Annotated in this window: 55 protein-coding genes (1 of these 55 running past the window's edge); 25 read left to right on the top strand and 30 right to left on the bottom strand. The window is 50.3% G+C overall.

All coding sequences use genetic code 11. The features are described 5' to 3' along the window. The 17 genes from accA to rpsB form a co-directional block, all read right to left on the bottom strand. Positions 1-687, bottom strand: partial view of an acetyl-CoA carboxylase carboxyl transferase subunit alpha gene (accA, locus tag BZJ18_RS07530; RefSeq protein ID WP_077455963.1) — the 5' portion only. 273 nt of this gene lie to the left of the window's left edge; the window shows 687 of its 960 coding nt (coding positions 1-687); its start codon is at positions 685-687; its stop codon lies beyond the left edge, outside the window. 55 nt (positions 688-742) lie between these two features. Further along, complete coding sequence (dnaE, locus tag BZJ18_RS07525; protein ID WP_077455962.1) at positions 743-4,222, bottom strand: DNA polymerase III subunit alpha; 3,480 nt, start codon at positions 4,220-4,222, stop codon at positions 743-745. Positions 4,223-4,268: 46 nt separating this feature from the next. After that, positions 4,269-4,868: a ribonuclease HII gene (gene rnhB / locus BZJ18_RS07520; RefSeq protein WP_077455961.1), complete on the bottom strand. Its 600-nt coding sequence runs from the start codon at positions 4,866-4,868 to the stop codon at positions 4,269-4,271. Continuing rightward, the gene (gene lpxB / locus BZJ18_RS07515; protein WP_077455960.1) at positions 4,858-6,015 is read right to left on the bottom strand and encodes a lipid-A-disaccharide synthase; all 1,158 of its coding nucleotides are present in this window, start codon (positions 6,013-6,015) and stop codon (positions 4,858-4,860) included. Before lpxB ends, rnhB begins: the two co-directional genes overlap by 11 nt. After that, positions 6,015-6,803, bottom strand: a complete 789-nt coding sequence (gene lpxA, locus BZJ18_RS07510) for an acyl-ACP--UDP-N-acetylglucosamine O-acyltransferase (protein WP_077455959.1) — start codon at positions 6,801-6,803, stop codon at positions 6,015-6,017. Before lpxA ends, lpxB begins: the two co-directional genes overlap by 1 nt. A 2-nt stretch (positions 6,804-6,805) precedes the next feature. After that, entirely contained in the window at positions 6,806-7,258 is a 453-nt protein-coding gene (fabZ, locus tag BZJ18_RS07505; RefSeq protein WP_069588651.1) for a 3-hydroxyacyl-ACP dehydratase FabZ, read from the bottom strand. Positions 7,259-7,342: 84 nt separating this feature from the next. Beyond that, complete coding sequence (lpxD, locus tag BZJ18_RS07500; protein WP_077455958.1) at positions 7,343-8,368, bottom strand: UDP-3-O-(3-hydroxymyristoyl)glucosamine N-acyltransferase; 1,026 nt, start codon at positions 8,366-8,368, stop codon at positions 7,343-7,345. Between the two features lie 18 nt (positions 8,369-8,386). After that, positions 8,387-8,896 (bottom strand): OmpH family outer membrane protein, encoded by a 510-nt coding sequence (locus tag BZJ18_RS07495; RefSeq protein ID WP_069588615.1) that lies wholly within the window; start codon positions 8,894-8,896, stop codon positions 8,387-8,389. Positions 8,897-8,916: 20 nt separating this feature from the next. Next, positions 8,917-11,355 (bottom strand): outer membrane protein assembly factor BamA, encoded by a 2,439-nt coding sequence (bamA, locus tag BZJ18_RS07490; protein ID WP_077455957.1) that lies wholly within the window; start codon positions 11,353-11,355, stop codon positions 8,917-8,919. Between the two features lie 32 nt (positions 11,356-11,387). Beyond that, positions 11,388-12,743 carry a sigma E protease regulator RseP gene (rseP, locus tag BZJ18_RS07485; protein ID WP_069588612.1) on the bottom strand — a complete coding sequence of 452 codons (1,356 nt, stop codon included), beginning with the start codon at positions 12,741-12,743 and terminating at the stop codon, positions 11,388-11,390. Then, on the bottom strand, positions 12,740-13,936 hold the full coding sequence (ispC, locus tag BZJ18_RS07480; RefSeq protein WP_077455956.1) for a 1-deoxy-D-xylulose-5-phosphate reductoisomerase: 1,197 nt from the start codon (positions 13,934-13,936) through the stop codon (positions 12,740-12,742). The genes rseP and ispC overlap by 4 nt, the downstream gene beginning before the upstream one ends. 18 nt (positions 13,937-13,954) lie before the next feature. After that, complete coding sequence (locus tag BZJ18_RS07475; RefSeq protein WP_077455955.1) at positions 13,955-14,806, bottom strand: phosphatidate cytidylyltransferase; 852 nt, start codon at positions 14,804-14,806, stop codon at positions 13,955-13,957. Between the two features lie 15 nt (positions 14,807-14,821). Next, positions 14,822-15,592: an isoprenyl transferase gene (locus tag BZJ18_RS07470; protein ID WP_077455954.1), complete on the bottom strand. Its 771-nt coding sequence runs from the start codon at positions 15,590-15,592 to the stop codon at positions 14,822-14,824. A 75-nt stretch (positions 15,593-15,667) separates the two neighbouring features. After that, entirely contained in the window at positions 15,668-16,225 is a 558-nt protein-coding gene (gene frr / locus BZJ18_RS07465; protein ID WP_069588606.1) for a ribosome recycling factor, read from the bottom strand. Between the two features lie 53 nt (positions 16,226-16,278). Next, on the bottom strand, positions 16,279-17,007 hold the full coding sequence (pyrH, locus tag BZJ18_RS07460; protein ID WP_069588604.1) for a UMP kinase: 729 nt from the start codon (positions 17,005-17,007) through the stop codon (positions 16,279-16,281). Positions 17,008-17,090: 83 nt separating this feature from the next. Then, positions 17,091-17,933, bottom strand: coding sequence for a translation elongation factor Ts (gene tsf, locus BZJ18_RS07455; protein WP_069588603.1), 843 nt, complete (start codon positions 17,931-17,933; stop codon positions 17,091-17,093). Between the two features lie 132 nt (positions 17,934-18,065). Beyond that, on the bottom strand, positions 18,066-18,794 hold the full coding sequence (gene rpsB / locus BZJ18_RS07450; protein ID WP_069588601.1) for a 30S ribosomal protein S2: 729 nt from the start codon (positions 18,792-18,794) through the stop codon (positions 18,066-18,068). A gap of 458 nt (positions 18,795-19,252) precedes the next feature. On the opposite strand from rpsB, the gene map reads away from it, so the two are divergent. The 3 genes from map to BZJ18_RS07435 all read left to right on the top strand — a co-directional run bounded on the left by map (position 19,253) and on the right by BZJ18_RS07435 (position 23,200). Next, the gene (gene map, locus BZJ18_RS07445) at positions 19,253-20,047 is read left to right on the top strand and encodes a type I methionyl aminopeptidase (RefSeq protein ID WP_069588600.1); all 795 of its coding nucleotides are present in this window, start codon (positions 19,253-19,255) and stop codon (positions 20,045-20,047) included. A 53-nt stretch (positions 20,048-20,100) separates the two neighbouring features. Then, a complete protein-coding gene (gene glnD, locus BZJ18_RS07440) occupies positions 20,101-22,722 on the top strand; it encodes a bifunctional uridylyltransferase/uridylyl-removing protein GlnD (RefSeq protein WP_077455953.1) in 2,622 nt (873 codons plus the stop codon). Between the two features lie 100 nt (positions 22,723-22,822). Continuing rightward, a complete protein-coding gene (locus BZJ18_RS07435) occupies positions 22,823-23,200 on the top strand; it encodes a DUF3461 family protein (protein ID WP_069588596.1) in 378 nt (125 codons plus the stop codon). 67 nt (positions 23,201-23,267) lie between these two features. Here BZJ18_RS07435 and truC read toward each other — a convergent pair whose 3' ends face one another. After that, on the bottom strand, positions 23,268-24,023 hold the full coding sequence (gene truC / locus BZJ18_RS07430; protein WP_077455952.1) for a tRNA pseudouridine(65) synthase TruC: 756 nt from the start codon (positions 24,021-24,023) through the stop codon (positions 23,268-23,270). After that, positions 24,020-24,340 carry a YqcC family protein gene (locus BZJ18_RS07425; RefSeq protein WP_077455951.1) on the bottom strand — a complete coding sequence of 107 codons (321 nt, stop codon included), beginning with the start codon at positions 24,338-24,340 and terminating at the stop codon, positions 24,020-24,022. Before BZJ18_RS07425 ends, truC begins: the two co-directional genes overlap by 4 nt. A gap of 140 nt (positions 24,341-24,480) precedes the next feature. On the opposite strand from BZJ18_RS07425, the gene BZJ18_RS07420 reads away from it, so the two are divergent. The 4 genes from BZJ18_RS07420 (at position 24,481) to BZJ18_RS07400 (ending at position 27,272) form a co-directional block, all read left to right on the top strand. Continuing rightward, positions 24,481-25,533, top strand: a complete 1,053-nt coding sequence (locus BZJ18_RS07420; protein ID WP_077455950.1) for a DUF3549 family protein — start codon at positions 24,481-24,483, stop codon at positions 25,531-25,533. Continuing rightward, positions 25,523-25,831 (top strand): DUF3301 domain-containing protein, encoded by a 309-nt coding sequence (locus tag BZJ18_RS07415; RefSeq protein ID WP_077455949.1) that lies wholly within the window; start codon positions 25,523-25,525, stop codon positions 25,829-25,831. Before BZJ18_RS07420 ends, BZJ18_RS07415 begins: the two co-directional genes overlap by 11 nt. An 844-nt stretch (positions 25,832-26,675) precedes the next feature. Continuing rightward, a complete protein-coding gene (locus BZJ18_RS07405) occupies positions 26,676-26,909 on the top strand; it encodes a DUF2789 domain-containing protein (RefSeq protein ID WP_077455948.1) in 234 nt (77 codons plus the stop codon). Between the two features lie 66 nt (positions 26,910-26,975). Further along, the gene (locus BZJ18_RS07400) at positions 26,976-27,272 is read left to right on the top strand and encodes a hypothetical protein (RefSeq protein WP_077455947.1); all 297 of its coding nucleotides are present in this window, start codon (positions 26,976-26,978) and stop codon (positions 27,270-27,272) included. Here BZJ18_RS07400 and BZJ18_RS07395 read toward each other — a convergent pair. Together BZJ18_RS07395 and syd are read right to left on the bottom strand one after the other, a co-directional pair. Further along, complete coding sequence (locus BZJ18_RS07395; protein ID WP_069588584.1) at positions 27,240-28,019, bottom strand: Zn-ribbon-containing protein; 780 nt, start codon at positions 28,017-28,019, stop codon at positions 27,240-27,242. The two genes, BZJ18_RS07400 and BZJ18_RS07395, sit on opposite strands and share 33 nt — an antisense overlap. Next, positions 28,016-28,564 (bottom strand): SecY-interacting protein, encoded by a 549-nt coding sequence (syd, locus tag BZJ18_RS07390; RefSeq protein WP_077455946.1) that lies wholly within the window; start codon positions 28,562-28,564, stop codon positions 28,016-28,018. The genes BZJ18_RS07395 and syd overlap by 4 nt, the downstream gene beginning before the upstream one ends. A gap of 63 nt (positions 28,565-28,627) precedes the next feature. Here syd and queF point away from each other — a divergent pair, with 63 nt between their 5' ends. The 5 genes from queF to xni all read left to right on the top strand — a co-directional run bounded on the left by queF (position 28,628) and on the right by xni (position 35,903). Beyond that, complete coding sequence (gene queF / locus BZJ18_RS07385) at positions 28,628-29,476, top strand: NADPH-dependent 7-cyano-7-deazaguanine reductase QueF (RefSeq protein WP_069588581.1); 849 nt, start codon at positions 28,628-28,630, stop codon at positions 29,474-29,476. A gap of 120 nt (positions 29,477-29,596) precedes the next feature. Beyond that, entirely contained in the window at positions 29,597-31,948 is a 2,352-nt protein-coding gene (locus tag BZJ18_RS07380) for a tetratricopeptide repeat protein (RefSeq protein WP_077455945.1), read from the top strand. Between the two features lie 73 nt (positions 31,949-32,021). Continuing rightward, a complete protein-coding gene (locus BZJ18_RS07375) occupies positions 32,022-33,581 on the top strand; it encodes a GGDEF domain-containing protein (protein ID WP_077455944.1) in 1,560 nt (519 codons plus the stop codon). Between the two features lie 103 nt (positions 33,582-33,684). Further along, the gene (gene ppnN, locus BZJ18_RS07370) at positions 33,685-35,040 is read left to right on the top strand and encodes a nucleotide 5'-monophosphate nucleosidase PpnN (RefSeq protein WP_077455943.1); all 1,356 of its coding nucleotides are present in this window, start codon (positions 33,685-33,687) and stop codon (positions 35,038-35,040) included. 77 nt (positions 35,041-35,117) lie between these two features. Beyond that, positions 35,118-35,903, top strand: a complete 786-nt coding sequence (xni, locus tag BZJ18_RS07365; protein ID WP_077455942.1) for a flap endonuclease Xni — start codon at positions 35,118-35,120, stop codon at positions 35,901-35,903. On the opposite strand, the gene rlmM is transcribed toward xni, so the two are convergent. From rlmM to BZJ18_RS07345, 4 genes are all read right to left on the bottom strand, one after another. Beyond that, complete coding sequence (rlmM, locus tag BZJ18_RS07360; RefSeq protein ID WP_077455941.1) at positions 35,900-36,988, bottom strand: 23S rRNA (cytidine(2498)-2'-O)-methyltransferase RlmM; 1,089 nt, start codon at positions 36,986-36,988, stop codon at positions 35,900-35,902. The genes xni and rlmM overlap by 4 nt on opposite strands. A 108-nt stretch (positions 36,989-37,096) precedes the next feature. Then, entirely contained in the window at positions 37,097-37,477 is a 381-nt protein-coding gene (locus BZJ18_RS07355) for a DUF423 domain-containing protein (protein WP_077455940.1), read from the bottom strand. After that, positions 37,477-38,112: an alpha/beta family hydrolase gene (locus BZJ18_RS07350; protein ID WP_077455939.1), complete on the bottom strand. Its 636-nt coding sequence runs from the start codon at positions 38,110-38,112 to the stop codon at positions 37,477-37,479. The genes BZJ18_RS07355 and BZJ18_RS07350 overlap by 1 nt, the downstream gene beginning before the upstream one ends. Beyond that, positions 38,109-39,014 (bottom strand): transcriptional regulator GcvA, encoded by a 906-nt coding sequence (locus BZJ18_RS07345; protein WP_077455938.1) that lies wholly within the window; start codon positions 39,012-39,014, stop codon positions 38,109-38,111. The genes BZJ18_RS07350 and BZJ18_RS07345 overlap by 4 nt, the downstream gene beginning before the upstream one ends. A 382-nt stretch (positions 39,015-39,396) precedes the next feature. On the opposite strand from BZJ18_RS07345, the gene BZJ18_RS07340 reads away from it, so the two are divergent. The 8 genes from BZJ18_RS07340 to BZJ18_RS07305 all read left to right on the top strand — a co-directional run bounded on the left by BZJ18_RS07340 (position 39,397) and on the right by BZJ18_RS07305 (position 47,559). Continuing rightward, complete coding sequence (locus BZJ18_RS07340; protein WP_077455937.1) at positions 39,397-40,608, top strand: aminotransferase class V-fold PLP-dependent enzyme; 1,212 nt, start codon at positions 39,397-39,399, stop codon at positions 40,606-40,608. A gap of 22 nt (positions 40,609-40,630) precedes the next feature. Further along, entirely contained in the window at positions 40,631-41,056 is a 426-nt protein-coding gene (gene csdE / locus BZJ18_RS07335) for a cysteine desulfurase sulfur acceptor subunit CsdE (RefSeq protein WP_077455936.1), read from the top strand. Between the two features lie 502 nt (positions 41,057-41,558). Next, positions 41,559-42,299 (top strand): SDR family oxidoreductase, encoded by a 741-nt coding sequence (locus tag BZJ18_RS07330; RefSeq protein WP_077455935.1) that lies wholly within the window; start codon positions 41,559-41,561, stop codon positions 42,297-42,299. A gap of 14 nt (positions 42,300-42,313) precedes the next feature. Next, a complete protein-coding gene (locus BZJ18_RS07325; protein WP_077455934.1) occupies positions 42,314-43,525 on the top strand; it encodes an acetyl-CoA C-acetyltransferase in 1,212 nt (403 codons plus the stop codon). Positions 43,526-43,580: 55 nt separating this feature from the next. Further along, the gene (locus BZJ18_RS07320) at positions 43,581-43,928 is read left to right on the top strand and encodes a phasin family protein (RefSeq protein ID WP_069588559.1); all 348 of its coding nucleotides are present in this window, start codon (positions 43,581-43,583) and stop codon (positions 43,926-43,928) included. Positions 43,929-44,009: 81 nt separating this feature from the next. Next, positions 44,010-45,824: a class I poly(R)-hydroxyalkanoic acid synthase gene (locus BZJ18_RS07315; RefSeq protein WP_077455933.1), complete on the top strand. Its 1,815-nt coding sequence runs from the start codon at positions 44,010-44,012 to the stop codon at positions 45,822-45,824. A 124-nt stretch (positions 45,825-45,948) separates the two neighbouring features. Further along, positions 45,949-46,713, top strand: a complete 765-nt coding sequence (locus tag BZJ18_RS07310) for a substrate-binding periplasmic protein (protein WP_077455932.1) — start codon at positions 45,949-45,951, stop codon at positions 46,711-46,713. Positions 46,714-46,773: 60 nt separating this feature from the next. Then, complete coding sequence (locus tag BZJ18_RS07305) at positions 46,774-47,559, top strand: substrate-binding periplasmic protein (RefSeq protein WP_158011263.1); 786 nt, start codon at positions 46,774-46,776, stop codon at positions 47,557-47,559. Here the strand turns inward: BZJ18_RS07305 and tcdA are convergent, their stop codons facing one another. Both tcdA and BZJ18_RS07295 read right to left on the bottom strand, forming a co-directional pair. Further along, on the bottom strand, positions 47,560-48,378 hold the full coding sequence (gene tcdA, locus BZJ18_RS07300) for a tRNA cyclic N6-threonylcarbamoyladenosine(37) synthase TcdA (protein ID WP_077455930.1): 819 nt from the start codon (positions 48,376-48,378) through the stop codon (positions 47,560-47,562). It abuts the gene before it with no gap. 27 nt (positions 48,379-48,405) lie between these two features. Next, positions 48,406-49,326, bottom strand: coding sequence for a LysR family transcriptional regulator (locus BZJ18_RS07295; protein WP_198532214.1), 921 nt, complete (start codon positions 49,324-49,326; stop codon positions 48,406-48,408). A gap of 98 nt (positions 49,327-49,424) precedes the next feature. On the opposite strand from BZJ18_RS07295, the gene BZJ18_RS07290 reads away from it, so the two are divergent. The 3 genes from BZJ18_RS07290 (at position 49,425) to BZJ18_RS07280 (ending at position 52,726) form a co-directional block, all read left to right on the top strand. Next, positions 49,425-50,753 carry an aspartate aminotransferase family protein gene (locus BZJ18_RS07290; protein WP_077455928.1) on the top strand — a complete coding sequence of 443 codons (1,329 nt, stop codon included), beginning with the start codon at positions 49,425-49,427 and terminating at the stop codon, positions 50,751-50,753. A 28-nt stretch (positions 50,754-50,781) separates the two neighbouring features. Further along, positions 50,782-51,612, top strand: coding sequence for a 3-keto-5-aminohexanoate cleavage protein (locus tag BZJ18_RS07285; RefSeq protein ID WP_077455927.1), 831 nt, complete (start codon positions 50,782-50,784; stop codon positions 51,610-51,612). A 142-nt stretch (positions 51,613-51,754) separates the two neighbouring features. Continuing rightward, positions 51,755-52,726 (top strand): TAXI family TRAP transporter solute-binding subunit, encoded by a 972-nt coding sequence (locus tag BZJ18_RS07280; protein WP_069588547.1) that lies wholly within the window; start codon positions 51,755-51,757, stop codon positions 52,724-52,726. A gap of 74 nt (positions 52,727-52,800) precedes the next feature. Here BZJ18_RS07280 and mltA read toward each other — a convergent pair whose 3' ends face one another. Beyond that, positions 52,801-53,880, bottom strand: coding sequence for a murein transglycosylase A (mltA, locus tag BZJ18_RS07275; protein ID WP_077455926.1), 1,080 nt, complete (start codon positions 53,878-53,880; stop codon positions 52,801-52,803). Positions 53,881-54,116: 236 nt separating this feature from the next. Between mltA and BZJ18_RS07270 the strand changes: the two genes are divergently transcribed. Beyond that, positions 54,117-54,341, top strand: coding sequence for a hypothetical protein (locus BZJ18_RS07270; protein WP_069586647.1), 225 nt, complete (start codon positions 54,117-54,119; stop codon positions 54,339-54,341). A gap of 73 nt (positions 54,342-54,414) precedes the next feature. Here BZJ18_RS07270 and BZJ18_RS07265 read toward each other — a convergent pair whose 3' ends face one another. After that, complete coding sequence (locus BZJ18_RS07265) at positions 54,415-54,765, bottom strand: DUF2850 domain-containing protein (RefSeq protein ID WP_101494780.1); 351 nt, start codon at positions 54,763-54,765, stop codon at positions 54,415-54,417. A 241-nt stretch (positions 54,766-55,006) separates the two neighbouring features. Between BZJ18_RS07265 and argA the strand changes: the two genes are divergently transcribed. After that, complete coding sequence (gene argA / locus BZJ18_RS07260; protein WP_077455925.1) at positions 55,007-56,332, top strand: amino-acid N-acetyltransferase; 1,326 nt, start codon at positions 55,007-55,009, stop codon at positions 56,330-56,332. 15 nt (positions 56,333-56,347) lie between these two features. On the opposite strand, the gene recD is transcribed toward argA, so the two are convergent. Next, on the bottom strand, positions 56,348-57,671 hold a 1,324-nt coding region (gene recD, locus BZJ18_RS07255), incomplete at its 5' end, for an exodeoxyribonuclease V subunit alpha (protein WP_108743132.1).

Genomic DNA, 57,671 nt, shown 5'->3' with positions numbered 1-57,671 from the left:
CGAAATCACTGAGTATGTTGAATACTGGAGCATATTGACGTAGTCACCAACACCGATCGCCAAGGCACCGCCTGAGCCGCCTTCACCAACCACATTACAGATCACCGGCACGGTCAGGCCCGCCATTTCCTTCAAGTTACGTGCAATGGCTTCTGACTGACCACGCTCTTCTGCCCCCACGCCTGGGTAAGCACCGGCAGTATCAATAAAAGTGATCACTGGCATGTTGAATCGCTCTGYCATTTTCATCAAGCGTAATGCTTTGCGATATCCTTCAGGCTTTGGCATACCAAAATTACGCTTTACCTTCTCGTTGGTATCACGGCCTTTTTGGTGACCGATGACCATCACTGGACGCCCTTCTAAGCGCGCAATACCGCCTACTAGGGCTTTGTCATCCGCATAGGCGCGATCGCCCGCCAGCTCGTCAAATTCGTGAAAGATAAGATCGACATAATCATAGGTGTAAGGACGTTGAGGGTGGCGCGCCAGTTGTGCCACTTGCCATGCCCCTAAATCACCAAAGATCTTGCGCGTAAGCTCAAGACTCTTGGTTTCCAGTTGTTCAATTTCCTTATCAAGATTAACCGCATCTTCTCCGCCACGCTTGGAGACAGCGCGAAGGGCTTCAATTTTAGCTTCTAGCTCTGCGATCGGTTGTTCGAATTCTAAAAAGTTAAGACTCATACCAAGAGAATCCTATTGGTCACCGCCGGTGTACGCGATGCGTCACCAGCTAAGCTTAGTTAAACTCTAATTCGACCTGCTCGTCGCCAAGCAAGCCTTTTAAATTATCGATCAGTTCATCCGCGGGGGTAATTCGCCACTCCGCCCCTAAACGTAACCGCGCCCGTGCATCACGGCGCTGGTAATAAAGATTCACTGGCACAGTCCCTGAACGGTACGGTGCCAACGTATCATGAAACCGTTCAAAAAACGGGGCATCAATTTGCTCTTCCATGATAGAGATGCCCAAACAGCGCGCATATTTTTCTCGCGCTTGACTGATGTCCATGATTTCACGGGCCGTCATTTTAAGCCCACCATTGAAGTCATCAAAGCTGACCTGTCCTGAGACCACCAGAATTCTGTCTTTCTCCACCAGATCGAGATATTTGTCGAGTACGTCAGAAAAAAGCATCACTTCCATACGACCCGATCGATCATCGAGGGTTAAGATCCCAAGACGAGAACCGCGCTTAGTGGTCATGACACGCGCCGCAATTACAAGACCGGCGACCGTAGACACCACATCACGCTTAGTGGCATGCGCGTCTTCCAATCGCCATGTCACATAGTGTTTAAGCTCTTTACGATAGCTATTGATGGGATGGCCGGTCAAATACAGCCCTAGGGTTTCTCGCTCCCCTTCCAGCCACACTTTATCTGGCCAAGGTGCCACATTCGCGTAGGCGTGCTCGACCTCTTCCGGTGCATCCGTGAGAACACCAAACATATCGGTTTGTCCGTAAGACTCGGCTTGATGATGCTGACTGGCCGCGCGAATAGCATCATCGAGTGATGCCATCATTGCCGCACGATGAGGGCCAAGCCTATCCATGGCGCCTGCGCGAATCAAGCGTTCAATCACACGCTTATTGACTTTTTTGGTATCAATGCGCGCACAGAAATCAAATAAGTCACGGAAGTAGCCATCTTGCTCTCGCGCCGCAACAATATTGTCGATCGGCCCTTCACCCACCCCTTTAATCGCGCCAATACCGTAGACAATCTCCCCTTTGTCATTGACGGTAAAGCGGTGCAAACCCGCGTTCACATCTGGGGGGAGCACCGTTAGTTTCATGCGACGGCACTCTTCCACCAGTCCGACAACTTTATCGGTGTTATCCATATCCGCGGTCATAACGGCGGCCATGAATTCAGCCGGATAATGCGCCTTTAACCACAGTGTTTGATAAGAGACCAAGGCATAAGCGGCGGAGTGTGATTTGTTGAAACCATAACCGGCAAACTTTTCCACCAAGTCAAAGATACGCATGGCAAGTTCGCCATCAATCCCGTTTGCGATCGCGCCTTTTTCAAAGATGTCGCGCTGCTTGGCCATTTCTTCGGGTTTTTTCTTACCCATCGCACGACGCAGCAAATCAGCGCCACCAAGCGTATACCCGGCTAAGATCTGGGCAATTTGCATCACCTGCTCTTGATACAAGATGATGCCGTAGGTAGGTTCAAGGGTCTCTTGCAGTGACTCATGCTGCCACTTCTCATCGGGATAAGAGACTTGTTCTCGTCCGTGTTTACGGTCGATAAAGTTATCCACCATCCCTGATTGCAATGGACCTGGGCGGAACAGAGCCACCAGTGCGATCATGTCTTCAAAACAGTCCGGTTGGAGGCGCTTGATCAGCTCTTTCATGCCCCGCGATTCCAGCTGGAACACTGCAGTCGTCTCAGCCTTACGTAGCATCTCGAATGATGCTAGGTCCGCCATCGGAATCGCCGCGATATCGATAGGATCTTTGCCTTGCGCTTGTAAGCGAGGGTTAATCATTCCCAGCGCCCAGTCGATAATGGTCAGCGTACGCAGCCCCAAGAAGTCAAACTTCACAAGACCGGCCGTTTCAACATCGTTTTTATCAAACTGGGTGACAGGGTGATGCCCTTCACTGTCACAATATAGCGGTGCAAAGTCCGTAATCGTCGTCGGTGAAATCACCACCCCGCCCGCGTGCTTACCCGCGTTACGTGTCACCCCTTCGAGCATGCGGGCCATGTCGATCAACGCTTTGACTTCTTCGTCTGCGTTATAAACCTCAACCAACTGCGGTTCAGCTTCAAACGCCTTTGCCAGCGTCATGCCCGGGTCGGGCGGTACCAATTTAGAAATACGGTCAACAAAGCCATAAGGGTGACCCAATACACGACCCACGTCTCGGATCACCGCTTTGGCCGCCATGGTACCGAAAGTAATGATCTGGGATACCGCATCCCGGCCGTACATTTCGGCCACGTGATCGATGACCAAATCACGCTTATCCATGCAAAAGTCGACATCGAAGTCGGGCATGGAAACCCGCTCTGGGTTCAAGAAGCGCTCAAAAAGCAGATCGAACTCTAGCGGATCCAAATCTGTGATTTTAAGGGCGTACGCAACCAAGGAGCCGGCCCCTGAGCCCCGTCCGGGTCCCACCGGAATATCGTTATCTTTTGACCATTGGATAAACTCCATCACGATCAAAAAGTAACCAGGGAAGCCCATTTGGTTAATCACACCGAGTTCACGGTCAAGGCGCTCGTCGTATTCAGGTCGCTTGAGGGCGCGCTCTTTCTCATCGGGGAAAAGAAACGCCAATCGCTCTTCTAGACCTTCTTTGGAGCGTTTGACCAAGTACTGATCAATCTCCATCCCTTCGGTTGGGAAGTTCGGCAGGAAGTACTCATTAAGTCTGACCGGCACATTACAGCGCTTGGCAATTTCCACGCTATTTGCCAATGCTTCTGGGATATCCGCAAAGAGCTCGCACATCTCTTGCTCGGTGCGCAGATATTGCTCGGCACTGTAGTTTTTCGGGCGACGTGGGTCGTCTAACGTATAACCATCATGGATGGCCACACGGATCTCGTGGGCGTCAAACTCGTCGGGCGAGATAAAGCACACTTCGTTCGTCGCCACCACAGGCAGGTCGTGCTCGGTGGCAAAATCGACCGCAAAGTGTAGGTACACTTCTTCATCCTGACGTCCAGTGCGAACGAGCTCCATGTAATAAGCATTGGGAAAATGGGCTTGATAAAAACGGGCGCACTCTTCAGCAAGCGCCTTATTGCCTTTCAGTAAGGCTTTGCCCAAGTCTCCTCGGCAACCGCCAGATAATACAATCAACCCGTCAGCGTGTTCTACCAGCCACTCTTGGTCGATCACTGGCGTATGTTGAACATGGCCGCGCAAGTAAGCTTTGGAAATCAGTAAAGTGAGGTTTTTATACCCCGCTTTATCCGCGGCAAGAAGGGTCAGCTGGCATAATTCATCGCCAAACGCCTCCGACTGCACCTTAAAATCGGCACCAATGATAGGTTTCACACCCACATTATTCGCGGTGTTATAGAACTTTACCAACCCACAAAGGTTGCTAAAGTCTGTCAAGGCCATCGCAGGCATGCCCATTTCGGCCACTTTCTTAACCAGTGGCGGGACTTTGGACAACCCATCGACCATGGAGAAATCACTGTGAATACGTAAATGGACGAAACGTGGCTCAGACATAAAACTCGTTACTATCTAGGGATTGGAAATGATAAAGCGCCGTCACTTACGCTAAACCAAGGGCGCGTTTAACCGGTTTAAAGCTTTTTCTGTGCATTGGTAAAGCGCCATGCTCACTCAATGCGGCCATATGCGCCTTGGTAGGATAGCCTTTGTGCTGGGCAAATCCATAGGCCGGATAGGCGATGTCCAACTCAGCCATTTCTCTATCACGGTCTACTTTCGCCAAGATCGACGCCGCACTGATCTCGGCGACGCGCAAGTCGCCTTTCACCACTGCTTGCGCCGGCATCGGGAGCGAGGGAACACGATTACCATCAATCAATGCGTAGTCGGGAGTCACGGCAAGGCCTGCAATAGCGCGTTGCATCGCGACCATGGTGGCCTGAAGAATATTTAAGCGATCAATTTCTTCGGGCTCTGCGCGCCCTAACGACCACGCCAAGGCTTTGGCTTTGATTTCATCGTACAACGCGAGACGTTTTTTCTCACTCAGCTTTTTTGAATCGGTGAGCCCTTCAATCGGTTGATTCGGATCGAGGATAACAGCCGCCGTGACAACCGCGCCCACCAAAGGACCTCGCCCAACTTCATCCACGCCAGCAATCAAGCGTGCGTCAGGGTATACAAATGCCTCATCTGTCATGATTTTTTACTAACTCTAATACTGCGGAGGCTGCAGAGGCATCCGCATCTTTACGAATGGTTTGATGCAGCTGTGTAAAAGTCTCAAGCAAGGCTTGGTTATCGCCATCCAACATCCGTGAAACAGCTGCTGCCAGCGCCTCAGGCTCGCACTCTTCTTGCAATAACTCGGGCACCAAAGGGGCATCGGCGAGGATATTGGGCAAAGACACATAGCGCGTTTTGAGCAAACGCCGTGCTAGCCACGCAGTCAAAGGCTTCACTTTATAGCCTACAACCATGGGACGCTTCAGTAACATACACTCAAGGGCAACGGTACCAGAGGCCAGCAACACCGCATCAGAAGCACTGATCACTTGTCTTGCCGTATCATTCACCAAGGTAAATGACAATTCCGGCGCATGGGTTTGCCACGCCTGCTCGAATTGTGCACGGCGTGCGTCATTCACCAAGGCGACCACAAAGCCGAGATAAGGATACTGCTGTGAAAGACGCTGGCAGGTTTGCAAAAATGGCGGCGCCAACATTGCCATCTCACTCCCACGACTTCCCGGTAAGACGGCTAACCAACGTTTGTTGGTATCCAGCCCCAACGCTTGTTGTGCCTCGCGCTGATCGACTTGCATGGGAATGCTATCAGCCATGGTGTGGCCGACAAACGCGCAAGGGACGTTGAACTTATCGTAAAACGCTTTTTCGAAGGGTAAAAACGCCAAGACAAGATCGGTCGCGGCCGCAATTTTAAAAATACGCTTTTGACGCCATGCCCAGACCGAGGGACTGACATAGTGAACCGTTTTAATGCCGGCCTGTTTTAACGATGCTTCGAGACGTAAGTTGAAATCAGGCGCATCAATACCGATAAACACATCGGGGGGATGGGTAGTGAAGTGTTTGACGAGGCTCGCTTTAACCTTCAGCAAACGGGGCAAACGGCCGAGCACTTCAACCAGCCCCATTACAGCAAGCTCTTCCATATCAAATAGGCTCTGGCAGCCTTGCGCAATCATGCGCGGCCCACCAATACCGACAAATTCTACATTGCCGTATTGGGCCTTAATTGCCTTGATAAGGCCTTCACCTAAAACATCGCCGGAGATTTCTCCGGCGACAATTCCCACTCGTAATGGACGTTCGCTGGGCAACATTAACGAATGATGCCTCGTGTTGAACGTTCAAAGAAATCAACAAACAGGGCCAAGGCAGGATCGTCCTCGACCTGGCTAGCCAACGCCTGTTTGACCTCTTCAAGGGTTTTACCGGAACGATACATGTTCTTGTAAACCGCACGAATTGCACGAATCGATGCTTTCTCGAATCCGCGACGCTTCAATCCTTCCACGTTAATGCCGAAAGGCGCGCAGTGGTTCCCCTGAGCCATCACATAGGGGGGGACATCTTGGACCACAATAGAACCGCCCCCCAACATCGCATGGCTACCCACCACACAGAATTGGTGAATCGCAGACATGCCGCCCACAATGACGTAATCGTCGATGTGTACATGACCGGCTAGGGTCGCATTGTTGGCAAAAATACAGTGATTTCCGATCACACAATCGTGTGCCACGTGGGCGTTGATCATTAATAGGTTATCATTGCCAACTTTAGTCTCACCTTTGTCTTGTACCGTACCACGGTGCATGGTGACACTTTCACGAATGGTGTTGCGATCGCCAATTTCTAGCGTCGTGGGCTCACCCGCATATTTCAGGTCTTGGCACGCTTCACCGATCGATGCGAATTGATAGATGCGGTTATCTTGGCCGATACGCGTAGGACCTTTAATCACGACATGCGTCATGACTTCGGTACCCGCACCAATCTCGACACCTTCTCCGATAAAAGAAAATGCGCCAATCTTAACGTTTTCTCCCAATGTCACCCCGTCTTCTACAACGGCGGTCGGGTGGATATAGGCAGTTTCGTGGATCACAATTAGATCTCTCTTCTTGCGCACTTCAGTTCCGCCGAGCAGACAACGTCTCCGTCTACTTTCGCTACTCCGGTAAAGGCAGCAATTCCTCGGCGCTCTTTAATAAACTCCACCTCGAGGACCAGTTGGTCTCCCGGTGTGACAGGACGGCGGAATTTCGCGTTATCAACGCTTGCAAAATAGTATAGCTCGTTGTCTTTTGGCTTCCCGAATGTCTTAAATGCCAGCAAGCCAGTGGCTTGCGCCATTGATTCAAGGATCAATACGCCAGGAAACACAGGCAACTGAGGAAAGTGGCCGGTAAATTGAGGCTCATTCACGGTAATATTTTTTATCGCGTGAAGGTATTGGCCTTCTTCATAATCGGTAACGCGATCGATCAACAAAAACGGATAGCGATGTGGTAGCAGCTCTTTGATTTCGTTGATGTGTAACACTTTGTTTTCGCGAGTCAAGGTAGTATTCCCGTTCAAATCCAATACTGACTTCTTTAACGCAAAACGGCCCGCGTTTTTGAGGCGGGCCTGCAATCTGTTGCGTTAAGCTTGGTTATCGAGCTGTTTTTCGAGCTCTTTTAGCCGCTTGTGCATCTCGTCAATCTTGAGCACACGCGCGGCTGTTTTCCGCCACTCGCGGTTGGGCTGTAACGGAATGCCGGACGAGTACATGCCCGGCTCAGTAATCGGTCGCATTACCATCGCCATACCTGTGATGGTAACGTTGTCTGTGATTTCCATATGGCCATTAAAAACACTGGCGCCGCCGATGATGCAGTGCTTACCTACTTTTAGGCTGCCTGCCATCACAGTTGCACCAGCCACTGCCGTGTTTTCGCCGATCGATACATTATGCGCAATCTGACACTGGTTGTCGATAATCACGCCATCAGCAATGCAGGTATCGTCCAATGCACCACGGTCAATGGTCGTACACGCACCAATTTCGACCCGATCACCAATCACAACACGACCTAGCTGCGGGATCTTAATCCACTTACCTTTTTCATTCGCGTAGCCAAAGCCATCCGCGCCGATTACGGTTCCCGCCTGTACCAAGCAGTCCTCACCTAAAACCACATCATGGTAAATGGTGACATTGGCCCAAAGTTTGGTTCGTGCACCCAGTTTGGCGCCTTTACCGACAAAACAGCCCGCACCAATCTGCACGCCATCACCAATTAARGTTCCGGACTCGACCACCGCGTTAGGACCAATCGCCACGCCTTCACCCAGAATGGCATCTTCGGCAACGACCGCCGTCGGCGCAATGTCAGTGGCACAAGCAGGTGTGGTATCTAAAATTTGGGCCACTTTGGCATAAGCCACATAAGGGTCAGCAACCACCAAGGCATTGCCTTGGCAGTATGACACGTCCACTTCTTTTAGCATCACCGCACTGGCACGGCACTGCGCCAGGTGTTTGCGGTATTTCGGGCTCGATAAGAAGGTGATTTGCCCTTCTCTCGCTGAATTCATCCCTGCTAGCGAGGTTATTGTTACAGCACCGTCTCCGTGGAGCTGAGCGTCCAGTTTTTCCGCTAATTCAGCGAGAGTAATCGAAACCATGGGCTCCTCGATTGTTTGTTATTTTACTGCATTAATGACTTTTTCAGAGAGATCGTCGCCAGGGTTAGCGTACAAGATGGCATTGGCATCCAATACAATGTCGTAACCTTCTTGCTCAGCCACTTGATCGATGGCGGTTTTTAGCTTTTTGACCAGTTTAGACTCTTCTTGGCCACCACGCTTGCGTTGATCTTCCTGTAACGCTTTTACTTTTAATTTGTAGTCCGACTCCATCGATTGGAGTTCACGCTGCAGTTTGATGCGCTCATCTTCGCTCATCAGCTCGCCGTTGCGTTTCAGCTTTTCAACCCCTTCTGAGAGCTTTTCTTTCATGCGCTCAATTTCCGCTACACGGTCTTTGAATTCAGCACGCAGCTTTTCGTTAAGGTTGTTTTTTTGAGCCAGCTGAGACATCACCGCCCCAGTCGATACGTAGCCCACTTTCTGTGCAGCATCAGCCGCTGATGCGTACATGGACGTGGTCAGAATTGCGACACTAAGTCCCGCTGCTTTCAAAAATGATTTCACAATAGTCTCCTTTCTGATGATCAGAATGTGCGCCCGATAGTGAAGGTAAAGAACTCTTCATCATCGCCAGGCTGGCTTGTAATAGGTTTTGCAATTGAAAATACCAAAGGTGCCATCGGTGACATCCACTGTAGGGCTACCCCGTAAGAGGCACTGATATTGGATGGATCTGAGTAATCTTTCGTGCCAGCGGGATAACCATTTGCTACCAGTTCACTACTGTCAAACTCGGTGTCCCACACTGAGGCGGCGTCCACAAAGACACTGGTACGAATTTGCTGACGCGCTTCGTCAGAGGCAAACGGAGTGGGCACAATCAGCTCTAAGCTACCTTGTGCGATGGCGTTACCACCCACTGCATCACTCGAACCATAGCTACCTTCGCTATACTCTTTATCTCCGTCCGGCTGAACAGAACCGCCACTTTCTTTGTCTTTGTAAATGGCTTTGGGTCCAACAGTGTTCGAGCGGAAACCACGCAAGGTCGAGAAGCCACCTGCGTAATAGTTTTCATAAAACGGCAACATATGATCTTGGCCATTGATCTGGCCATAGCCATTGCCGTAACCAAGGCGACCGCGCATCAAAAGCGTGAACTCATGCTCTTGAGTTAACGGCACATACTGACGGATATCATATTGCATTTTAAAATACTGGACGTCAGAGCCCGGCACTGTCATTCGGTAGGAAGCACGTTGATAGTTACCTGCCGTAGGGAAATAACCACGGTTGAGGTTATTACGGGTCCATGAAACGGATAAATCAAAGTCATCAACTTCCAAACCACCATTGCTAGTTTGATGATCCTTGTGACGCTCCATAAACTTGTCAATTTGGTAATACTTACCGATGTTTTCAATTTTGTTGTGGGTATAGCCCAACCCAAAATCAATTGAGTTCAGTTCATCGGTCCAAAAGCCCCACGTCAGTTTCGACCCATAACTTTTATTTGTGTACTCGACGATGTTCGCGTCTCGCGCCTCAAACTCGTTATAGAACACCTTGCCCCCGAGGCTAACACCATCGAGGGTAAAGTAGGGGTCACGATACTCAAGCGTCAGGTTCTTACGGTAATCGTTAACCATGGCATTAATACCAAAGCGATTACCGGTGCCGGCAAAGTTATCTTGCTGCAGGCCCAGCTGTAAGCTCGCTCCTGATTCGGTACCATAGCCGATACCAAAGTTGATGCTGCCCGAGTTGGCTTCTTTTACCTTATAATTCACATCGACCTGATCGTCGGTGCCAGGAACCCGCTTAGTGTCTACTTCAGCACTTTGGAAAAAACCGGTTCGGTTGAGACGCTCTTTACCACGACTCACGGCTTTAGCATTAAGCCAAGTGCCTTCAAGTTGACGCATCTCACGGCGCAGCACTTCATCCTTGGTGGTGGTATTACCGGTAAAGCGAATGTTTCGGACATAAATACGTTTGCCCGGCTCAACGTTGACCGTCAGCGATACTTGCTGATTCTCATCATCAAACGTCGGCAAGGTACTCACTTTCGGGTAGGCAAAGCCGGTTTCACCGAGGTGGCGTTTAATCGCCTCTTCCAACGCTGTGACCTTGTCCCCGTTATAGGTATCACCTCGGGTAAAGTTCACTAGCGAGCGGTAGATCTCCTCATTCTCAGGATCGCCACGGAAGCTTAGATCCGCCACTTGATAGGGCTTACCTTCGTTAACATTTAAGGTGATGTATACACCTTTTTTATCCGGAGAAATCGCCACTTGGGTCGACTCAACGCGGAACTTCAAATAGCCGCGATTTAGGTAGTAGCTGCGTAGCTTTTCCAAGTCACCCGCCAGCACTTGCTTTTGGTATTTCTCGTTAGCCAAGAAGTTCCACCAAGGAACATCAACACGCAAGTCGAAATTATCGCGCAGCTCTTCATCACTGAAGACTTGGTTGCCCACAAAATTAATCTGCTCGATTTTTGCAGAAACACCTTCGGTGAAGACAAATTTCAGATCCGCACGGTTACGTGGTAAGGGTGTGACCACGGCTTTCACCGATGCACTGTATTTTCCCACGCTGTAGTAGAAATCTTCTAAGCCTTTTTCAATCTTGCTGAGCTTGGTGCGGTCTAACGCCTCACCTACACGCAACCCTGATGCGGTCAGGTTTTCTTTCAGTTGCTCTTCTTTGATGGCTTTGTTGCCTGAAAACGAAATGCTGGCAATGGTTGGGCGCTCGATCACTTTCACTAAGAGTGCATCATCATCACGATAAACCCGCACATCCTCAAAGTTACCCGACGCAAACAGAGCATTGATGACATCCGCGACATCGCTATCATCCACCTTGTCTCCAACACGCACCGGCATAGAGAGCAATGCTGCCCCTAAACTAACTCGCTGTAGGCCCTCAAAGCGGATATCGCTGACTTGGAATGTATCCGCATGCGCCACACTGCTACTGACTAAAAGAGACGCTATTAATAGTTTTTTCATCGCCATGTGCTTCTGACTTATCCTTGAATACTAACCGTTTAAAGTCGGGCGAAGTCGTTAAACAATGCCACTGCCATTACCATCATCAACACGGCAGCGCCGATGCGATACCCAAAGTCTTGTACGCGCTCTGGTACAGGCCGGCGTGTTACCGCTTCAATACCAAAGAACAATAAATGCCCACCGTCTAAGACCGGTAGAGGTAGCAAATTGATAATGCCGAGGTTAACGCTGATCAGCGCCATAAACCCTAAAAATGAGATCAATCCGATCTCAGCTGTCATCCCTGCGCCTTTGGCGATAGAAATCGGCCCGCTCAGGTTATTGACGCCCACATCCCCAACAATCAGCTTTTTCACCATATTGACGGTGAGGCTGATAACCTGTCCGGTTTTACTGACTGCCTCAGGGATTGCTGCCAGCGGCCCATATTGCTGCGTAAAACGATAAGCCTCCGGCCAAGGTGCCATTTGCGGCGCAATACCTGCGTACCCAGTAACCTTGCCATTACTTTCACGCGCATCCGGTGTCAGGTTCAACACCTGCTCACGCCCGGCGCGCGTCACCGTCACCTGCAGCGGTTGATTCGGGCTTGCCTGTACCGCCTCAACCAGTTCAGACCACGCTTGTAATCTGTTGCCATCAATCGCCACTAAGGTGTCACCAGACGCAATACCAGCCTTCGCAGCGGCACTGCCCTCCACCACCTGAGCCACATCGAGTGTAATCGCAGGACGGTAAGGGGTGATCCCTAAGGTTGTCAGCGGAGACTCAGTCTCTGGATTAAACTGCCACGCGGTTAAATCCAATCTGTAGTCCCGGCTATAACTGGATGCCACATCGGGCTTTGCTGTCATGGTCATCTGCTCATCACCGATATGGTTGATGAGTGAGAAATTAACAGCCTGCCAATCTGCGGTTTCGACGCCCGAAATATGGGTAAGTTCCATACCCGGTTCAATTCCGGCCTCTGCAGCGATGGAGTTGGGGGTTATTTGACCAATGACGGGTTTAACCGCTGGGATCCCCATCATGAAAATCAACCAATAGGCGACCACCGCAAAAAGAAAATTGGCAATAGGCCCTGCGGCGACAATTGCACTGCGTTGCCACAGCGGTTGATTATTGAATGCACGTGGTTTGTCATGCTCAGCGACAGCCTCAATACGTTCGTCGAGCATTTTGACATAACCACCTAACGGAATGGCGGCAATGACATACTCGGTATCGTCTTTGCCCCGCCAGCGCCATAGTGCGCGCCCAAAACCAATCGAAAAACGCTCAACTTTTACGCCACAGCGGCGCGCGACCCAAAAGTGTCCATACTCATGAATAGCCACCAACACACCGAGAGCGACAATAAATGACGCTGCGTTCCATAGAAATGCACTCATTTTGCAACCTTAGCAATGTGCTCCTTAGCCGTAATTCGCGCCATTCTATCCAGCTCCAGCAGGCAATCCAAGCTTGATGGCGAGCGAAGTGTGCTTTGTGATAACACCGCCTCATTAATCCGTGCGATGTCCATAAAGCCTATCTGGCCTTTTAAGAAGGCATCCACCGCCTGTTCATTGGCGGCATTGAGTGTCGTTGTCGCCGCCTGCCCCTGCTGGCACGCCTCAATCGCCAAAGACAAGCAAGGATAACGACGGGCATCCGGTGCCATAAAGGTAAATTCGCCAATTTGGGTAAAGTCGAGCGGTGCAACCGACGTCGTCACACGTGATGGATACGCCATCGCATGGGCGATAGGCGTGCACATATCAGGGGTGCCTAATTGGGCGAGTACCGAACCATCGCTCATTTGCACCATCGAGTGAATAACCGATTGGGGATGAATCACAACCTCGAGCTGATCGGCACGTGCATTAAATAACCAGCGTGCTTCAATATACTCCAAGCCTTTATTCATCATGGTGGCGGAATCAACGGAGATTTTTGGTCCCATCGACCAATTGGGATGAGCAACTGCTTCCGCTACGCTCACGGTATGCAAGGTCTCAGGTTCACGATAACGGAAAGGCCCCCCTGAGCCTGTGAGCAAGATTTTGCTCACGCCAGCAGCACTCAGATCGCAGCGGCCAGGGTTAGCTTGTACAACCTGCGGTAAGCACTGGAAGATCGCATTGTGCTCACTATCGATAGGTAATAGCTCTGCCCCATATTGATAAACTGCATCAATAAAGAATTGCCCTGACATCACCAAGGCCTCTTTATTGGCAAGCAAAACGCGCTTACCCGCTTTCACCGCAGCCATGGTCGGCATCAAGCCTGCCGCCCCCACCACGGCTGCCATCACCATATCCACCTCAGCCAAAGATGCGAGCGTGCACAAACCTTGCTCACCGGCCAACACTTCTGTGTTAAGCCCTTTCGTTTTCAGCGCTTGCGCCAATTCCAATGCAGCGTTCTCATCGGCCATGGCCGCAAAACGCGGCCGCCAATGCAAGCACAGGCGAGTCATCTTTTCCACATTGGTATTGGCCGCCAGTGCGGTCACTTCGAACTGTTGAGGGTTAGCCTCAACCACAGAAAGCGTACTGGTTCCGATCGAGCCAGTGGCACCTAATACAGTGATTTTTTGCATGTGATACGCTCGTTTTACTTAATTCGCAAACGCGAAATACAGCACGGTAAAAACGGGAAATGCAGCGGTCAAACTGTCAATTCGATCCAAAATACCGCCGTGGCCAGGTAATAAATTCCCACTGTCTTTCACGCCAGAGACACGCTTAAACATGCTCTCTGCCAAATCGCCCAGCACCGATGCTAACGCTGTGACCACAGCGATACAAAGCAGCGCGCCCACGCTCGCAAAGTGAATATCGAGAAGCTGCGCACCGGCCCATGTCACGGCAACGGCGGCCACGAGCCCACCAAGCAAGCCTTCCAGGGTTTTATTGGGGCTCACCGCCGGCGCCATTTTATGTTTACCGAACGCTTTACCGGCAAAGTAGGCACCGCTATCCGCACACCACACCAACACAAACACCAGAAGCACCAGTTTCGCACCGTAATAGGTGGAAAACTGATAGTCTGCGGCGCGTAAAATCAACACGCTCCACATAAAGGGCAATAAGGTCAAAAGACCGAATAGCTGGCGCAGTAAGCGACTGTGCGTCCAAAGCGCTCCGGATTTTGGAAAGGCTAAGACCAACCCGGTGGCAAACAACCACCATGCTGCCCCCGCCGCGGCTACCGAAAAGGGCGCCACCGCTAAGTGGCTCAGCGCATAGGCACTAAAAGGGAGACTATAAATGGATAGCGCCAATGCCGCGGCTGGAACGATAAAGGTGAGCCATCTTGAAGAGCTGGACACAAACTGTGTCCACTCCCAATGCCCGAGAAGCGTCACAGCCGCAATCACCGCAACAAACGCGGAAAAAGGCAAATAAAAAACAGCGGCGACCACCAAAGGGACTAACAAGGCCGCGGTTAAAACACGTTGTTTGAGCAAACTGATTCCTCGTGGTTACTTATCGGTTGTTAGCATGGCTTTGATTTGCTCGCCGGTACAGCCAAAGCGTCGTTCACGATTGACATACCAAGCGACCGCATCGAACAGGCTTTGCTCGTTGAAATCGGGCCAATATTGTTCTGTAAAATACAACTCGGCATAGGCGGCTTGCCACAAGATGAAGTTACTAATGCGACATTCGCCACTGGTGCGGATCATTAAATCCACATCGGGTAAGTCAGATAGCATCAATTGACGAGCAATATCTTGCTCTGTGATATCGCTGACCTGTAATTGACCAGTCGCGACTTGCTCTGCGACACGACGTGCCGCTTGAGTAATATCCCATTGCCCACCATAGTTAGCCGCAATATTGAGCACGAGTTGATCGTTATTTGCGGTCAAAGCTTCAGCTTCGGCAATTTTTTGTTGTAGCGATGAGTTAAATCGAGAGGTATCACCGATAACGCGAAGTTGGACACCATTTTTGTTCAAGCGTTTGACTTCGCGAGAAAGCACACTGATGAACAACTCCATCAGCACACTGACTTCATCTTCTGGCCGACGCCAGTTTTCACTGCTGAACGCAAACAAGGTTAGGGCTTTTACCCCAAGCTCCGACGCCGCCTTCACCGTTTTACGCACTGCTTTAACACCGGCTTTATGCCCAAATACACGGGCTTTGCCTCGCGCCTTTGCCCAACGTCCGTTTCCATCCATGATAACGGCAATGTGCTGCGGTAGGGCGGCAGACTCGAGCTGCGCATCAAGAGACTGGGAACTCATGTTTCTCCTTGGCAAATAAAAAGCGCTGTACTGCACGCACAGCGCTTTGACATTGGTGGTAAAGTCTAATGAGATTTAGACTTCCATCAACTCTTTTTCTTTTGCATCAAGAAGCGCATCAACATTCTTCACCGCAGCATCCGTCAGCTTTTGAATTTCATCTTGTGCACGGCGCTCGTCATCTTCAGAGATTTCTTTGTCTTTCAACAGTGCTTTAAGGTCACTATTAGCGTCACGGCGGATATTACGTACCGCAACGCGGCCTTGTTCGCCTTCTGCGCGCACCAACTTGACCATCTCTTTACGACGCTCTTCCGTCAATGGAGGAAGCGGCACACGAATCACGGTACCTGCTGATGCTGGGTTAAGGCCCAAATCTGCAGTCATGATCGCTTTTTCAACTGCTTGTGCCACTTGCTTGTCAAAAACAGTAATCGCCAAGGTTCGTGCATCTTCAGCAACGATAGAGGCGAGTTGCTTCAACGGTGTTGGTGCACCGTAGTATTCAACCGTAATGCCTTCCAACAAGCTTGGGTGGGCACGACCGGTGCGAAGTTTTGAAAGATTGTGTTTAAGCGCTTCTACACTTTTATCCATACGCGCTTTGGCGTCTGCTTTAATATCGTTAATCACTGGAGGTATCCTTGCGATTGAATTTTACTGTCCGATTATGCCACTAAATCGGCTTAGCTGTTAGTAATCAGAGTGCCTTCTGTTTCACCCATCACGACACGGCGTAAGGCGCCCGGCTTATTCATATTAAACACACGGATCGGCATTTGGTGATCGCGTGCTAACGTAAATGCGGCCAAATCCATTACTTTCAACTCTTTTTCGAGTACATCTTGGTAACTCAAGGTTGAATAAAGCTCAGCATCTGGGTTTTTGGTTGGGTCATCACTGTATACGCCGTCGACTTTTGTTGCTTTGATCACCACGTCAGATTCAATTTCAATGCCGCGTAGGCACGCCGCTGAATCCGTGGTAAAGAAAGGGTTACCCGTTCCGGCAGAGAAAATCACCACACGGCCATTACGAAGCTGGCTAATCGCTTCAGCCCAGTTATAGCTGTCACACACACCATTAAGTGGAATGGCGGACATCACTCGTGCGTTCACATAGGCACGATGAAGTGCATCACGCATTGCCAAACCGTTCATCACGGTGGCCAGCATACCCATGTGATCGCCCACAACACGGTTCATTCCCGCTTCGGCAAGACCAGCGCCACGGAATAAATTACCGCCGCCGATGACTAATCCGACCTGAACACCTAACTCGACCAATTCTTTAATTTCTTGTGCCATACGGTCTAGCACAGTTGGATCGATACCGAATCCATCGTTGCCCTGCAGGGCTTCACCACTGAGTTTAAGTAAAATGCGTTGATATGCAGGCTTAGGATTTGTAGTCATGTCACTACCTTATATTAGGCACTAAGTTAGGGAAGAAGGTTATGGAAAGGCCGCGGCGAATACCGCGGCCTGAATCAGAAAAATTAGCCTTTTTGTGCAGCAGCTACTTCTGCAGCAAAGTCTACTTCTTCTTTCTCGATGCCTTCGCCCACTTCAAAGCGGATGAAGTTAGTCACTTCGGCACCTTTTTCTTTCAGCATTTGGCCCACAGTTTGCGCTGGGTCCATAACAAATGCTTGACCAGTCAGAGAGATTTCGCCGGTGAATTTCTTCATACGGCCAACAACCATTTTCTCTGCGATTTCAGCAGGCTTGCCTGACTGCATCGCGATATCAACCTGGATTTGTTTTTCTTTCTCAACCACGTCAGCTGGTACGTCTTCTGGGTTAACGTACTCAGGCTTAGATGCAGCAATGTGCATAGCAACGTGCTTGATGGTTTCTTCGTCAGCGTTTGCAGCTACAACCACACCGATGCGGTCGCCGTGACGGTAAGAACCTACTTTCGCGCCTTCGATGAATGAAACACGACGGATGTCCATGTTTTCACCGATTTTTGCAACTAGCTCAGCACGCTGCTGTTCGAATTTTTCTTTCAGCGCGTCGATTTCTAGGCCTTCTGCCAAAGCAGTTTCAGCCACTTGGTTAGCAAATGCAGCAAAGTTAGCATCTTTAGCAACGAAGTCAGTTTCACAGTTGATCTCAACGATCGCTGCTTTGCCTTCGTTTTCTTTAACCAGAATCACGCCTTCAGCAGCAACACGGCCAGCTTTTTTCGCTGCTTTAGCCGCACCACTTTTACGCATGTTTTCGATCGCGACTTCGATGTCTGCGTTCGCTTCAACCAGTGCTTTTTTACATTCCATCATGCCAGCGCCGGTGCGCTCGCGCAGTTCTTTAACCAGGGCAGCGGTAACAGTTGCCATTGTTCAATCCTCGATTCGAAACTATTTGGGTAAAAAACAGGGGCCCGACTTCGGCCCCTGCTAACCATACTTAGCTTACAGCATGAAAGATGACACGCTGATGGCTAAGAACGCTCACAAGGAGCTGTTGTCTTACTCAGCGACTTCAACCAGCTCGTCTTCTGCTTGCGCAACGATGTCTTGGCTACGGCCTTCTTTGTATGCGTCAGACGCTGCGTTCAGGTAAAGTTGGATAGCGCGGATTGCGTCATCGTTACCTGGGATTACGTGGTCAACGCCGTCTGGGTTAGAGTTAGTATCTACTACCGCAAATACTGGGATACCCAGGTTGTTCGCTTCTTTGATAGCAATGTGCTCGTGATCCGCATCGATAACGAACATTGCATCAGGCAGGCCGTTCATGTTTTTGATACCACCCAGAGACTTCTCAAGTTTTTCCATCTCACGAGTGCGCATCAGCGCTTCTTTTTTGGTCAGCTTTTCAAACGTACCGTCGGTAGACTGGGTTTCCAGGTCTTTCAGACGCTTGATAGACATACGAACGGTTTTCCAGTTGGTCAGCATGCCGCCCAACCAACGGTTGCTCACATAAAACTGCTCGCAGTTTTCTGCTGCCGCTTTTACCGCTTCGCTTGCTGCGCGCTTAGTACCAACGAACAGGACTTTACCTTTACGCTCACCGATTTTTGACAGTTCAGCCAAAGAATCGTTAAACATTGGTACAGTTTTCTCAAGGTTGATGATGTGTACTTTGTTGCGAGAACCGAAGATGAAAGGCTTCATCTTAGGGTTCCAGTAACGGGTTTGGTGACCGAAGTGTACGCCCGCCTTGAGCATGTCGCGCATTGAAACAGTAGCCATGATAATTTCCTCTTGGGGTTAGGCCTCCACATATCCCATTTGACCGACCCGCACAGGGCACCCCGGACAATGTGACGATATGTGTGTGATTTAAAATAAAAAGTGTTTAGTGAAATGCCATCAGGATGAAACCTGACAAAAACAGATTGATCACAATGACGGATTTCGGCGCGCTTTATACCACATAAAGTAGGCAAAAATCCAGATAAATTGCCCAAGCGAGGGCCGGTTTGTCGTATTGCCGCACCACTGCCCAAACGGCGAAAGGTGTGGTTCTGGTTTCCAGAAACCGCCCAGCTTGATACCATGTGCCCACTTCAATGTGTCTGCCCCGCGCTACCGGTGACCAAAGCGTAGCAGGTCAAAGCAGCGCATGCCTGATTTATCAGGGTGTGAGGTCCCTCACGCTCTGACGCTCATTGCCTCGATGAGCGAGACGAATTAAGTGAGAAAGCAAAATGACGATCCCAATTAAAACAGCAGAAGAAATAGAAAAAATGCGCGTTGCCGGTCGGTTGGCCGCAGAAGTGCTGGAAATGCTGGCCCCACATGTAAAGCCAGGCGTTACTACGCGTGAACTGGATGACATCGCGCACAAATATATGACTGAGGTGCAGGGCACCACACCCGCTACCTTGAATTATCACGGCTTCCCTAAGTCCATGTGTACGTCTATCAACCACGTGGTTTGTCATGGGATCCCTTGTGACGAAGATGTGCTCCAAGATGGCGATATCGTCAACATCGACGTCACCGTCATTAAGGATGGCTATCACGGCGATACATCGAAAATGTTTTTGATTGGTGAGGTCTCGTTGGAAGACAAGCGCCTTTGCCGTGTCACCCAAGAAAGCCTTTATCATGCCATCAAAAAGGTGAAGCCAGGCGCTACAGTTGGTGACATTGGTACTGCTATCCAAAAATTCATCAAAAGCAGTAACACTCGCTACTCGATCGTGAAAGAGTACTGTGGACACGGTATCGGTGCGAGCTTCCATGAAGATCCACAAGTGGTGCACTACAAAAACAACGACCGAACCATCCTCAAACCTGGCATGTGCTTTACCATTGAGCCTATGATTAATGCAGGTAAATACGGTACCGTGCTTGATGAAGACGATGGTTGGACGGTTTATACCATTGATGGCAAGAAGTCAGCGCAGTGGGAGCACACCCTGCTGGTGACCGAAACTGGGGTGGAAATCTTAACCCTTCGTGAAGAAGAAACCATCCCGCGCCATATCAACCACTAAGACTCTGATAAAAGCCGGGCTTGCTCCGGCTTTTTTATGCGCAAAGGAACGCCATGACAGACACAGTGATCACACCACAAAGTTTGACCCAAGACCAATTGAGCCCAGTGGCACTCAAAGCCCAATTTCAGCACCTCCTTGAGCAACAGAAGCAAGACTTCCTCGCCAATGTTCCGGTGCCTGAACTGGTCTATCAGCGTAGCGACTACATGGATGCGCTGATGCAAAGGCTTTGGCAGCATTTTGGTTTTGACCAGCACCCTCATCTCGCCTTGGTTGCAGTAGGTGGCTACGGTCGGCGTGAACTCCACCCCCTGTCTGATATTGATCTGCTATTACTTTGCCAAGGGCCATTAGACAAGCACCAGCAACAAAAACTCAGTGAATTACTGACCTTATTGTGGGATCTCAAACTTGAAGTGGGCCACAGCGTGCGCACGGTCGATGAGTGCATCAGTGTCGGGCTCGACGATCTGACGGTGGCGACCAACCTGCAAGAAGCACGCTTATTATGCGGCAGCGAGCGGCTATTCAATGCGCTGGAACAGCGCGTTCATGCGGATGACTTTTGGCCCAGCGAGCGTTTTTATCGCGCGAAAGTGGAAGAACAGAAAGCCCGCCATCGCCGCTATCATGACACCGCCTACAAGCTGGAGCCAGATCTGAAGTCAAGCCCCGGTGGACTGCGCGACATCCACACCCTCGCCTGGATCGCCCGACGCCATTTTGGCGCCACCAGCCTGCGTGAGATGAGTCACTATGGCTTTCTGACTGATGCCGAGTATCGCGAACTGAATGAGTGCCAAAACGTACTCTGGCGGATTCGCTTCGCACTTCATTTAGAACTGCGCCGCTATGACAACCGACTGACCTTCGCGCACCAAACCTCCGTTGCCGAATTGCTAGGCTATCGTGGCGAGGGAAATCGTGCGGTAGAGCAAATGATGAAAGACTTCTTTCGCACGCTCGGTCGGATCGGCGAGCTTAACAAGATGTTGCTGCAAATCTTCGATCAAGTGATTATCGACAATGGTCGCCCGGGCCAAATCGACATTCTGAGTGACGATTTTCAGCGCCAAGGCAATGCGATCGAAGCGCGCAAACCGGCACTATTTCAAGCACGCCCTGACACCATTCTCGATATGATGCTCCATGTGGCTGATGACACCACCATAGAGGCCATATCGGCGCCGACCCTTCGTCAACTGCGCACGGCACGTCGTCGGCTTAACCATTTTTTGTGTCAGCAACAAGACGCTCGCGAAAAATTTATGGCCTTGGTGCGCCACCCCAATGCGCTGCATAAAGCCTTTAGTTTGATGCACCGCCACGGCATTATGTCAGCCTACCTGCCGCAGTGGAGTCAGATCGTCGGACAAATGCAGTTCGACTTGTTCCACGTCTATACCGTGGATGAGCACACCATTCGCTTGCTTAAACACATGCGCCTTTTTGACGATGAGGCCAACCGAGAACGTCACCCCATTTGTTGTGATATTTTCCCTCGACTCGCACGCCGCGAGTTACTGCTAATCGCAGCTATCTTTCATGACATAGGCAAAGGGCGCGGCGGCGATCACAGCGAAATTGGTGCCATCGAAGCCCATGACTTTTGCCTTGAGCACGGCTTATCTCGCCCTGAAGCGAATATTGTCAGTTGGCTGGTGCGAAACCACCTCCTGATGTCCGTGACTGCACAACGTCGCGATATTTACGATCCCGACGTGATCACCGACTTTGCCAAAGAAGTGCGCGATGAGGAGCGGCTTGACCTGCTAGTGTGTTTGACCGTCGCCGACATCAATGCCACCAACCCTGACTTGTGGAATAGCTGGAAACGCACCTTGATCGCAGAGCTCTATTACTCGACGCAAAAAGCCCTGCGCCGAGGACTAGAGAATCCGCCGGATGTCCGTGAACGGATCCGCCATAACCAACACTTAGCAGCCGCCATGCTACGCAAGCAAGGGCATAGCCCGCGTGATATTGAGTTGCTTTGGCAACGCTTTAAAGCCGATTACTTTCTCCGCCATACCCACAAGCAAATCGCTTGGCACAGTGAAAATTTGCTCCACCATCAAAGTGATCAACCTTTGGTGTTGGTGAGCAAAAAAGCGACCCGAGGCGGTACCGAAATCTTTGTTTATTGCCAAGATAGGCCCAGTTTATTTGCGCGCGTGGTTGCCGCATTAGATAAGAAAAACCTGAGTGTCCATGATGCACAGGTCATGACCAGCAAAGATGGACATGCACTCGATACCTTTATGGTCATGGATCAAAATGACGAGGCGATTCCCCTCGACCGTCATCCTCGGATTATCGAAGGGGTCGCCAAGGCCATTGAAGAAACGGGCAAGATCACCATTCCGCGTCGTCGAGCGCCACAAAAGCTCAAACACTTTACCGTCAAAACTCAGGTCCTTTTCTTACCAACCAAAAATGGACGCCGCACCTTGATGGAGCTGGTAGCCCTCGATACACCGGGGTTGCTGGCCCGCGTTGGTGCCGTGTTTGCGCGGCAAGGCGTCAGTGTTCATGCGGCGAAGATCACGACCATTGGTGAGCGGGCAGAAGACTTTTTTATTGTAACGGATGCCCAAAACCAAGCCCTGACATCTGAACATCAAGCGCAACTAAAAACCGCGCTAGAGAAGACGCTATCGCAAGCAAAATAGCCAAAGTGGTCACGGTAATTGGTGTGGCTGACGGGCTACACTGAGCCCTGTATCGAAACGCTGGCTCACAGCGTGTACGACGTCAACTTATGAGGTGGTTATGTACCAACAGTTAAAAAATATCGGCGTTGAGCATCCAGAGAAAATCGAGCGTTATTCACTGCGCCAAGAAGCCAGTTATGACACGCTGAAGATCTATTTTGAAAAGCAAAAAGGCGAGTTGTTCGCCAAGAGCATGAAGTTTAAATATCCACGCCAGCGTAAAAATGTGGTCGTGGACAGTGGCACGGGGCGCTTTCGTGAAGTCACAGAGATCAACCGCAGCTTATCACTGGTGATTGATGAACTAGACCAAATCGTCCAACAAGAACAAGCCGAACATGATGTAAAACAGAAGATCCTGACCGATTTACGTCATCTTGAGAAAGTCGTCGCCAGTAAAATTGCTGAAATTGAATCTGAGCTGGAAAAACTCTAATCAGCGCAGGCAGCTCCAGCGCTCATACAGCCTAACAATGCGTCGTGCTGTTCGGCACGACGCCCTGTTAATTTCCCATTAAATCCGCGTTATCAGGCCATTGCCACGCAAACGCCTCCATCAGCGCTTGCCACTGGTTGTCAATCGGCGCCGTCACCGTTAGAGACTCACCAGACACAGGGTGTTCAAAACACATCTGGCTTGCGTGCAACAGTAAACGATGACAATCAAAGTGGTGACGAAAAACCCGGTTATGCCGTCCATCGCCGTGGGTGGTGTCGCCAATAATCGGATGACTGAGATGATGCATATGTCGACGCAACTGATGTTTGCGACCGGTATGCGGCTGCATGGCGACTAAACTATACCGGCTGGTCGCATAACGCCCCGTCGCGATCGGTAACTCTATCTTCGCTAATGGCTGATAGTCGGTGATCGCCGACTTGGCTTCCGGCACCTGGCTGGCATGCTTATCAGCAATTTTGTCTTGTTCTTCCACCAGCGGATAATCAAGCTGGCCGGCGTCTGTTATCCAGCCTCGGACGATGGCATGGTAGCCCTTTTTAATCTGGTTGTTGGCAAACTGTGGCATCATTGCCGCGGCAACGTCACTGGAAAGGGCAAACACCAAGACACCAGAGGTGGGTTTATCAAGCCGGTGGAGTGGATAGACATGTTGGCCAATTTGATCCCGTAACGTTTGCATCACAAAACGGGTCTCACCTTTATCCAACCAAGAGCGATGAACCAGCATACCGGCAGGTTTATTGACCACCACCAAGTCATCGTCTTGATATAAAATACTCAGCGGCAGGTCTGTCATTGATCGGCAAACAAACTATCAATCTGCACAACCACAGCGACCACCTCACGATGTCCCGCTTGCTCTTTCATTGCTTCTTCCACATAAGGTGAAATTTCAAAGTTACGCGGTAAAGTCTGCCCAGCATCAATCAGTGCACGCATCTTAGGTACAAAAATCCATTGCAGCCATTCGTGGCATGCCAAGGTATCGACAGCAAAAGGCTCAGTGCTCGCGAGACGCTCAGCCGACGGTGGCGTCGTTTGCCATAGCGCGTGATCATTTAGCACTTGCTCCAACTCATCAAGAAGTTGGATACATTGAAAGTGAAGACTCATTGATACCCTCATCACTTAGTGTTTATGGAAACCGCGAAGCATACCATGATCAAGCCAAAGACAACACGCACAAGGCAAGCATCAGCTAGGTGAAAACTGATATACTCCCGCCCATCAAGCGAAAACAGCGAGCGGATATCATGGAATCTTTTCACGCGCTGAGCACCCTTTTTGATCATGCCCAGTGTCAGTTTAGCGTCTACGACTTAGGCCGACGTGTTTGCCTTCTCGACGATGCCGAGTTTCGTGCCGTTGAGGCGAACCAACAACCTTACCCTTACCCTCTGCGCCATCATGCGCATATGGCTGTCGCGTTCTGGCCAAAGGGCGGCGCACCTTGGGTATGGTTTTTGAAAATGCCACTGGATGAGCGAGGGCTACTCAGTCACACCGCGATGGGCGACTTTCTGCAATATGTCAGCGCGGCCATGGGGGAGAATTTAAGCGCAACGCCGAACAAAGCGCAGCGTGAGAAGCTGGCTAACAACCCTTACACCTTCACCCCAACCGATGACAAGATGGCGATGTTTCATGCTTCGCTCACCTACTCGCTCGGTCGTCCCGCAAGCCAATATTACGAACAAGCTCAACACTATTTAAACGGTGAACTCGGCTGGGATAACTGGCAAGGCGTTGGCCTACAAGGCTTGGCAGATATTTGCGTGCGTATGCACGAGCAAAACAATGCCACGCGAGTAAGAAAAGCGATCGCCAATATGCCAACCACGCCGCAATATGCATTGCTGGGGTGCTTGGAGCACTGCACCTTGAGCGACAAGCTTGCTGCCACCTTGCGCACGCTATTTAGCGATTTGTGTGAGAGCCAAGAAGTCGACCTCTTTTTCGTTAGCGCATTATTGCGCGCCCATGCGGGTGCACCAAAAGCACAGCGCGATCAATTGATCCGTGCCGTATTAGCTAAACGCGCACTCCACCATCAAGAGATCTTTGTCGCCATCGCGGGGCGGTGCTGGGATGGATTAACCGATGATGCGGTATTGGATGCCTTTTTAATTGCGATTGCCGACCAACATGACCCGGCGCTATTCCAACAAATCTATGCCGATCTGGTGATGATGCCTGAGCTTCGCGGTGCATTATTAAGCCGCTTGCATGGCAATACCTCTCCGGCACTGACTCAGGCGATGGCTCGTCTGCAATCGGCAGTGAAGCAACCCCATCATGATCACTGATCTTGTTACCCTGTTACTCGTCTTTGTCGTCGCGATGCTGTTTTGGCAACAGCGGCGGCAAAGCGAGCACGCGCATCGATACATTCAGCATTATTGCCAACATATGGGGCTTCAGGTGTTATCGATTGCGCGCGGTAAGCATCGGCTCACACACACCAATCAGGGCTGGCGCTGGGTAACACATTACTGGTTTGAATTTTCATCGACCGGGCAAGATAGCTATACCGGCCATGCGCAGTTGCGAGGATTTCGCTTAAAAAGCATCGACACGCCGGTCCATACCATGCCTGTACAATAAGGCCCATACCCACACAATCGCGCCATATTCGCGCAATGGATAAGCTGCACTAGAGTAACAGTATGATGCACACGTCGCACGACACGCGAGTAGTACGTGACAGGGAGTCACCGGAAAAGATGGGGTAACCGCTCATGTTTACCGGCTACAAAAAGGAAGGGCGCAGCTTGCGCCGCGCCCGAGAGTTTTACTTGCAGCTATCCTGCTACTAAAAGGTGCTCCCTGCATCATTCCTTGATCAGTCGCCGATTCCTTCAGCGTCGTTCCATGTCTCTCCGTCTTGGAGGTGTCCTTTCGTCATCCTGACAAACCGAAATTCCCGTTTTCGATAAGCTCTCCATCCTGGAGGTGTCCATGACTTCGTCCTGAAGTATTCCTTAAGCCCCCATCCTGGGTTGTCCTAAGTCTTCCTGACGTACAAGCTTCCTGCTTGTAGAGAACGGTTCCATCCGATGTCCTTCTGCAATCCTTGCCAGCGCTTCATCCTGAAGTACTGCCTCATCCTGAGGTACCGAGTCCTTGGTGATTCCTGTTCCCTGTGTCAGTTCCCTTCCGACACCGATAAGATTACGCGACTGAGCCTTTGGCACAAGGCATCACAACGTGCGCGATGTCTCAATTTTATCCCAATCTTATAAAACAAAGCATAAACTATTGTTTTTATTAAACTAAAAGCCAACCCCTTCTCGTTTAACCCGGTACGATTATGCTTTTCTCCCACGCCTTTGTAAGAGATGTCTCACAAGCGAACCAGCACTTTGTCCCTGCCAGAGTACAAGGCAAGCTGTCTAGAGGGTTGCTATAGTCAAATAATGGATGCATAGACTAGGTTTGAGGAGCGACAATGGAAACTTTCCAGCACGATTTAACGCACTTGTTTGAGCAATTAGGCCTAGCAAGCGACCAGCAGGCTATCGAGCATTTCTTAACAAGCCATTGTCTGGTCGATGGTCAATCTTTGGTAGATGCGCCGTTTTGGAACACCGCCCAACGGACTTTTATCCATGAGGCGTTACAAGAGGATGCCGATTGGGCCGAACAAGTCGAGACCCTTGATGCTTTGTTGAGAAAATCTTAGATTACGACGAGGTCAGCGCGGCAGCGAGTTAGCCAAGCGCACGTATTAATGAGATTGAGAATCACAATGAGTTATCAAGCGGCACTAGAACGCGCAATCCACACCTTGGTCCAAAAAGGGCAATCAGTCACCGTGGCAAAGCTGAAAGCACAGCTTGATACCCCGGTGCCGTTGCCCCTCATTATTCAAGCGGTAAAAAGTGCCAAATCTAATTCACCGTTACCCGACATGGCCGAGGCAGAGACTGCTCCTTCAGAGGCAATGCGAATTGCGGCGCTCGAGCAGCAAGTCTCCCAACTGACGGCTCGTCTGAGCGAATTGGAAGAGCGCTTAAGTGAGCTTGAAGTCCCACGAAAGGTTTGAGACCAAACGGCAAGCCTCGCACTTGAACAGGAAAATATCGTGCAGTGGTGTTTCCAATCGCCACTGTCCACCACATTTAGGACAAGGGCGCGCTAACTCACTGTCCTTATCTTTACCACCGACACGGTATTGATAGTAATACGTGGGTATACCCGTGAGGTATTCAATCCGTCCACGCAAATCCCAGCCACGTTGGAACAATCGAGTTTGCGGGTTTTCTAGCTCGTTAAGCCCGGCAAACTCCGCATCACTGGCACCAGCCATTTGCAATTCATCACACGCTTGCCATTCCGTTTGCCACTTGATTACAGATTTGTGGTCACCATTAAAGGTCGCGGGTAAGCGATATAAAGGAATCGGCAGCAAGGTATCACCACACCGTAACGGTGAGCAGGTGTGGACAAACGTGGTATATAACACCTGCCAACTCGGTGTCGTACTTGGCGCCGCTTGTTCGGAGTTAAGGTCGCGACCTAAAAGACGCACCTTAGGCTGAGTCAGACACGCCTCGGACAGTTGATTCAATGCTCGCTTGACTTGAGGGCTATTAAATTTTGGCTGCAACGCATCTTCATCCGGACAAACAACCCGAAGCTGAAACTGCCCTTCTTGCATCAGTATCGGGAATTCACGCCCCAACACCTGACCGTTGTAACGCAACGCATCCATCAAGCCATTAATCGCGCGGTCAACCGCGCTCACCGTTGTATTGTCGAAGCACTCGAAGGTTAGCTCGGTAAGGATCATGATACATCCACCTCTAACGCCTCAATGAATTGCTCAACATCGTCCGCCAACACCTCTCGCGAGCCTTTATTGAGTACTTCTTTCACCACTTGGCCCGTGACATTATCAATAGCAATAATCGTCATTTCATCATCAGTGGTCGCAATAAAGACACTCGGGGAGCATTTACGCTGACGCTGCATCATTAAATGCCCAAGAATATTTTCTTGTAAGCGGGCTAAGTCATCTTCACTCCACACTTGCAGTAAATTGAAGCGCTCACCGCCAAAGTGCACCGGCAAATCTGCGCAGTACATAAAGTTATAAAAGTCTTTAATGTCGCTGTGCAGACGTAACTCAATCGCGTGCTCCACGTTGGTGAAGTCTGCCAAGGTATCACGCTGAACCGGTTGCCATTGTACTTGGTGGGCATTTTCGCTCTCGACACACGGTGACGCCAAGCCTAAATACGCCTCCGTGCACGGCAAGCACTGCTGCACCTTTCGCCATTTGGCAACATATTTCTGGGCTAGCGCCCAAAGGGCGTTATGTAATGTGTTCTCCATTAGCAACCTATAGCAAGATTCAGTAAACTTTACCCATTCTACTTGAATCGATGGCAAATCCGTATGAGCAATTACCAAGATGCCGATGCCCTAGCCGGTCTGTCGCTAGGCCAACACACTGACTACCCGACGCAATACGACCCGTCACAGCTACGCGCGGTCCCGCGTGAGCTGAATCGTCAAGCCATTGGCCTGAGCAATGAGACTGTGCCCTTTACCGGCTATGATACCTGGACACTTTATGAGCTGTCTTGGTTAAACCAAAACGGCCTTCCGCAAGTAGCCATCGGTGAGGTACGCCTACCCGCTTCGAGCCCAAACTTGATTGAGTCTAAATCGTTTAAACTGTATTTAAACAGCCTCAATCAAACCCGCTTCGAGAGCTGGCAAAAAGTCGCCGATGCACTTCAGAAGGATTTGTCTGCCTGTGCAGGCGAAGAGGTGGATGTGACCCTCTCGCCACTGAGCGAACTGGAAGGCGAAACCATTGCTGGAATGGCCGGTGAGTGCATCGACCATCAAGATATCAGTATTGATGATTATACTTTTAACCCTGATTGGCTCGATGGCGCCGCGCAAGGGGCGATTGTGTCAGAAACGCTGCACAGCCACTTACTAAAGTCCAATTGCCTGATCACCAACCAGCCTGATTGGGGGTCGGTGCGCATTGCCTATAAAGGGAAAAAGATTAACCGCGAGAAGCTACTGCGTTATCTCGTGTCCTTCCGTGAACACAACGAATTCCACGAACAATGTGTGGAACGGATTTTCATGGACATCATGCGTTTTTGTCAGCCAGAAAAGCTCACGGTTTACGCGCGTTATACACGTCGTGGCGGACTCGACATCAACCCTTATCGCACCAACATGGGTAAAACGCCGAGCGAAAATAACCGACTCGCACGTCAATAACCATGATTCAGCGACGTCTCGTTGCGGCCTCGTTGCCGCAACGTTGAGTCAGCGCGCAGACATGGCTGCCTCAAACTGGCAGCCTTCATTTTTGTTCAGACGCATTTTTGAGGATAGCGCATGCGCTTTAGCCGCCCCTTCCTAGGCCTGCTCTTATGGTTAACGTCGTCCATGGCGTTGGCTTCTATCCATTCCTCGCCTGTACTAACCAATGCAGAAGAACTGTTAGCCACCGCGCCTGAGCAATCGTTAGAGATCAGTAACCGTTTCTTAGCGCAGCGACGACTCACTACGGGTGCAAACCGCTCTCACGTCAATAACGATACCGATCGCTCAATTCGCACCCCCTTGCATACGGTGTACGCCTATCTGATCAGTGCTCGTGCTTACGCACACCTTGAGCAACCGCTAGAAGCCAAAGCGGCATTACAAAAAGCCTATCAAGTCGTCGAAGAACACGAACTCAAACACACACTGGTGCAAGTGATGCTAACCGAAGCGTCCCTTACTTGGCATTTAGTCGGCGATGATAAACAGGCATTGCATAAACTGGATGAGGTCGATGCGGCATTGAATGCGCTCCCTGATAACAGTCTCAATATCCACGACGTGCGTTTTAACAGCGCCTTGTTGCGCGCCAATATTCTCGCCGCCACGGCAGACAGTGAAACGGCGCTCATCGCGTATGAACGTGCACGCAGCCAATTATCCACGCACCCGGAAAACCTACGTGATAAAGTCGAGTTTCAACTCTCATTGGGGGCTTTCCTACTCGATGAAAAACAGCATGAAAGCGCATTGACCGAGTTGCTTAGTGCATTTTGGATAGCCAGTGAAAATGAGTACACTGCGCTCATCGCTCGCGCTAACATGCAACTTGCGCAACTGTACTTTCAGCAAGGCGTGCTCAAACAAGCCCTCGAGCACGCGAACCAAGCAGCAGCGTTTTTTGAACACTTTTCACTGAGCCGTCAGCTTTCCGCTTCTCAGCGTTTATTGGCCGCGATTTACGAACAACAAGCGCGTTATAACTTTGCGTTAGTGCATTACTTTAACGCGCTTGAAATTGAGCAAAACCTGTCCAGACCTAAGCCTCTGGCCGAGGTCCACTTTGCCATTGCAAGAACCTATTTCGAGTTATCTCACTACCCATTAAGCGACCGCTATATTCAAGATACGTTACGTTTAGCCGGTGCAATGCCCAACTCGCAGCTCACAACCCAAGCAATCCTGTTGCAAGGGCAAATTCATTTAGCCCTGTCTAAACCCAAACTGGCCGAAAAAGAAATCCAAACTGCGCTGGAACAGGCCCAAGCCCAGCAAGACCTCGCCACCGTCACGCGAGCTTATCAGGCTTTATCCGCGGCGTTGGAAGCTCAGGGGCAGTATCAACAGGCACTCGCCATGCAACGCGAGTACGAACGCTTACGCGCCCGTCAAACCGAAACCGAGCAACAAAGCCAAGCCGATACGTTCAAACAACAGCAACGTGTGGTCGAGCGCCAATTACAAATGGACGAACTACAGCGTCAACTCGATGGCGCGCGTCAAGAGCAGATCCATTTGCAAAAAGTTAACTATTTCTTGCTCGGTAGCCTTGGTGTGCTGTTGGTCATCGTCTATTTGCGCCACCGAGCCGCCGTGATGCGCCAAATCGAGCTTGAGCAATTGCGTGACGATTTTTATGCCCACCCTCGAACTGGGCTACGCAACCTACGGATGCTCAATGCCAAGCTGCCCCGTTCGTTAGAAAAAAGTAATGCCAATTTTGAGCAATGGTACTTAAACGACATGATCCACCAGCCACTCAGTGACCGGCTGCGGTTCGCAATGTTTGATGTTGCCTTTTTAAAGGATTTATTTTTGCACCATGGCTATCAATATGCGCAGGATATCGAACGTCAGCTGGGTGAATACCTCTCCGATAAAGTCACGGGAACCGGTCGCCTATACCACTTTTCCGATGCCCTATTTATTTATATTGAAACCAACTGGGAAGAAGATGCCCAACCCGACGCCCTTGCCCATTTTGTTCAATCTTTGATTGAAGATTTTGTCGCACATTATCATCAGCAACCCGACGACAGTGATCAGGATGATACGCTATCAGCAAATATCAGACTCTCAACTCAGGTTTGTGTCGGGCTGGCTGAGTACCCTTTCTTGCCGCGAGCGTATACCTCGATCAACGATCAGGAATTGATTGAAATTCTCCTCACGGCCACCAATAAGGCATGCGAGCTCGCGGAGCAAAGTGGTGATAGCCATTGGGTACATTTAAGCGCCATTGATACCGCGCCTGCCGCCAGCTTCGTCAATACCAACTTACGACATGCCTGCCTACGCGGTATTGACTCCGGATTAGTGAAGGTTAAAACGTCAGCGAACACATCAATTAACTGGCAGACGGATCACGAATCTGATAAAAAGCGAGGGTTAATTATTGATGATCGAAGCAATAAGTCGGTATAGCTAGAGACGTTTGGCTGGCGAACCCCGCCGCCTGTTGCGTCATCGCAAATGTTGTCAGGTGTATCCCCGAGAAATGAATAAGTCCAATCCACAGCTGGTAACGGCAGGCACCGCGTCTGCGGTCCAAGAAGATACGCCATACGCGTATCGGGACTTGGCCTTAAAATCACGTCGTGAGATCCATATTCTCAAGCGCTTGGTGACTCGCTTTGTCGCAACCTGTACCGGAAAAAGCTCGCTACTCGATAAAAAGTTGGCTGAATTCCGTGAGCTGTTACATGTTACGCAGGATGTCAGCCCTCTGATCCCGCGTTTAGCAATTATAGAACGCATGGTGGGTCAGCACGATATGACACAAAAGAAAGTCGAGTCGCATCTTAGTGCGCAGTTTCATGCCAGTGGCGAAACACTAAAGCGCGTACCCGGCTTACCGGCACAACTGAAGCGCGATTTGCGCGATCTTTTATCTCAGCCGGCGGACGATCAAACCACCCGCACACAGCAGTTGGTCAAGTTACTCCAACTGTATGAGCGCGCTGTCACTTTGCAAGCGGTACGTCCCAGCGCTCGACACTCGGAGACCACCCTCGAACAGGATCAAATTCGCCGTGTTGCCGATGAATTGCAAAACCTGATCACTGAACTTGATCTCGACGGGGAAGCAGGTCAACGCTTGCTCGATATTCGTCAGCAGCTACTCGACGCACTCTCACCTGCGACCATCATTGCACTCACGTTAGAATCGCTCAAGCTTATCCTTGAGGCGACACACGCCGAACGGCGGGCCTCGCAAGCATTTCTAGCGCAAGTGAATGATAATCTGATTGCGATCAGTCAACAAAATACCCGCGCCTACGATCATGCCCATAGCCTGCGCCAAGACCACCAGCGTATTGATACCTTGCTGGGTGGCACTATCGCTAACATTGAACGCGATCTGAGTGCACCTAGCGCCGATGCCACTGCACTAAGTCGCTCGTTAGCGCATGCGCTGGCCGATCTCAAAGCGCTTGCCGACGAGAATGAAGTACTAAAAAACCGCGAGCAGTCTTTGGTTGAGCAATTGGCGCACAATCAAAACCAACTGAACGCGGTTGCCGAGCAAACCATGGATCAAAGGCGCCGCTTGGGCGACCAAGAGCGTAAGCTGTTACTCGATCCGCTCACCCGTGTATACAACCGCGCAGCGTTGCACGACCGTCTGGAGTATGAATACCGTCTATGGCGCAAATATCAGCATGATTTCTGTCTCGCGGTAATCGACATCGATCACTTCAAAGAGGTGAATGTCCAATTCGGTCATCTTGTCGGTGATAAGGCCCTCAAGATTATCGCGCGCAGTATTTATCAGTGTCTGCGTGATACCGACTTTATCGCTCGCTTTGGCGGCGAAGAGTTTGTGGTCTTACTGCCTGATGCGGATGAGAAAACTCGAACCGACATTTTGGCGAATGTGAGTCATACCATTCGTCAGTTGCCACTGAAATTCAAAAATCAGCGCGTCTCGATTACAGCATCGATTGGCGCCACGCTGTTCTCAGGTTCAGATACGCCAACGCATGTGCTTGAGCGTGCCGACCAAGCCCTCTATCAAGCGAAAAACGCCGGTCGCAACCAAATCATTTGGTGTTAATTTTTTCTGGTCAATCTGCCAACCTGTGTGTATTTTTAATTAACACACTGATTTTTATAGCACCGCTCTGCCCTTCCTAATTTGTCTTCAAGAGGTTGTCGCTATGATCACACACATTAGCCCTATCGGCACCATGGACCTGCTTTCTCAAATCGAGGTCGATCGTCTTAAAGCGAGTGCAAGCAGCGACTTATACCGACTTTATCGAAATTGCTCACTGGCCGTTCTGAACTCAGGCAGCCACACCGACAGCTCCAAAGCCTTGCTAGAAAAGCATACCAACTTTGAGATCCGCGTATTGCGTCGCGAGCGGGGGATCAAACTAGAGCTGGTCAATCCCCCCGGTCATGCGTTTGTCGATGGCAAAATTATTCGCGGTATTCAAGAACATATGTTTTCCGTCTTGCGCGATATTATCCATGTCAATGTTCAGCTCGAGCACAGCCCGACACTTAACCTTACTAGCTCCCCCCATATCACCAACCTGATATTCGGCATTTTACGCAACGCAAAAACACTGCGGCCGCGGGTCGATCCTAATCTCGTGGTCTGCTGGGGCGGTCACTCAATCAATGATATTGAGTACCAATACACCCGAGAGGTTGGTCATGAGCTGGGGTTACGTGAACTAGACATCTGCACAGGATGTGGCCCCGGCGCGATGGAAGGGCCAATGAAAGGCGCCGCGATTGGACACGCGAAACAGCGTATCTACGATAGTCGCTTCATCGGTCTCACCGAGCCATCTATTATTGCCGCAGAGCCACCGAACCCCATGGTCAACGAGCTAGTGATCATGCCTGACATCGAAAAACGCCTTGAAGCTTTTGTCCGTATCGCCCACGGCATTATTATCTTCCCTGGCGGGGCAGGGACCGCAGAAGAACTGCTCTACATTCTCGGTATCATGATGCACCCAGAGAACCGTGAACAACCACTACCCATTGTGCTAACTGGGCCAAAAGAAAGCGAAGACTATTTCCGCAATATCGACACCTTCATTCGCGAAGTCCTTGGCGACCAAGCATCCCAGTTTTATGAAATCGTGATTGACGATCCGGCCAAAGCCGCGCGTTTAATGAAAAATGCGATGCCGGCGGTAAAAGAACACCGTAAAGCCACTGGAGATGCATATTCCTACAACTGGTCACTCAAAATCGAGCCAGAATTCCAACTGCCTTTTGCACCGACCCATGACAACATGGCGAACCTGAATCTACATATGAATCAACGCCCTGAACTACTGGCATCGGCATTACGCCAAGCGTTTTCAGGCATTGTGGCAGGTAACGTTAAAGATGAGGGGATCCGCAATATCGAGCAACATGGCCCGTTTAAAATTGACGGCGATAAAGTGCTGATGGCGAAAATGGATAAGCTGCTGCAAAGCTTTGTCGATCAACAACGAATGAAATTGCCGGGCACTGAGTATGTGCCTTGCTATCAAATCGTCTCTTAATCCCATCGGGCGGCTTTGCCCACCCGTGTAAACTGGTACAATGGGCAGCATGCTGCTCATTGTTACCGGTTAAGTCTATGTCCAAGCTTCACGTTGTTATCATTGATGCCATGAACCTGATCCGTCGCGTTCATGCCGCCCAGCCCGACACTCATACCCTTGAGGCAACCACACAGACCTGCCTGAAAACACTGGATAAAATCATCAGTCACAGTGAGCCCAGCCATATCGTTGCCGTTTTCGATCATACCGGCCAAGATCGAGGTTGGCGTGCCGATATTCTGCCTGAGTACAAACAGGGCCGGAAACCCATGCCCTCCGACCTCGAACAGGGGTTGGATACCATTCAAGATGCATTCTGGCAGCGTGGTGTAGACTCCTTGCTCTCACAAGGGGATGAAGCCGATGACATGATCGCAACGCTCGCATTAAAAGTCGCGGCCCATCGCGAACAAGTCACCATAGTTTCCACCGATAAAGGCTATTGCCAACTTTTACAGCCCACATTGCGGGTGCGAGATTATTTCCAACATCGCTGGCTTGATTTAGCATTTGTGGAAAAGAGTTTTGGCGTTCGCCCTGAACAGTTGTGTGATTTTTGGGGGCTCGCCGGCATCAGCAGCAGTGAGATCAGCGGCGTACCGGGTATTGGCCCGAAAAGCGCAGCCAGTTTACTGTCCCAGTACGGTGATCTGGACGCCATACTCTCGGCTAACGATCTGGCTGATAAGTGGGCAAAGAAGTTAGATGGTCACCACGATCTCGCACGCAAATGTAAGGCCGTGGCACAACTAAAAACGGATATCCCACTGGGTTTTAACCTACAGGATATCCGCTTTCAACCGACCACAGTCAGTGCCTAACCATTCAACGAGTGTTGACGTTTTACACGACGCAAGTACACGGTGATTTCTTCACGATCGTGATAAAGGTGTTTCGCCTTCATCTCGTAGGGAATGTTGTGCTGCTTTAAAAACTCACCCAAGGTGTCGAGGTTATAAGAAACCTGCTCATATCGACGGCTCATGGGGAGCTTCAAGTTGAACATGGCCTCTTTCGCCCATCCTGCAATCAACCACTCCCCCATGAGTTGAGCGACGCGGGAGGGTTTTTCGATCATGTCACAGACCAACCAAGTCACATTTTTTCTCGTGGGCTCAAACTTAAAGCCATCTTCGGCATGATGGAATACTTGGCCAGTTTCTATCAAGCTTTCATCCATCGCGCCGTTATCAACCGCATGCACAAACATCGAACGCTTCACTAACTGGTAAGTCCACCCGCCGGGACAAGCCCCCAAGTCGACCGCCCATAATCCGGGCGCGAGTCGCGTATCCCACTCTTCTTTAGGAATAAAGTGATGGAACGCCTCTTCTAACTTTAAGGTCGAGCGACTCGGCGCATCGGCAGGAAATTTCATGCGCGGGATGCCCATGTAATGCGGTGAGTTATTGGTGGTCAATGAGTAACCCACAAAGCATGTCCCCGGCGCGATAAAGCAAAGATGAATAACCGGCTTTTTAGGATTGTCTTTTGCTAACATCACGCCCTGCTTTCGCAGTGCCTGACGCAATGGAACGGTGAACTTACGACAAAACTTCAATAAGGCTTTCGCCTCGTCATTATCAGGCGTCTCCACCCGTAAGTCTCCCGCTTTAGGCAGTGCATCCGCAACAGCCAAAACCGGAGAAATTCGGTCGTCCGGATCCAGATCAGAGAGCGATGCGGTCACCGCAATCATTTGCCGGGCAAAGATCAGGGAATCGAGAGGCAGATCACGGACAATCTGCTCAGCCTCACCGTCTTGGTAGCATTCAAACAGCACATAGGCGCTGTTGTTAATCACTCGCGGAAATCCGTAAATACCCATCTCAGTGGTTTTTTGTTGAATTTCCGCCGCACAGTCTTTTTCAAACCCTGCACGACAGTAAAGCAAAACCTGATTCATGACTTCCTCTGGTTTGGGTCACCGTCACGATTACCGTGACAAAAAACAAGCTGCGCATTATATATGCCAAACGGTTAGGAAAGAAATGCCAACCCTGACGATTTTGGTTTACTGGCGACCCGCGCGCCATGCTCCAAACGCCAATGCGCCCCAGCCGACTAAAAAGCTTAGCCCACCGAGCGGGGTGACAGGCCCGAGCCAAGTCATGTGTGTCAATGCCAAAAGATACAAGCTGCCACTAAAACAGAGTATCCCGACCCACCATGCGATACCCGTTGTAACTACACAGCGCTCAGGCAGTTGAGGCGTAACCGCCCCAAGACACAACAACGCCAAACTGTGCCACATTTGATAATTGACGCCGGTTTTAAAAATCGCGAGCTCATAGTCGTTGAGTGTCGCTTTCAAGCCATGTGCGGCAAATGCGCCGAGCGCCACTGCTAATCCGGCACCGAGCGCCCCTGAGATAATCCAATGCTGACGCCTCATCAATTTGCTCCTTGTTGGTGAATAAACTGGCACAGATGCGAAACGGCGGTTTGGCGATTTTGCATCTCTGTCAGTCCCGAGGCTTTGCGAGGTTTAAAGCTATGATCCCCATCGGGCAAGAACGCGGCCTCGACACTGGGCGATAGTGAATAACTCACCACCTCTTCTTGGCGGCCAAAGGTGTCTCGCTCACCTTGCAAAATCAATACAGGACGAGTGACTGACGCTAAATGTTCGCCCTTGTATTTTTCAGGTTTGCCCGGCGGATGAAATGGAAAGCCCAGACAGATCACACCTGAAACACTTGGATTTTCGGTTAAATGACTGGCCATTCTGCCCCCCATCGATTTACCGGCCAGCCATAAACGGCTGGTCGCAGGACGCAGACCATTCACCTGCTCAATCACAGCTTCAAAACAGCTCAGCAGAGCAGACGCACGGTCTGGCGGGCGTTTTTTACCATCGACTTTTCGCTTATCCATGTAAGGGAAATTAAACCGTACCACACAAGTATGCTCGCTCAATCGTGCTGCCATATCGGCCATAAATTCATGATCTTTGTCCGCGCCCGCACCGTGAGCAAAAATAATCCAATCCGTTGCTGTCTGCTCACCATCAATCAAAAGTTCTGTCATAAATTCATCTTCTCCTGCTCTTTCGCAGCCGTTTCTAGCATCCACTCTCGAAATGCCGCAATCCGACCGGTTTCCGCATCACGCTGTTGGCTAACCAAGTAAAAGCCATTGTCACTTTTGAGCACTTGTTCAAAGGGATGCACAAGTCGTCCCGAAGCCAATTCAGGTTGGGATAACACATTATTACCTAGTGCGACACCTTGGCCGTGGGCTGCCGCTTGTAACACCATGGAAGAGTGGCTAAAGATAGGCCCATGTTCCAAATTGATATCCGTCAGTTGATGCGCCTTCGCAAATGCTTTCCACTCTTTGCGTGAGCGGTCATGCAGTAGCACATGGTGTTTGAGATCATCAGGACAAGTCAGCGGCTTACCGGACTCTAGTAGCAAAGGTGAGCAAACCGGCAGTAGGCACTCTTGGTATAAAAGATCGCAACGTAGCCCCGACCAATTCCCTCGGCCGTAGTAAATAGCCACATCCACATCATCCGTCAGTGATCCGTCTTCCAAATCAACTGCTTTTATCCGAACATCAATATCGGGATGCGCTTTGTTGAAATCAGCTAAACGCGGTACTAGCCATTGAATAGCAAAACTCGGCGGAAGACTAATGGTGAGCGCCCCTTTCGCACTTCGCTCCAATACTTTATCAGTCGCATAGGAAAGCTCGGAAAAAATATCTTTAATATCAAGAAAGTAACTCTGGCCTTCTTCGGTTAGCAGCAAAGATCGGTTGCGACGCCGAAAGAGCTTAAGGCCAAGGAACTCTTCCAGCGCTTTGATTTGGTGGCTAACTGCAGCCTGAGTCACAAAAAGCTCTTCGGCAGCCCGTGTAAAGCTTAAATGTCGCGCCGCGGCCTCAAACACTCGAAGCGAGTTCAGCGGGGGGAGACGCCTTGCCATAAACAGCTCACCTCTAGTTATTAGTTTTTCTAATCGTTGGCATTATAAATTGTCGATTGCTGATATACCAGCAACCTCCTATAGTGCACCCCGCATCCACAAGTGACGTCTGTCTATTTAAGACCGTTTCCGTGGTTGCGATGTTGTGTTTGCATTTGTCTAACACTGGTTAGACAGGTAGTCGTATCTACCACTTTTAACTTCCTGTATTTTGACATTGTCTGTCATTACATATTTGTTGGCACTGAGCTTTGCTCAGTGCTTTTTTTTGTCTGTTTGATAACGCCTATCCGCGCGATACGACCTCTGAGCGATAAAGTTACTTGAGTTCCAGCCAAGAGATAGGGATCATAAACAAGATTCAGTTTGGACAGCTCGTACTATGACGCAACATTTCGATATTCACGCACTACGCGCCCAATTTCCTGCCTGCAAAAATCCGGACTGGGTGTACCTCGACAGTGCCGCAACAGCACAAAAGCCCCAAGCAGTGATTGATGCCATCAGTGATTTTTATGCGTCGCCGTTAGCCAATGTACATCGTGGCCAACATCAAGCTTCCCTCACTGCAACCGAGAAGTTCGAAAAAGCGCGTCGGGATGTGGCGGCATTTATTGATGCTAAACCCAACGAGATCATCTGGACACGAGGCGCCACCGAATCGATCAATTTACTGGCTTACAGCCTGAGCCAACATTTCACTGCGCAGGATGAAATCTTGGTCAGCGAAATGGAGCACCACGCCAACCTGATTCCATGGCAATTAGTCTGTGAACGCACTGGCGCGACCTTAGTCAAAATCCCCTGCTGTCCAAACACCGGTCAGCTCGATTTACATGCGTACCAACAAGCACTGAATACTCACACGCGGGTTGTTGCCGTTAGCCATGTCAGCAATGTCACGGGTACCCGCCATCCTATCGAAAAGATGACCGCCATGGCGCATCGTTATGGTGCAATTGTGATCGTTGATGGTGCACAAGGTGTGGTTCATGACCCCATCAGCATGGCCGAGCTTGATGCAGACTTTTACGTGTTTTCCGGCCACAAACTATACGGGCCAACCGGGATTGGCGTACTTTATGGCAAACAAGATAGCCTCGCCGCACTGCCCGCTTTTCACGGCGGAGGCAAAATGATCACTGACGTAAGCTTTGTGCAGCATACTCTCGCCCCGATCCCTGCTCGCTTTGAGGCCGGCACCCCAAATGCGGCTGGAGCGATTGGACTGGCAGCCGCCATCCAATGGTTAACACAATATGACTTGCGCGCAATAGACGCTCATCTCAGCACCTGTTATCAAGCTCTTGTCGAGGGTCTGAAGCAACGTCCTGCCATTCAGCTTATCTGTCCACAACCGCATAGTACTATGGTGTCTTTTGTGGTGGATGGCGAACACCACGCGGACATTGCTGAGCTACTCGGCCAACAAAATATCGCGGTGCGTTCGGGCCATCACTGTGCGCATCCGTTTATTAAGGCGCTCAATGTAGAGGGCACAGTCCGTGTATCGTTGGGTGCCTATAATAGCCAAGAAGACATTGACCGCTTCCTGACTGCACTGGATAAAACGTTATATTTACTCGGTGTTTAATCGCTAATTAATAGGATTCACGATGGACTTACCCTCTCACCCATTTGGCAGTGAGCTCGACCAACACACCGTTGCCGAGATGCTGGCACAACACACCAACTGGGAAGACAAATACCGCCAGCTTATTATCTGGGGAAAACGTTTACCGACTTTCACCGATGCGCAAAAACAGGCTGCGAGCCAAGTATCGGGCTGTGAAAGTGATGTGTGGTTTTTGCACCACAAAGACGCGGAAACGCACTACTTTGCCGCCGACTCCAATGCGCGGATTGTAAAAGGACTACTAGCCGTGGTTCTCGCCTGTGTGAACGGCCAAAACCACGCACAGATCGCTCAGTTGGATTTGAATGCGGTCTTCTCGCAAGCCGGGCTTGCACACCACCTCAGTGAATCACGCACCAATGGCTTTCACGCCATCGTGCAACATATTCATTCCGAGATTAAATAATCAAGCGTAAACAGGCGGATAGCAACAATAAACACAGCAAAAAGCCTGTTTACCCCACCCACTCAATTGCCTAATAATCCATTCACATTTAGCCACTAAGCTATCTTAAGACCACCAAAATGCAATCGATAACATTGCCAATAATTGAGTCGTTATAACTGCTAATAATCGATCAAATAAAAAACCAAAAACAAACACATCATTTACATTTGATTTCATTTTTGCGGTTAATCATTGACATAGATCTCGAATAGATAAAAGAACGCGTTTTTACTTTGCGTAATTTCTCAGATTCGTTAGGTTAATTATCGGCGGTCATAAAAGGGTCACACCTTAACGATAAACTGCCCAGCAACAGTGACAGAAGATATTAATCATTATTGGCATAGGTCTTGCTGTTACTCACAGACAATAAGGATGACTGTAATTCTGGCGTGAGTGGTTCCAGATGCGGCTTCAGGCATCTCGTTTAATTTGCTTGTTGTAGTGAATGGAGTCATACATGAAGAAACTGGCATTAGTTACCGGCGCAAAAGGCGGTATTGGTTCAGCGATCACAGAACAATTGGTTCAAGAAGGATACCGCGTGATTGCGACCCACTTCACCGGCGGCCAAAGCTGCGCGCAAGAGTGGTTTGAAGAAAAAAACTTTAATACTGAGCAAGTGCGCCTTTTTGAACTCGATGTCACCGATACTCAGCAGTGTGCAACACGTATCGCCAAACTGCTTGAAGAAGAAGGCACTGTCGATGTGCTCGTGAATAATGCAGGCATCACGCGCGATAGCGTCTTTAAAAAGATGGATGCCACTCAATGGCATGACGTCATTAATACCAACCTCAATAGCCTCTTTAACGTTACCCAACCTTTGTTCGCCGCAATGTGTGAAAAAGGCGGTGGACGTATCATTAATATTTCATCGGTTAATGGCCAAAAAGGCCAGTTTGGTCAAGCTAACTATGCCGCTGCCAAAGCCGGCATGATGGGCTTCAGTAAGTCACTGGCTGCCGAAGGTGCTCGCGCCGGCGTAACCGTCAACGTAGTGGCCCCTGGCTACACAGCAACACCTATGGTCACCGCCATGCGTGATGACGTTCTAGAATCCATCACCAATCAAATACCGATGAAACGTCTTGCTAAACCTGAAGAAATCGCCGCGGCTGTGACCTATCTCGCTAGCGACGCAGGTGCTTACATTACAGGTGAAACGCTGTCGGTAAACGGCGGCTTATACATGCAATAAATCAGGGAACGATGATGGAACGCATTTATATCGTAGCAGCGAAGCGAACTGCTATTGGCGCCTTTTCAGGCGCGCTAAAAGATATCCCAGCAGGTCAATTGGCCGCTCATGCAATCAAAGGCGCACTACAGGCTGGATCGCTCAGCGGCGACGCTATCGATGAAGTCATCGTCGGTAATGTGGTCAGTGCAGGACAAGGTATGGGTATTGGCCGTCAAGCCGCCATTTACGCAGACATTCCAGCTAGCGTGCCCGCCTATTCTGTCAATATGGTTTGCGGCAGTGGCATGAAGTCAATTATGGATGCTGTGACGCACATTCGCGCAGGAGACGCACAAGTTGTAGTCGCTGCAGGGGTGGAAAACATGTCACAGATCCCGTTTGCGGCGGCAGGCAATTTACGCACCGGACAAAAGATGGGCAATTTTGCGATGAAAGACTTGCTCATCAATGATGGCCTTACCGATGTGTACAACCAATATCACATGGGCGTGACAGCCGAAAACGTTGCCAAAGAAGTCGGGATTACCCGTGAGCAACAAGACAGTTTCGCACTAAGCAGTCAGCAAAAAGCGATTGCGGCAATCGAAGCGGGTCATTTCAAGCAAGAAATTGTGCCCATTGAAGTCAAACAACGTAAGCAAACACTCACCTTTGATACCGATGAATATCCAAAGGCTGATGCCACGTTAGAAGGACTCACCAAGCTACGTCCAGCTTTTGATAAAGAAGGAACGGTCACTGCAGGCAATGCGTCTGGCATCAACGATGGCGCCAGTGCCGTCATTGTTGCCTCTGAGTCTGCCGTCGCCAAACATGGCCTGACACCGCTTGCTGAAATTACTGCTTACGCGCAGCACGGTATTGACCCGAGCATTATGGGGCTTGGTCCAGTTGGTGCGGTCAATGCCGCGCTCGATAAGGCCAACCTGACTATCGACGACATCGATTTGTTTGAGCTGAACGAAGCCTTTGCAGCCCAAGCGCTCGGTGTGGTTCATCAATTAGCACAACACCATCAAATCACTCCGGATGCTTTATTGGAGCGTGCAAACGTGAATGGCGGTGCCATTGCACTTGGCCACCCTCTTGGCGCGTCTGGTAACCGGATTGTGGTCACACTGCTACACGAGCTGACCCGAAGAAGCGCAACCTATGGCGTCGCTTCTTTGTGTATTGGCGGCGGCATGGGTACGGCTTTGGTTATCAAGCGTACACAAGCGTAAATGGACATTTGCGACCTTGGGAACTATCCCAGACAACACTATCAGGAGATACACCATGTACACAGATATGTTTAAAGCGTTTTCTGAGCAATCTGAAAAAGCCTTGGCTCCATACGTTAACTTCAACAAATTGGTAGCCAAAAACGTAGAAACTCTTACCGAGCTGCAAATGAATGCCATGCGCACATACAGCCAGCTAGGTCTGGAGCAAATGAAAGCGGCGAGCGAAGTGAAAGACGTATCAACACTGACGTCATTCAGCAGCCAGCAGCTTTCTGCGCTGACAAAACTGTCTCAGCAAATGATGGATGACAGCACCAAGCTGCAAAACATCGCCAAAGAGTTCAAAGAAGATATCGACAAGTTGACTGCCGAAAACATGAAAACTGGCACCCCAGCATAAGGGCAAGGCCACTACAACAGCGCCTGCTGCCTTGTGGGTAGCAGGCCTTTGTGGTGTTTATCCGTTTAAGAGGGCAAGACTATGTTTCATCACTTCTTTTCGGACTACCTTGCCAGGCTGCAAGAACAAAACCAGCAATGGTGGCAGGATCTTGAGCAGGGCAAGGCAGCCGTAAACACACCGTTCAACCAAGCCATGCAGGAAATTAACCTGCAAGACACTGCTCAGTTGCTGGAAGGTGCGGCTCAACAACCCGCTGCACTTTTACAGGTACAAATGCAGTGGTGGGAACAACAACTTCAAATTTGGCAAAACGCCATGCTCGCGCGCGACAATACCGAAGAGGTCGTCAGTGAAGAGCGAGATGACAAGCGTTTCAAAGACAAAGCATGGCAAGAAGACGTCTTGTACAACTTTATCAAGCAGTCTTACTTGCTGTTCGGGCGCACCTACATGCAAACCATCGATGCTATTGAAGGCCTCGATGAAAAAACCCGTGAGCGTCTCTCTTTCTTTTCACGTCAAGCGATTAACGCTATGGCGCCAAGCAACTATATCGCGACCAACCCTGAACTGTTGAAAATGACACTGGAATCTCAGGGCGAGAATCTACTTCGTGGTATGGAGCAGCTAAAACAAGACATGGAGTCAAGCGCCGATATTTTGAAAGTGCGCATGACCAACAACAATGCCTTCCGTGTCGGTGACGATGTAGCGAACACCCCAGGGGATGTGGTGTTTAAGAATGAGGTGTTTGAACTCATCCAATATCGTCCTATGACGGAGAAAGTACACGCGACCCCCATCTTGGTGGTGCCTCCGTTTATTAATAAGTATTACATTCTCGACTTACGTGAGAAAAACTCACTAGTGCGCTGGCTGGTCGAACAAGGCCATACCGTGTTCTTGATGTCATGGCGTAACCCTTCTGCAGATCAAGCGGAGATCGGGTTTGAAGACTATGTGACGCAAGGCACTGTCAAAGCGGTTAGTGCTATCGAAGAAATTACAGGACAGTCGCAGATTAACGGCGTGGGTTACTGTATCGGTGGCACCGTACTGGCCTGCACGATTGCTTACTATGCCGCGAAACGCATGAAGGCGCGCATCAAGTCGGCGAGCTTCTTTACCACCTTGCTCGACTTCTCTCAGCCGGGTGAAATTGGTGCCTATATCAATGACAGCCTGATCCGAGCGATTGAAGCGCAAAATACAGCGCGTGGTTATATGGACGGCCGCTCACTCAGCGTCACATTTAGCTTGCTTCGTGAAAACAGCCTCTACTGGAACTATTACATTGAGAATTATCTTAAGGGAAATAGTCCCGTTGATTTTGACTTGTTGTATTGGAATAGCGATAGCACCAACGTGGCGGCGAGAACCCACAATTTTATCCTGCGCGATTTGTATCTTGAAAACAAATTGGTGCAAGACAAAGGGGTTAAAGTCGGTGGCGTCTGGATTGATCTCAACAAGATCAAGGTGCCAAGCTACTTCATCTCGACCAAAGAAGATCACATTGCCCTATGGCAAGGCACCTATCGCGGTGCACTGAATGTCGGTGGCAATAAAACCTTTGTGTTGGGTGAGTCTGGTCACATTGCGGGGATTGTTAACCACCCTGTGAAGAAAAAGTACGGGTTCTGGACCAACGATACTCTGCCTGATTCAGCCGATGAGTGGCTCGATAACGCGTCACATCACACGGGTTCTTGGTGGACGCATTGGGAGAAATGGCTGCGTAGCTATAGCCCAGAGGAACAGGTAGAGCCTTATGCGATCGGCTCGGAGAACTATCCGGTTCTTTATGCGGCACCGGGTGAGTATGTTCGTCAGGTTTTGCCGATTCACACAGAGGAAAAAGCAGAGCCTGAGCCTGAAGAAGCTAACGCTTAACCAACTACTGTCTCAATAATAAGAATGGCGGCGCAATTGTGGCTCATAGAGCGCGACGGCGCCGCCACTTTATTTCTCCTGCACTATACTCCTCTCATAGTCACGAGAACGATCAGGAGGCAGTATGAGACTGATGGTGCAATGGGGATGCGCATTGTTGCTGCTCCTTCCAATGATCACGCATGCGCAACCAATCCGCCTAACATCAGGAGAATACCCTCCTTTTATTTCGCAACACCTCCCCAACCAAGGCCCATTAACTGAAATTATTGTGTTGGCCACCGAAGAAGCTAATCTCGATGTGTCTTTTGGTTATTTTCCTTGGCATGAGTCGATGGCGCTGGCTCAGCAAGGTCAGTGGGACGGTACGGTTGGCTGGGCTTTCACCGAAGAGCGCGCACTGGATTTTATCTATTCAGATGCCATTTATACCGAAAGTGCCGTTTTCTTTTATCTCCGAGATAAAGCATTCGATTGGTCAAAGCCCGAGGATTTAGCCGGTCTTGCGGTCGGTGTCGGCCTTGGATATATCGACGTCAAGACACTGAGCCAATTACAAAAATCCGGTATCGATGTGAAGTTACAAGAATTTGCCAAAGAAGAGGATAAACTCCACGCCTTATTGAATAATCAGATTGATCTTGCACTAGGCAACAAAGATGTTTTGCAGCACATCATTAAAACGACGCTCAGTACAGAGCAAGCTCGTCAGTTGACACATCACCCCCATCCCTTTCGCGTTACTCCCTTACATGTGCTGTTTAGTCGTCAGATTGAACAAGGGTACGATCATTCCCGCGCATTCAACAAAGGGTTACGACGCATAAAAACGGATGGTCGCTATCAAGCCGTTTGGAATCAATTTCGACGGCAAAAAATGTCGGAATAGTCTCAGTTGAAGATTCATCGACATTGGTTTTGGTAAATGTCCGTTGACTTTGGAGTTGTTATGTGGCGATGGCTAATCATTTTATTCGCGTTCAGCCTCCCGGTGGTTGGTGTTGCCACGCCCAATTTGGTGCTCACGTCTGGCGACTACCGTCCATTTATTTCTGATCAATTGGCACATCAAGGGGTGTTGGCGCATATCGTCAAAGAAGCTGGCAAGCAACAGGGCATGGAGATAGAGATCAAGTTTGTCCTTTGGAAGCAAGCCAAAATAGAGGCACAAACCGGTAAAGCACACGGCACGGTTGGTTGGGGCTATACCCCAGAAAGAGAGCGCGACTTTATTTATTCAGCCCCCATTTATACTGAGTCTGTGGTCTTTTTCCACCTCAAAAATCGCTACTTCGATTGGCAGTCTTTAGAGAGTCTCAATGGTCTCAACGTCGGTATTAGCGAAGACTATATTGAAGACAATATGCTGGAAACCTTTAATCAAGAGGGTGGCAGCGTCATCATCCACAAATACCCGAACGAGTTCGAGAAGGTGAAAAGCTTACTAACCGGTCAAAGTGATGTGATTATCGGCAATCAATACGTCATCCATGACGTGGTGCGTAATCAACTTCGCAACGACGAAAGTCGTCACATCACATTTAATCCCAAGCCGCTTCGAGTGACTCCATTACATGTCTTATTCAGTCGTCAACACCCCCAAAGCGCACTGTGGGTCAGTCAGTTTAATCGAGGATTACGCCAGTTAAAGATGAGCGGTGACTACCAGCGCGCTTGGAGTGCATTTCGTATGGGAGAGTATGGGCTGATCGGCATCCCCGCCGAGCAGCCGTAGTTAATCGGCTTGGCGTCGTTTATCCGCCTCAATCAATTTGTGTAAAATGCGCGACACCGCGACGAACCCGAAACTGGCCGTCACCATGGTTGCCGCACCAAAACCACTGGCACAATCCATTCGCTTCGGCCCTTGCGCAGATGCCTTGCTTTCACAGACACTGCCATCAGGTTGTGGGTATTTGAGTTGCTCGCTTGAAAAGACACAGTCAATCCCAAATTTTCGACCTTGAGTCTTAGTAAAGCCGTAAAAGCGACGCAAATTGTTACGCAGCTTCGCCGCGAGTGGGTCTTGAATCGTTTTAGTCAAATCCGCCACTTGGATCTGGGTGGGATCGATCTGTCCACCCGCGCCACCTACGGTAATGACTTTGATTTTGTGCCGCTTGCAGTAAGCCAACAAGGCCGTTTTGGGCTTGATGCTATCGATTGCATCGAGCACATAATCAAAGCGCTTGTCGATATACTCAGCAATGTTATCCGGCGAGATAAAATCATCAATCACAGTCACTTGGCATTCTGGATTGATTGCTGTCACACGCTCGGCCATCACCTCGCTTTTGCTTTGGCCAATGGTCGCTTTCAAAGCATGGATTTGTCGATTGGTGTTGGTGACACACACATCATCCATATCAATCAGTGTGATGGCCCCAATCCCTGTTCGAGCCAGCGATTCMACTGCCCACGATCCCACGCCACCAATACCAATGACACAAATATGGCTCTGGTGAAACACCTCAAGCGCACGGCGTCCATATAAACGAGCCGTACCGCCAAAACGTTGCAGATAGGATTCTGATAGGGATTGTGTCATAACCATAGTCTTCATTGATCGCGCAGACAGGCGTTATACCGACTTGCTGATGGGATGTCTAGCCGGATCCCCTTTGAGGGCATCATACAACCAATTGATCACGTGCATAACCGCTGGCGAGCGCTGCTTATATCGCGCGCTGTAAAGATAATAGCCATAGCCGCTATCGATACTTAACCCCAACGGATTCACAATCTGATCGTTTGACAGGGCAGCTGAGGCCATAAAGGTGGGGATTAATGCCATCCCCATCTGTTGTTTTACGCCTTCAAGCGCCATAAAAAAGTGCTCAAACCCCGCTCCGTATTGCGGATTGCTGTCAGCTAGCCCAAATTGTTGCCAAAACTGCTCCCACAGTGAAGGGCGCGTCAAATGAGATAAAACCGGCACTTCTGATAACAACGCGGTCCGATCCAAAGGCTCTGGTAGCAAGGTCACTGATGCAACAAGCGATAAGTGTTCGTGAATCAAACAGACTCCTTGCGCGCCTGCCTGCTGATGAGGCTGACAGCGGATTAAAATATCCAGTTCACTTTCTTTCCCTTGGGGCACATAGTCACTGGCACTGACCACCACAGAAATATCAGGATGCTGCGATTTAAACACTGGCAGCTGAGGGATCAACCAAAGGCTAGCAAACGAGGGCGGCACCAATAAGCTGACGGACTCATGCCTTGCACTTTGCTGACGCGCTTGCGCCGTGGCATTGGTGATATCATTGACGCTGGCCGATATCATAGTTAAATAAGGCTCTCCGACTCTGTTTAGTCTTACTCCCCCAGCATGTCGCTCAAAAAGTGGTTGACCAATTCCTTCTTCGAGCTGCTGTATTTGCTTGCTCACCGTACTTTGGCTGACATGCAATACCTTCGCGGCTTCTGAAAAACTTCCTGTTTGAGCCACCGCAATCAGTGTTTGAAGCGAGCGCATCGACGGCAAACGCACATTCATCATCCCATTCCTTTTTTGCATGCCTGATGAAAATATATCCTTTGCGGTTTAAAACACAAGTTCACCATACTGAGTTATCACGCTTGCATTGAGGCCCTCGTATGAGTCATGTCTTTCACCGTCACTGTCATCATCTTCCCCCTACCATTGCCAGTGGTAATGGGATGTACTTAATCGACACTCAAGGTAACGAGTATCTCGATGCATGCGGAGGCGCAGCCGTCTCTTGCCTTGGGCACAACCACCCTACCGTGTTAGAGGCTATCCACCGTCAACTGGATGCTATTCCTTATGCGCATACCGGCTTTTTTACCTCCGCACCGAGTGAAGCACTTGCCGAGAAGCTGGCTGATCTTGCCCCTACTTCCATCAACCATGCTTACTTGGTCAGTGGTGGATCTGAGGCAATGGAAACCGCCCTCAAGCTCGCTCGCCAGTACTGGGTGGAAGTTGGTCAGCCGCAGCGTCAACGCTTTATTGCCCGACGGCAGAGCTATCACGGCAACACGCTTGGCGCGCTGTCCGTGGGTGGCAACGCATGGCGACGCGCTCCCTTTGCGCCTTTATTGATGGATACCAGTTTGATTGCCCCTTGTTACGCCTATCGCGATCAACGTCCCGATGAGACCGCTTACGAGTATGGTCAGCGGGTGGCCAACGAGCTTGAAGCCATGCTGTTAGAAAAAGGGCCGGAAACCGTCATTGGGTTTATCGCAGAACCTGTAGTGGGGGCGACAGCCGGTGCATTGACCGCAGAAGCGGGATATTTTTCTCGTATTCGCGCCATTTGCGATCAGTATAATATTTTGCTGATCCTCGATGAAGTCATGTGCGGCACGGGACGCACCGGTCGCTTTTTCGCTTTTGAACATGAAGGCATCGTTCCGGATATTGTCGCCATCGCTAAAGGACTGGCTGCTGGTTATCAGCCCATCGGCGCCACCTTGGTCAATGATCGTCTCTATGAGGCGATTGCATCTGGGTCAGGCTTTTTTCAACACGGCCATACCTTTATGGCTCATCCAACGGCATGTGCCGCTGCCTTAGCAACACTCACCACACTTGAGCAAGAAGGATTAGTTGACGCGGCGGAAAAACAAGGTAAGGCGCTTAAAACGGCGCTACATCATCAGTTTGATTCACACCCTTTTGTCGGCGACATTCGCGGACGTGGACTGTTTGTCGCGTTGGAGCTCGTGGAAGACAAAACCAGTAAGCGTCCCTTTTCATCTGATCTCGCGCTCCATCAAACGATAAAACACACCGCCATGCATAACGGGCTGATGTGTTATCCCATGGGCGGTACCATTGATGGTAAGCAGGGGCATCACATCTTACTCGCACCGCCCTATATCATTGAATCAACTCATATCGCGGCCATCACCGACAAGTTAGCACTAACATTAGAGATGTGCTTGCCTTCTCAATAACGATACATTGATAGACGAGGGGAAAAGAATGCAAGACGCAAGGACGATCATGGTTGCCCCCAATGGTGCACGCTTACAGCCCACACACCACCCGAATGTGCCTGTCACCAACGAACAGCTTATTCACTGCCTGCACGAATGTGCCGAGGCAGGCGCAACCATGGCCCACATCCACGCCCGCGATCAACAGGGAGCCCATAGCCTTGATCCCGCGCTAAACCAAACGCTATATCAGCAAGTGATGGATGCCGTCGGCGATCGCATGGTGATTCAACTCACCACCGAGGCCGTAGGCCGCTATTCTCCCCAGCAACWGATGGCTCTTATCCGAACCGTCAAACCGGAAGCCGCTTCCTTTGCGCTCAGAGAGCTTGTTCCTGATCATCAACCGACTCACCAAGCCGTGAAAGATTTTTTTGCTTGGACAGTGGAGGCGCGCATCTACAGTCAGTTTATTCTCTATCACCCTCAAGAATTGGCACGCTATTACGCGTTACGAGAACAAGGCATTCTTCCCTCGCAAGGTCATCACCTGCTTTTTGTTGCGGGCCGCGACCGAACGCCTCCCAGGGGCGCACCGGAAGATATCGTCGCCATGTATCAAGCTCGTCACTTAGATGACACTGTTCCGTGGTCTGTCTGTGCATTTGGCCAGCGAGAGCTTTCCTGTTTAACCACGGCCGCCTTGCTAGGAGGAGATATGCGGATTGGTTTTGAAAACAACACCTTCGATGTCCATGGTCGCGCAGCCCCCAATAACGCATACCAGATCACACAACTGCGCAACACGCTGGAAAAGCTGGGATATTGTACTAAACCTGTACAAGCATTGAGGCAAACCATGACCCAGTCGTTTTAACCCAATACTATTGCTTGCAAATATTGTTAAAAGATTGAAAAAATAGCGCGGTGACACTTTTTTGTCATATTTGCATCGAGTGTCATACCATCTTCGAGGGTGCGCCCGGATAGCAACCTCTAACTAAAAAGGAATCTTAAGCATGAAAGCGATGAAACCGACTCTGATTGCGCTCAGCTTTTCCGCTGCACTAGGAACCGCAGCAACCGCTCAAGCAAATCAGTTTGTGACCATTGGTACCGGTGGTGTTACTGGTGTTTATTACCCTACGGGTGGTGCAATCTGCCGTCTGGTCAATAAAAGCAAAGATGACCATGGTATTCGCTGCTCAGTAGAGAGTACGGGCGGTTCTATTTACAACATCAATACTATCCGTGCTGGCGAGCTAGATATGGGTATCGCCCAGTCTGACTGGCAATATCACGCTTACAAAGGCACCAGCAAGTTTAAAGACCAAGGCGAGTTCAAAGATCTGCGCGCGGTCTTCTCGATCCACCCTGAACCCTTTACTGTGGTCGCACGTGCGGACGCAGGGATTAAAACCTTTGATGATCTGGCTGGCAAACGCGTCAACATTGGTAACCCAGGATCAGGTCAACGCGGTACCATCGAAGTATTGATGGACCAAATGGGTTGGGATATGGACAAGTTCGGCCAAATCTCTGAGCTAAAGGCGGCGGAACAATCCAAGGCATTGTGTGACAACAAAATTGATGCCATGGTCTACACAGTCGGCCACCCAAGTGGCGCAATCCAAGAAGCGACCACTGCCTGTGATAGCGTGTTAGTGGAAGTGGCGAACGACGCCGCTAAACAGCTGATTGCTGACCGTGATTACTACCGTAAAGCCGTGATCCCAGGTGGCATGTACCGTGGTAACGATGGCGATGTCACTACGTTCGGTGTCGGTGCGACCTTTGTATCATCGACTCAAGTACCAGACGACGTGATTTACAACGTCGTTAAAGCGGTGTTTGAGAACTTCGATGATTTCCGCCGTTTGCACCCAGCCTTTGCGAATCTGAAGAAAGAAGAAATGGTAAAAGATGGCTTGTCTGCACCGCTTCATCCCGGCGCAGCACGCTACTATCGTGAAGCTGGCTTGATTGAATAATCAATCACGCTCAAAGGAAAAGCGAGCATTCAATGCTCGCTTTTTTATCGCTTCAACTCGGTGAATGACACTCTCTAAGGCTGACTCGCAAGCTGGGGCGCCAACGCTTCAAGCTTCCAAACTCGGCCAAAGTGTTTGTAATGCCCCGCACGTTCTCCAGCGTCATTGCCCATACCGTGGTACAAATCAAGATGATTTTCTTTCACCGCCCCACCGGTATCTAATGCCATTAACAGCTTGAGTACATGCTCACCTGTCCAGTTGCCTTGCTCATCCAACTGAGGCACTTCAGCCAGTAGCACACTCCCCATCGGTAAGTAACGTCTATCCGCCGCCACAGACGCGCCGGCTTTCAACGGAATCCCTGCCGTGCCACTCACAGGATCTGCGGCCTTAGGCGTGAAGAAAACATAAGAGGGGTTTTGCTCCAGTAACTCACGAACTTCCTCTTCACCGTGAGCCGCCACCCAATCTTTGATCGCTTTCAGCGACATTTTTTCACGCGGCACTTCGCCGTTTTCAATCAAGACTTTACCGATGCTGACGTAAGGGTGCCCATTCTTGCCACCGTAGGCAAAATACTCGAGTTGGTCGTTATCGCCAAAGTGGACAAAACCACTGCCCTGAACTTCCATAATAAAGTTATCAATCAAAGAAGCGCTGTAGCCCAGCTCTAATCCCAACCCATCTAAGGCTCCATCGTAAATCGCTTTGCGATCTGGGCAGTCGTCATCGCAAAAGGGTTTGGCATAAACCGGATAGCGGAACAAGGCATCGGGTTGATGGCGCATCTCAATCACTGGTGAGAAATAGCCGGTAAACATCACGTTACCAAAGTCATCACCACCGCCCATTTGGTCGACACCCAGTCCAAAATCAGCAAGTGCTTCCACATTGCCTCCTGCATCCAGCCACGCTTGCAAACGCTGGTATACGGCTTGGTGCTTGGCCACTAGCGAAGGCGATTTCGCTTTCACTTCGGCTAACTGATCATTAAACAGACTAAAGTCACGTGGGCTATCAGACACCACATGTGGCACTGGAGTTAAAATTGATTCAAACCGCCCATCAACATATTGTTGACCACGGTCAGTGGGACGTACACACCCTGCGAGTGCAACCACACACCCCATCACGACTAACGCTTTTTTCACACTGTAATCCAATCAGTTAGTTTGTAGCGCTAAGGCTCGCAAAAAGACCTACACTTCGCAATCACTTCTCATCGCCAAGTTGTAACTGCCTGCAAATCAATACACATTGAATGTGATCAAACCTCGCTTACCAGCCTGAAACAGGCGACATTCATGAAAGTGTCATATAATTGTTATGTACTGTGTCTGAAACAAAATTGCATAATAAATGCAACATCAAGGGAGTACAGGTTGCTATGGATCTGAAAGTTGGGCGTTCAACGCTTCTTGATACCGATGCAGTGGAATACCAATGGATTCGAATGATGGCCAGTGAGGGCTGCACTCGAAACACTATCAATACCAGCATTCAACGTTGTCTCGGTGGCGATGAAACCACCGCCGATATCCTTCGCCGCGTGGCCATGAAGCAGTGTTCGGTTAATGAACTGCTTTCATCTCTCGACGCGGTTAAATACTAGCGTGTAAAGTGGCGCCATATTGCCATTGATCGCAATTGGCGCCTCTTCACTTGCAGCAGCGCTGCGCGCAAACTTAATTCGCCTTACCGAACATAGACGTATAGTGCGCTGGCGATAGCCTTTCTAGCGTTGATTTATTCTCTACGCGATACAGATACTCTTGTGTGCCAATCGTGTACGACAGCTCATCGCCATCAAACGTATAAGCGGTAGTCGCACGACTGCCATTGGTATAAATACCATCCGAGCGCACCTCAAAACGGTCAGCCGCATAAGGGGCCACCTCTAGTTCCACCCACTCACCGTATAAATCTTTTTTGGTCATATCAGGGGCAAAAAACTCGGGGCGAGTTGCCACAAGAAAACTGGCGCCACCCGCTAGAATAATAAACACCAGTAAAAATATTTGTTTGGTCAACCGCACGCTACAACCTCACTCACTGATAATCAGGACATTTTAACCAATCCCATTGTCTACTTTAGACGCGGTTTGCAAATCTTGTGAGTTTGGTTCCCAAACAGACGCTAACTTGCCTACGTCACCTTGCCTCTTTATCGCTCGGGCGCGCAGACGACAGCGCATAGTAAAATGACTAAAGGCTTGACACTTATCACCCAAAGAGAATAAAAAGGCACTATAAGTGAATATTTAGACGGATAGACACGTGAAGATAAGAAGTACCGCACTGGTTAAAGGATTTCGTCAATCGGCGCCGTATGTCAACGCTCACCGAGATAAAACCGCGGTGATCATGCTGGGTGGCGAGGCGATGGCGGATGAGAACTTTCAGAATATCGTCAATGATATCGCCCTACTCAATAGCCTGGGCATGAAACTAGTATTGGTGTTTGGCGCCCGCCCGCAAATCAATCGTGCTCTTAATCAGTACGGACTGGAAACGCCTTATCACAAAGGTATTCGCATCACCGACAGCCACGCGCTTGAAGTGGTCAAACAAGCGGCCGGTCAAGTGCAGCTCGACATTACGGCGCGTTTATCCATGGGGCTCAACAACACCCCAATGGCGGGCGCTCAGATCAATGTGATCAGTGGTAATTTTGTTATTGCGCAACCCTTGGGCGTCGATGATGGGATTGATTATTGCCATAGTGGCAAAATTCGCCGCATCGATATTGACGGCATTCAGCGCCAGCTCGATCAAAACGCGATTGTGCTGATGGGGCCAGTAGCCAGCTCAGTCACAGGCGAATGCTTTAACCTCACCTCCGAAGAAGTGGCGACTCAGGTCGCGATTCGGTTACGCGCAGACAAGTTGATTGGCTTTTGCTCCGAACAAGGGGTCTTAAACCAAGACAATGAGGTAATTTCTGAGTTACTGCCCACCCAAGCCCAGCCACTTCTAGAAGCGAGAGAAGCCGCTGGCGATACTGGCTCTGGCACCAGTCGCTTTTTACGAGGCGCGATTGCTGCGTGTCGCGCGGGCGTTACGCGTAGCCATTTGATCAGCTATAAAAAAGATGGGGCATTAATCCAAGAGCTGTTCTCGATTGAGGGGATCGGCACCCAGATCGTGATGGAGCGTGCCGAAAAAGTGCGCCAAGCYCAGATTGACGATATCGGTGGGATCTTGGATTTGATCCGACCTTTGGAGCAACAGGGGATCCTAGTGCGCCGCTCGCGAGAACAATTGGAGCAAGAAATCCCACGCTTTACCATCATCGAACGGGATGGGTTAGTGATAGGCTGCGCCGCACTCTATCCGTTTAATGAAGCGCGTACCGGCGAGATGGCATGTGTTGCTATTCATCCAGACTACCGTGATGGCGACCGCGGCGTCATGCTCCTCAATCACCTCAAGCAACGTGCCAAAGCCAAAGGGCTCGAGACCATTTTTGTGCTCACCACTCACAGTTTGCATTGGTTTTTGGAACAAGGCTTTTTGCTCTCCGATGTGTCAGCACTCCCCAACACTCGCCAAGAGCTGTACAACTATCAGCGCCGCTCTAAGGTGCTGACCTTAGCGCTTTAGCAGACTTCACTGCACTCAAGGCGCTATCAAGGCATCCGGCAAACCACTATAACGGGCGGTGCGTGCGCCTACACCGTGGCGCAGCACCGGCCAAGACGCGTAAAGATCAAGCTGGTGCTTCGCCCGCGTGATGCCGGTGTAAATCAGCTCGCGGGTGATCACCGGTGAAATGGTGGGCGGACACACCAACACCGTATGCGCAAACTCCGAGCCCTGTGATTTATGCACCGTCATCGCAAACGCGGTTTGATGGGCGGGCAGACGGCTGGCAAGCAAATAGCGCACCTCGCCATCGTGGGTTTCAAACGCTACTCGCGTAATCCCCCTTTGCTGCACCGCAATCCCAATGTCACCGTTATACAGCCCCAGGGCATGATCGTTTTGCAAAATCATGATCGGTCGGCCGTGATACCAAGTGTCACGCTCTTTGGCGATCAGCCCTGCCGACGCCAAGTGCTGCTCAATGGCTTGGTTGAGACCTGCGACGCCAAATGGACCTTCAGTCAATGCACACAACAAACGAAATTGGCTAAAGGCACTCAGCACGTCCGCCATTGATGACGGGGTTTCGAGCGTTGCATTATCGAGTGTCGTTAAGTAATCGCGATATCCTGTCACCGCTTGTTGCATCAGGGCCTGATAGCTGTCATCACTCAACACATGGTGGGCAATATCGCTATAGCCGCGTTTTAACACCGCCCCCACCTCAGCCATTTCTCCTCGGTTCACCGCAAAGGCGAGCTGGCCAATGCCGGATTGGGCATCAAAGCGATAACTCTTGCGCAGCAGACACAGAGCACTAGCAATCGCTGGCGCGTGCGGGTTTTCGGGTACATCAAAGCCTGTTAGCTGGCTTAAACGCACTGCTTGCGCCGCTGGATAGCCCGCCTCGGCGTACTGACAAATATCGCCTAGCACCGCCCCCGCTTCCACAGAGGCAAGCTGATCTTTATCCCCCAGCAAAATAATACGTGTTGAGGGCGCCAAGGCATCGAACAGCTGTGCCATCAAGGGCAAGTCCACCATCGAGGCTTCATCGACAATCAACACATCCGCATGCACGGGATTATTTTTATGATGGCGAAACGCCACTCGCTGCGGAATCGCCCCTAATAATCGGTGAATGGTACTGGCTTGGGTCGGTAGCGCCGCTTTCACGTCATGAGCAACAGGCAAGGCGGCAATCGCCCGCCCTAGTGATTCAGTCAATCGGTTAGCGGCTTTACCGGTCGGGGCGACCAGTTTGATAGTGAGCGCTGCAGACGTTGCGCGTTCAGCGTGGTGCGACGCCACCAGCGCTGCCAACAAACGGGCGACGGTAGTGGTTTTCCCCGTACCC

This window comes from Salinivibrio sp. IB872, assembly GCF_001995345.1.
GTDB classification, from domain to species: domain Bacteria; phylum Pseudomonadota; class Gammaproteobacteria; order Enterobacterales; family Vibrionaceae; genus Salinivibrio; species Salinivibrio proteolyticus.
Note: the sequence above shows the minus strand (reverse complement) of the source record. Positions and strands in the feature narration are given on the sequence as shown.

Bases quoted from the DNA above. Each gene is read 5' to 3' on its own strand.
- ispC (WP_077455956.1), bottom strand. From the start codon at position 13,936: ATGCAAAAAATCACTGTATTAGGTGCCACTGGCTCGATCGGAACCAGT.
- BZJ18_RS07310 (WP_077455932.1), top strand. From the start codon at position 45,949: ATGAGACTGATGGTGCAATGGGGATGCGCATTGTTGCTGCTCCTTCCA.
- rnhB (WP_077455961.1), bottom strand. From the start codon at position 4,868: ATGACAGATGAGGCATTTGTATACCCTGACGCACGCTTGATTGCTGGC.
- rseP (WP_069588612.1), bottom strand. From the start codon at position 12,743: ATGAGTGCATTTCTATGGAACGCAGCGTCATTTATTGTCGCTCTCGGT.
- rpsB (WP_069588601.1), bottom strand. From the start codon at position 18,794: ATGGCTACTGTTTCAATGCGCGACATGCTCAAGGCGGGCGTACACTTC.
- ppnN (WP_077455943.1), top strand. From the start codon at position 33,685: ATGATCACACACATTAGCCCTATCGGCACCATGGACCTGCTTTCTCAA.
- BZJ18_RS07425 (WP_077455951.1), bottom strand. From the start codon at position 24,340: ATGAGTCTTCACTTTCAATGTATCCAACTTCTTGATGAGTTGGAGCAA.
- BZJ18_RS07420 (WP_077455950.1), top strand. From the start codon at position 24,481: ATGGAATCTTTTCACGCGCTGAGCACCCTTTTTGATCATGCCCAGTGT.
- rlmM (WP_077455941.1), bottom strand. From the start codon at position 36,988: ATGAATCAGGTTTTGCTTTACTGTCGTGCAGGGTTTGAAAAAGACTGT.
- BZJ18_RS07305 (WP_158011263.1), top strand. From the start codon at position 46,774: ATGTGGCGATGGCTAATCATTTTATTCGCGTTCAGCCTCCCGGTGGTT.
- pyrH (WP_069588604.1), bottom strand. From the start codon at position 17,007: ATGACTACAAATCCTAAGCCTGCATATCAACGCATTTTACTTAAACTC.
- BZJ18_RS07270 (WP_069586647.1), top strand. From the start codon at position 54,117: ATGGATCTGAAAGTTGGGCGTTCAACGCTTCTTGATACCGATGCAGTG.
- BZJ18_RS07405 (WP_077455948.1), top strand. From the start codon at position 26,676: ATGGAAACTTTCCAGCACGATTTAACGCACTTGTTTGAGCAATTAGGC.
- tsf (WP_069588603.1), bottom strand. From the start codon at position 17,933: ATGGCAACTGTTACCGCTGCCCTGGTTAAAGAACTGCGCGAGCGCACC.
- BZJ18_RS07345 (WP_077455938.1), bottom strand. From the start codon at position 39,014: ATGGCAAGGCGTCTCCCCCCGCTGAACTCGCTTCGAGTGTTTGAGGCC.
- BZJ18_RS07400 (WP_077455947.1), top strand. From the start codon at position 26,976: ATGAGTTATCAAGCGGCACTAGAACGCGCAATCCACACCTTGGTCCAA.
- BZJ18_RS07380 (WP_077455945.1), top strand. From the start codon at position 29,597: ATGCGCTTTAGCCGCCCCTTCCTAGGCCTGCTCTTATGGTTAACGTCG.
- bamA (WP_077455957.1), bottom strand. From the start codon at position 11,355: ATGGCGATGAAAAAACTATTAATAGCGTCTCTTTTAGTCAGTAGCAGT.
- truC (WP_077455952.1), bottom strand. From the start codon at position 24,023: ATGACAGACCTGCCGCTGAGTATTTTATATCAAGACGATGACTTGGTG.
- dnaE (WP_077455962.1), bottom strand. From the start codon at position 4,222: ATGTCTGAGCCACGTTTCGTCCATTTACGTATTCACAGTGATTTCTCC.
- BZJ18_RS07415 (WP_077455949.1), top strand. From the start codon at position 25,523: ATGATCACTGATCTTGTTACCCTGTTACTCGTCTTTGTCGTCGCGATG.
- BZJ18_RS07315 (WP_077455933.1), top strand. From the start codon at position 44,010: ATGTTTCATCACTTCTTTTCGGACTACCTTGCCAGGCTGCAAGAACAA.
- BZJ18_RS07470 (WP_077455954.1), bottom strand. From the start codon at position 15,592: ATGAGTTCCCAGTCTCTTGATGCGCAGCTCGAGTCTGCCGCCCTACCG.
- xni (WP_077455942.1), top strand. From the start codon at position 35,118: ATGTCCAAGCTTCACGTTGTTATCATTGATGCCATGAACCTGATCCGT.
- BZJ18_RS07320 (WP_069588559.1), top strand. From the start codon at position 43,581: ATGTACACAGATATGTTTAAAGCGTTTTCTGAGCAATCTGAAAAAGCC.
- map (WP_069588600.1), top strand. From the start codon at position 19,253: ATGACGATCCCAATTAAAACAGCAGAAGAAATAGAAAAAATGCGCGTT.
- glnD (WP_077455953.1), top strand. From the start codon at position 20,101: ATGACAGACACAGTGATCACACCACAAAGTTTGACCCAAGACCAATTG.
- lpxB (WP_077455960.1), bottom strand. From the start codon at position 6,015: ATGTTGCCCAGCGAACGTCCATTACGAGTGGGAATTGTCGCCGGAGAA.
- BZJ18_RS07435 (WP_069588596.1), top strand. From the start codon at position 22,823: ATGTACCAACAGTTAAAAAATATCGGCGTTGAGCATCCAGAGAAAATC.
- BZJ18_RS07350 (WP_077455939.1), bottom strand. From the start codon at position 38,112: ATGACAGAACTTTTGATTGATGGTGAGCAGACAGCAACGGATTGGATT.
- BZJ18_RS07340 (WP_077455937.1), top strand. From the start codon at position 39,397: ATGACGCAACATTTCGATATTCACGCACTACGCGCCCAATTTCCTGCC.
- syd (WP_077455946.1), bottom strand. From the start codon at position 28,564: ATGGAGAACACATTACATAACGCCCTTTGGGCGCTAGCCCAGAAATAT.
- BZJ18_RS07325 (WP_077455934.1), top strand. From the start codon at position 42,314: ATGGAACGCATTTATATCGTAGCAGCGAAGCGAACTGCTATTGGCGCC.
- BZJ18_RS07395 (WP_069588584.1), bottom strand. From the start codon at position 28,019: ATGATCCTTACCGAGCTAACCTTCGAGTGCTTCGACAATACAACGGTG.
- BZJ18_RS07280 (WP_069588547.1), top strand. From the start codon at position 51,755: ATGAAAGCGATGAAACCGACTCTGATTGCGCTCAGCTTTTCCGCTGCA.
- BZJ18_RS07290 (WP_077455928.1), top strand. From the start codon at position 49,425: ATGAGTCATGTCTTTCACCGTCACTGTCATCATCTTCCCCCTACCATT.
- BZJ18_RS07375 (WP_077455944.1), top strand. From the start codon at position 32,022: ATGAATAAGTCCAATCCACAGCTGGTAACGGCAGGCACCGCGTCTGCG.
- BZJ18_RS07330 (WP_077455935.1), top strand. From the start codon at position 41,559: ATGAAGAAACTGGCATTAGTTACCGGCGCAAAAGGCGGTATTGGTTCA.
- queF (WP_069588581.1), top strand. From the start codon at position 28,628: ATGAGCAATTACCAAGATGCCGATGCCCTAGCCGGTCTGTCGCTAGGC.
- BZJ18_RS07355 (WP_077455940.1), bottom strand. From the start codon at position 37,477: ATGAGGCGTCAGCATTGGATTATCTCAGGGGCGCTCGGTGCCGGATTA.
- BZJ18_RS07295 (WP_198532214.1), bottom strand. From the start codon at position 49,326: ATGATGAATGTGCGTTTGCCGTCGATGCGCTCGCTTCAAACACTGATT.
- csdE (WP_077455936.1), top strand. From the start codon at position 40,631: ATGGACTTACCCTCTCACCCATTTGGCAGTGAGCTCGACCAACACACC.